This window comes from Streptomyces sp. NPDC003011, assembly GCF_053591515.1.
In genome coordinates, this window is the sequence record NZ_JBSFTY010000022.1 from 1 (window position 1) to 57671 (window position 57671).

General features: G+C 69.9%; 42 protein-coding genes (1 of these 42 running past the window's edge). 15 read left to right on the plus strand and 27 right to left on the minus strand.

What is annotated here, in order from left to right:
* Positions 1-91 precede the first annotated feature (91 nt).
* Positions 92-1405 carry an extracellular solute-binding protein gene (locus ACWD0J_RS13840; RefSeq protein WP_451495996.1) on the minus strand — a complete coding sequence of 438 codons (1314 nt, stop codon included), beginning with the start codon at positions 1403-1405 and terminating at the stop codon, positions 92-94.
* Positions 1406-1556: 151 nt separating this feature from the next.
* Between ACWD0J_RS13840 and ACWD0J_RS13845 the strand changes: the two genes are divergently transcribed.
* From ACWD0J_RS13845 to ACWD0J_RS13860, 4 genes are all read left to right on the plus strand, one after another.
* Positions 1557-3962 (plus strand): glycoside hydrolase family 2 protein, encoded by a 2406-nt coding sequence (locus ACWD0J_RS13845; protein ID WP_451495997.1) that lies wholly within the window; start codon positions 1557-1559, stop codon positions 3960-3962.
* The gene (locus tag ACWD0J_RS13850) at positions 3959-4987 is read left to right on the plus strand and encodes a LacI family DNA-binding transcriptional regulator (protein WP_451495998.1); all 1029 of its coding nucleotides are present in this window, start codon (positions 3959-3961) and stop codon (positions 4985-4987) included. Before ACWD0J_RS13845 ends, ACWD0J_RS13850 begins: the two co-directional genes overlap by 4 nt.
* A 117-nt stretch (positions 4988-5104) precedes the next feature.
* Positions 5105-6331: a thiolase family protein gene (locus tag ACWD0J_RS13855; protein ID WP_451495999.1), complete on the plus strand. Its 1227-nt coding sequence runs from the start codon at positions 5105-5107 to the stop codon at positions 6329-6331.
* Entirely contained in the window at positions 6328-8457 is a 2130-nt protein-coding gene (locus tag ACWD0J_RS13860) for a 3-hydroxyacyl-CoA dehydrogenase NAD-binding domain-containing protein (protein WP_451496000.1), read from the plus strand. The genes ACWD0J_RS13855 and ACWD0J_RS13860 overlap by 4 nt, the downstream gene beginning before the upstream one ends.
* Before the next feature lie 167 nt (positions 8458-8624).
* Here ACWD0J_RS13860 and ACWD0J_RS13865 read toward each other — a convergent pair whose 3' ends face one another.
* The gene (locus ACWD0J_RS13865) at positions 8625-9641 is read right to left on the minus strand and encodes a hypothetical protein (protein ID WP_451496001.1); all 1017 of its coding nucleotides are present in this window, start codon (positions 9639-9641) and stop codon (positions 8625-8627) included.
* A 247-nt stretch (positions 9642-9888) separates the two neighbouring features.
* Between ACWD0J_RS13865 and ACWD0J_RS13870 the strand changes: the two genes are divergently transcribed.
* Positions 9889-10860: an NAD(P)-dependent oxidoreductase gene (locus ACWD0J_RS13870; protein WP_451496058.1), complete on the plus strand. Its 972-nt coding sequence runs from the start codon at positions 9889-9891 to the stop codon at positions 10858-10860.
* Positions 10861-11172: 312 nt separating this feature from the next.
* Positions 11173-11547, plus strand: coding sequence for an NTP pyrophosphohydrolase (locus ACWD0J_RS13875; RefSeq protein ID WP_451496002.1), 375 nt, complete (start codon positions 11173-11175; stop codon positions 11545-11547).
* 43 nt (positions 11548-11590) lie between these two features.
* Here the strand turns inward: ACWD0J_RS13875 and ACWD0J_RS13880 are convergent, their stop codons facing one another.
* The 9 genes from ACWD0J_RS13880 to ngcE all read right to left on the minus strand — a co-directional run bounded on the left by ACWD0J_RS13880 (position 11591) and on the right by ngcE (position 23635).
* The gene (locus ACWD0J_RS13880) at positions 11591-13114 is read right to left on the minus strand and encodes an amino acid permease (RefSeq protein WP_451496003.1); all 1524 of its coding nucleotides are present in this window, start codon (positions 13112-13114) and stop codon (positions 11591-11593) included.
* 147 nt (positions 13115-13261) lie between these two features.
* Positions 13262-15199, minus strand: coding sequence for a 1-deoxy-D-xylulose-5-phosphate synthase (dxs, locus tag ACWD0J_RS13885; protein ID WP_451496004.1), 1938 nt, complete (start codon positions 15197-15199; stop codon positions 13262-13264).
* Between the two features lie 228 nt (positions 15200-15427).
* Positions 15428-16720, minus strand: a complete 1293-nt coding sequence (locus ACWD0J_RS13890; protein ID WP_451496005.1) for a sugar ABC transporter permease — start codon at positions 16718-16720, stop codon at positions 15428-15430.
* On the minus strand, positions 16717-17508 hold the full coding sequence (locus tag ACWD0J_RS13895; protein WP_451496006.1) for an ATP-binding cassette domain-containing protein: 792 nt from the start codon (positions 17506-17508) through the stop codon (positions 16717-16719). Before ACWD0J_RS13895 ends, ACWD0J_RS13890 begins: the two co-directional genes overlap by 4 nt.
* A gap of 181 nt (positions 17509-17689) precedes the next feature.
* A complete protein-coding gene (locus ACWD0J_RS13900; RefSeq protein WP_451496059.1) occupies positions 17690-18790 on the minus strand; it encodes an ABC transporter substrate-binding protein in 1101 nt (366 codons plus the stop codon).
* 133 nt (positions 18791-18923) lie between these two features.
* Positions 18924-20123, minus strand: coding sequence for an ROK family transcriptional regulator (locus ACWD0J_RS13905; RefSeq protein ID WP_451496007.1), 1200 nt, complete (start codon positions 20121-20123; stop codon positions 18924-18926).
* Between the two features lie 184 nt (positions 20124-20307).
* Positions 20308-21234: a carbohydrate ABC transporter permease gene (locus ACWD0J_RS13910; protein WP_451496008.1), complete on the minus strand. Its 927-nt coding sequence runs from the start codon at positions 21232-21234 to the stop codon at positions 20308-20310.
* A 3-nt stretch (positions 21235-21237) separates the two neighbouring features.
* Positions 21238-22164: a carbohydrate ABC transporter permease gene (locus tag ACWD0J_RS13915; RefSeq protein WP_451496009.1), complete on the minus strand. Its 927-nt coding sequence runs from the start codon at positions 22162-22164 to the stop codon at positions 21238-21240.
* Positions 22165-22180: 16 nt separating this feature from the next.
* Complete coding sequence (gene ngcE / locus ACWD0J_RS13920) at positions 22181-23635, minus strand: N-acetylglucosamine/diacetylchitobiose ABC transporter substrate-binding protein (RefSeq protein ID WP_451496010.1); 1455 nt, start codon at positions 23633-23635, stop codon at positions 22181-22183.
* A 391-nt stretch (positions 23636-24026) separates the two neighbouring features.
* Between ngcE and ACWD0J_RS13925 the strand changes: the two genes are divergently transcribed.
* The gene (locus tag ACWD0J_RS13925; RefSeq protein WP_451496011.1) at positions 24027-27842 is read left to right on the plus strand and encodes a GH92 family glycosyl hydrolase; all 3816 of its coding nucleotides are present in this window, start codon (positions 24027-24029) and stop codon (positions 27840-27842) included.
* Between the two features lie 20 nt (positions 27843-27862).
* Positions 27863-29860 carry an alpha-glucuronidase gene (locus ACWD0J_RS13930; RefSeq protein WP_451496012.1) on the plus strand — a complete coding sequence of 666 codons (1998 nt, stop codon included), beginning with the start codon at positions 27863-27865 and terminating at the stop codon, positions 29858-29860.
* On the opposite strand, the gene ACWD0J_RS13935 is transcribed toward ACWD0J_RS13930, so the two are convergent.
* From ACWD0J_RS13935 to ACWD0J_RS13960, 6 genes are read right to left on the minus strand one after another with little or no spacing between them, the layout of a single operon-like run.
* The gene (locus tag ACWD0J_RS13935; RefSeq protein ID WP_451496013.1) at positions 29854-31872 is read right to left on the minus strand and encodes a beta-galactosidase; all 2019 of its coding nucleotides are present in this window, start codon (positions 31870-31872) and stop codon (positions 29854-29856) included. The genes ACWD0J_RS13930 and ACWD0J_RS13935 overlap by 7 nt on opposite strands.
* Positions 31869-32552, minus strand: coding sequence for a hypothetical protein (locus ACWD0J_RS13940; protein WP_451496014.1), 684 nt, complete (start codon positions 32550-32552; stop codon positions 31869-31871). The genes ACWD0J_RS13935 and ACWD0J_RS13940 overlap by 4 nt, the downstream gene beginning before the upstream one ends.
* Positions 32549-34084: a GH39 family glycosyl hydrolase gene (locus ACWD0J_RS13945; RefSeq protein ID WP_451496015.1), complete on the minus strand. Its 1536-nt coding sequence runs from the start codon at positions 34082-34084 to the stop codon at positions 32549-32551. The genes ACWD0J_RS13940 and ACWD0J_RS13945 overlap by 4 nt, the downstream gene beginning before the upstream one ends.
* Positions 34081-35748 (minus strand): ABC transporter substrate-binding protein, encoded by a 1668-nt coding sequence (locus ACWD0J_RS13950; RefSeq protein ID WP_451496016.1) that lies wholly within the window; start codon positions 35746-35748, stop codon positions 34081-34083. The genes ACWD0J_RS13945 and ACWD0J_RS13950 overlap by 4 nt, the downstream gene beginning before the upstream one ends.
* A 49-nt stretch (positions 35749-35797) precedes the next feature.
* Positions 35798-36715 carry a carbohydrate ABC transporter permease gene (locus tag ACWD0J_RS13955; RefSeq protein WP_451496017.1) on the minus strand — a complete coding sequence of 306 codons (918 nt, stop codon included), beginning with the start codon at positions 36713-36715 and terminating at the stop codon, positions 35798-35800.
* Positions 36709-37704 (minus strand): ABC transporter permease, encoded by a 996-nt coding sequence (locus tag ACWD0J_RS13960; RefSeq protein WP_451496018.1) that lies wholly within the window; start codon positions 37702-37704, stop codon positions 36709-36711. Before ACWD0J_RS13960 ends, ACWD0J_RS13955 begins: the two co-directional genes overlap by 7 nt.
* Before the next feature lie 264 nt (positions 37705-37968).
* On the opposite strand from ACWD0J_RS13960, the gene ACWD0J_RS13965 reads away from it, so the two are divergent.
* Entirely contained in the window at positions 37969-39009 is a 1041-nt protein-coding gene (locus ACWD0J_RS13965; RefSeq protein WP_451496019.1) for an acetylxylan esterase, read from the plus strand.
* Positions 39010-39331: 322 nt separating this feature from the next.
* Here ACWD0J_RS13965 and ACWD0J_RS13970 read toward each other — a convergent pair whose 3' ends face one another.
* The 3 genes from ACWD0J_RS13970 to ACWD0J_RS13980 form a co-directional block, all read right to left on the minus strand.
* Positions 39332-40954: a HAMP domain-containing sensor histidine kinase gene (locus ACWD0J_RS13970; RefSeq protein ID WP_451496020.1), complete on the minus strand. Its 1623-nt coding sequence runs from the start codon at positions 40952-40954 to the stop codon at positions 39332-39334.
* A 274-nt stretch (positions 40955-41228) separates the two neighbouring features.
* Positions 41229-44063 carry an aconitate hydratase gene (locus ACWD0J_RS13975; protein WP_451496021.1) on the minus strand — a complete coding sequence of 945 codons (2835 nt, stop codon included), beginning with the start codon at positions 44061-44063 and terminating at the stop codon, positions 41229-41231.
* A 405-nt stretch (positions 44064-44468) separates the two neighbouring features.
* Positions 44469-45359: an aminoglycoside phosphotransferase family protein gene (locus ACWD0J_RS13980; protein ID WP_451496060.1), complete on the minus strand. Its 891-nt coding sequence runs from the start codon at positions 45357-45359 to the stop codon at positions 44469-44471.
* Between the two features lie 353 nt (positions 45360-45712).
* Between ACWD0J_RS13980 and ACWD0J_RS13985 the strand changes: the two genes are divergently transcribed.
* The 3 genes from ACWD0J_RS13985 (at position 45713) to ACWD0J_RS13995 (ending at position 49038) form a co-directional block, all read left to right on the plus strand.
* Entirely contained in the window at positions 45713-46939 is a 1227-nt protein-coding gene (locus ACWD0J_RS13985; protein ID WP_451496022.1) for an MFS transporter, read from the plus strand.
* 294 nt (positions 46940-47233) lie between these two features.
* Positions 47234-47434 (plus strand): DUF4236 domain-containing protein, encoded by a 201-nt coding sequence (locus ACWD0J_RS13990; RefSeq protein ID WP_451496023.1) that lies wholly within the window; start codon positions 47234-47236, stop codon positions 47432-47434.
* 74 nt (positions 47435-47508) lie between these two features.
* Positions 47509-49038, plus strand: a complete 1530-nt coding sequence (locus tag ACWD0J_RS13995; protein WP_451496024.1) for a helix-turn-helix domain-containing protein — start codon at positions 47509-47511, stop codon at positions 49036-49038.
* Positions 49039-49082: 44 nt separating this feature from the next.
* Here the strand turns inward: ACWD0J_RS13995 and ACWD0J_RS14000 are convergent, their stop codons facing one another.
* The 3 genes from ACWD0J_RS14000 to ACWD0J_RS14010 form a co-directional block, all read right to left on the minus strand.
* Positions 49083-49493, minus strand: coding sequence for a tyrosine-type recombinase/integrase (locus ACWD0J_RS14000; RefSeq protein ID WP_451496025.1), 411 nt, complete (start codon positions 49491-49493; stop codon positions 49083-49085).
* A gap of 260 nt (positions 49494-49753) precedes the next feature.
* The gene (locus ACWD0J_RS14005; RefSeq protein WP_451496026.1) at positions 49754-50728 is read right to left on the minus strand and encodes an NmrA family NAD(P)-binding protein; all 975 of its coding nucleotides are present in this window, start codon (positions 50726-50728) and stop codon (positions 49754-49756) included.
* 103 nt (positions 50729-50831) lie between these two features.
* Positions 50832-51647 carry an oxidoreductase gene (locus ACWD0J_RS14010; protein WP_451496061.1) on the minus strand — a complete coding sequence of 272 codons (816 nt, stop codon included), beginning with the start codon at positions 51645-51647 and terminating at the stop codon, positions 50832-50834.
* 306 nt (positions 51648-51953) lie between these two features.
* Here ACWD0J_RS14010 and ACWD0J_RS14015 point away from each other — a divergent pair, with 306 nt between their 5' ends.
* The gene (locus ACWD0J_RS14015) at positions 51954-52271 is read left to right on the plus strand and encodes a hypothetical protein (RefSeq protein WP_451496027.1); all 318 of its coding nucleotides are present in this window, start codon (positions 51954-51956) and stop codon (positions 52269-52271) included.
* Here ACWD0J_RS14015 and ACWD0J_RS14020 read toward each other — a convergent pair.
* The 4 genes from ACWD0J_RS14020 to ACWD0J_RS14035 form a co-directional block, all read right to left on the minus strand.
* The gene (locus ACWD0J_RS14020; protein ID WP_451496028.1) at positions 52240-52809 is read right to left on the minus strand and encodes a TetR/AcrR family transcriptional regulator; all 570 of its coding nucleotides are present in this window, start codon (positions 52807-52809) and stop codon (positions 52240-52242) included. The genes ACWD0J_RS14015 and ACWD0J_RS14020 overlap by 32 nt on opposite strands.
* A 199-nt stretch (positions 52810-53008) precedes the next feature.
* Positions 53009-54307, minus strand: coding sequence for an SNG1 family protein (locus tag ACWD0J_RS14025; protein ID WP_451496029.1), 1299 nt, complete (start codon positions 54305-54307; stop codon positions 53009-53011).
* Complete coding sequence (locus ACWD0J_RS14030; protein WP_451496030.1) at positions 54304-55428, minus strand: 4Fe-4S binding protein; 1125 nt, start codon at positions 55426-55428, stop codon at positions 54304-54306. The genes ACWD0J_RS14025 and ACWD0J_RS14030 overlap by 4 nt, the downstream gene beginning before the upstream one ends.
* 141 nt (positions 55429-55569) lie before the next feature.
* Positions 55570-56196, minus strand: a complete 627-nt coding sequence (locus ACWD0J_RS14035; RefSeq protein WP_451496031.1) for a TetR/AcrR family transcriptional regulator — start codon at positions 56194-56196, stop codon at positions 55570-55572.
* Between the two features lie 225 nt (positions 56197-56421).
* On the opposite strand from ACWD0J_RS14035, the gene ACWD0J_RS14040 reads away from it, so the two are divergent.
* A complete protein-coding gene (locus tag ACWD0J_RS14040) occupies positions 56422-57264 on the plus strand; it encodes a haloalkane dehalogenase (protein ID WP_451496032.1) in 843 nt (280 codons plus the stop codon).
* A 265-nt stretch (positions 57265-57529) separates the two neighbouring features.
* On the plus strand, positions 57530-57671 hold the 5' portion of the coding sequence (locus ACWD0J_RS14045) for an MMPL family transporter (protein ID WP_451496033.1). The gene runs 2054 nt beyond the window's last position; 142 of the gene's 2196 nt are visible here — the first part of the coding sequence; its start codon is at positions 57530-57532; the stop codon falls past the right edge of the window.

The window sequence follows — 57671 nt, forward strand, 5'->3', positions numbered from 1 at the left end:
TCCGTCACGGCGACTTCGCGGCCCTGCGCCGGGACGGTGGTCGCCGTCCCGGCCCCGGCCCGCAAGGCAGCCTTCTCGGTGATGTCCGTCATCAGGACCCCGCGGTCTTCCGCGCCTCGGCCCAGCGCTTGCTCAGGTCGGCGAAGAAGGCGTCGAGATCGCCCTCCCGGGCGCCGCGGGCGAGGTCGACGAGGTCCTGGCGGTACTCGGGGGCGAAGATGCCGGTCTCCGACTGGTTGTCGATGTTCTTGACCTGGCCGCCCTTGCTGTCGTCCACCTCGATGAACTTCACGCCCGCCTCCTCGTACGGCTTCATCACCTCGGGCAGCGGGGCGTCCTTCAGCGGGGAGATGGCCAGGTTGTCCTGTGCGTAGGTGGACTTGTCGGTGAACCAGTCGATCCAGGCGCGGGCCGCCTCCTTGTGCGGGGAGTGGACGTTGACGGCCTGGTTGTAGTCGGGGCTGACGACCGCGCAGAACTTCCCGTCCACCTGGGCCGGGAAGGGCATGAAGCCGATGTCGTCGGGGTCGGCCCCGGCCTTCTTCGCGGCGTCCTGGAACTGCACGATCGCCCAGGTGCCGAGCCACTGGGTGGCGATCTCGCCCTTCGCCGTCCGGGGCTTGGACTCCTCCCAGTTGCTGGTCGTCGGGTCCTTCTCGATCAGGCCCGACTTCACGATGTCGTGCAGCAGGGTGTCGCCGACGCGCAGGTCGGCACCCTTCGCCCACGGGTCGCCCTCGGCCAGTTTGTCGGTGGCCCGGGTGTCGCAGTGGACCGAGCCGTTGACGGACGTCCAGGAGGTAAGCGTCCAGCCGGCCGCGAAGTTGGTGTAGTACGGGACGGCGTCGGTCTTGGACTTGATGGCCTTGAGGGCCTTGAGGAACTCGGCCGGGGTGGTGGGCCAGTCGGTGACGCCGGCCTCCTCCCAGACCCGCTTGTTGTAGACGAATCCGGGGCTCACGCCGACCGGGCTCTGTCCGTAGACCTTGCCGTCGACGGTGGTGAAGTCGGTGAAGCGGTACTTCTTGGCGCGCTCCTCCGAGGTGCCCAGCGAGGCGAAGAACTTCGGGTAGTCGTCCTTCTTGATCACCGCGGGGATCAGCAGCACATCGCCGTAGTTCTCCGTGTTCATCCTGATCTTGACTTCGGACTCGTAGTTCGTGAGGGCCTCGAACTCGACCTTGACCTTCGGATAGGTCTTGTTGAACTCGGCGGCGTACTTCTTCATCGTGCCGTCCTGCACCAGGTCGGTGCGGACGGTGAGGACCTTGATGGTGCCGGTGACCTTGGACGGATCGTCGGGTGCCTCGGCGTCGGCGCCCTTCGAGGTGCCTCCGGTGCCGGTGCAGCCGGGGATCAGCAGGGCGGCGCCGAGGACCGTGGCGAGGATGTGGCGGCGGTTCATGTGCGTCAGCTCCGTTCGTGGGACGGACGAGCACGAGTGGGTTGGCTGATTCGGCACTCTGACAGTGCTTTCTTAACCGGTAAAGTCCCTATTTCGCCAAGGCTGCCGAAAGCTGTCGGCGTACTGGACTGAAACGGTTTAGGGAGTGTGCATGCTGGAGGCCACACCGCTCACCGACGGATGGATCCTGAAGCACGAGGAGGACGCGCTGCCGGCCTCGGTGCCGGGCTGCGTGCACACCGATCTGCTGGCGGCGGGGGTGATCCCGGACCCCTTTCTCGGGCTGGCCGAGACCGAGGTCGCGTGGGTGGGGCGGCGGGAGTGGACGTACGAGAGGGACCTCGCGGCGGCCGACGGGCACGAGCAGGCCGACCTGGTCTTCGACGGCCTCGACACCGCGGCCGAGATCCTGCTCGACGGCCGGCTCCTCGGCCGGACGCGGAACATGCACCGCTCCTACCGCTTCGACGTGACCGGCCTCGGGGGACGGCTGTCGGTGCGGTTCGTCTCCGCCTACGCCGAGGCGGAGGCCGTGCGCGGGAAGCTGGGCGAGCGGCCCGCCGCGTACGCCGAGCCCTTCCCGTACATCCGCAAGATGGCCGCCTCCTTCGGCTGGGACTGGGGCCCGACCCTGGTGACGGCCGGGATCTGGCGGCCGGTGCGGCTGGAGCGGTGGTCGACGGCCCGGATCTCGTGCGTGCGCCCCCTGGTGACCGTCGAAGGCGGCCTGGGACGGGTCGAGCTGGCCGTCGAGGTGGAGCGGGCCAGGGTGGAGGCGCCGCTGGTCGCCGAGGCGACGATCGGCGGGGTACGGGCGCGCGCCGAGATCGACGGGGCGACCGGGACGGTCCGGCTGGAGGTGCCCGACGTACGGCGGTGGTGGCCGCGGGGCTACGGCGAACAGCCGCTGTACGACGCCGAGGTGACGCTTCTGCACGGCGAGCGGGTGCTGGACGTGTGGCGGCGCCGGATCGGATTCCGGACCGTCGAGCTGGATCGCCGGCCGGACGCGCACGGCTCCGGGTTCACCTTCGTCGTCAACGGAGAACGCCTCTTCGCGCGCGGCGTGAACTGGATCCCGGACGACGTGTTCCCCTCCCGGATCGGCCCGGAACGCTACCGCGAGCGGCTGCGGCAGGCGGCCGACGCGGGGGTGGACCTGGTACGCGTGTGGGGCGGCGGCATCTACGAGAGCGACGACTTCTACGACGCCTGCGACGAACTCGGGCTGCTGGTCTGGCAGGACTTCCCCTTCGCGTGCGCGGCCTACCCGGAGGAGCAGCCGCTGCGCGCCGAGGTGGAGGCCGAGGCCCGGGAGAACGTCGTACGGCTGATGCCGCATCCCTCGCTGGTGCTGTGGAACGGCAACAACGAGAACCTGTGGGGCTTCAAGGACTGGGGCTGGGAGCAGCGGCTGGCCGGTGATTCCTGGGGCGAGGGGTACTACCTGGGCGTACTGCCGCGGGTGGTGGCCGAGTTGGATCCCACGCGGCCGTACGCGGCGGGCAGTCCCTGGTCCGGGTCGTGGGAGCACCATCCGAACGATCCGGCGCACGGCACGCACCACTCGTGGGAGGTGTGGAACGGGGCGGACTACGCCGACTACCGGCTCCATGTGCCGCGGTTCGTCGCCGAGTTCGGCTGGCAGGCGCCGCCCGCATACGCCACGCTGCGGCGGGCGCTGCCGGGTGAGGAGCTCGCGCCGGACTCCCCCGGCATGCTGCACCACCAGAAGGCCGACGACGGCAACGGCAAGCTGGAGCGCGGGCTCGCCCGGCACTTCGCCCTGCCCGAGGGGGACTTCGACCGCTGGCACTACCTCACGCAGGTGAACCAGGCGCGCGCCGTGGCCGCCGGGATCGAGCACTGGCGGTCGCACTGGCCGGTGTGCGCGGGGACGATCGTCTGGCAGCTCAACGACTGCTGGCCGGTGACCTCCTGGGCGGCGATCGACGGGGACGGGCGGGAGAAGCCGCTGTACCACGAGCTGAAGCGCCTGTACGCGGACCGGCTGCTGACGCTCCGGCCGCGGGAGCGGGGGCTGGTGCTGGCCGCCGTCAACCAGTCGGCCGCGGTGTGGTCCGGCACGCTGTCGCTGCGGCGGATGTCCGTGGAGGGGCTGGTGATCGGTACGGCGAGCGTGGCGCTCACCGCCGAGGGGCGGTGTGTGGCCGACTTCGCGGTACCGAGGGAGCTGGAACCCGTCGGCCCGAAGGAGTTCCTGGTCGCGGACGCGTGGGGGTCCCCCCGCTCGGGCGAGGCCGGGAGCGGGGAAACGCTGCGTGCCCTGTACTTCCCGGTGCCGGACCGCGAGATCCCCTACCCCGGGCCGGAGTTCGAGGTCGCGCTCGTGCCGGGCGGGATCGAGGTGACGGCCCGCACCCTGGTGAGGGATCTGCTGCTCCAGGCGGACCGGCTGGATCCGGCGGCGCGGGCCGACCGGGGGCTTGTCACGCTGCTGCCCGGCGAACGCGTGACCATCGGTGTGCGGGGCTGGCAGACTCCGGACGCCGAGCGGGCCCGCTCGGCCCTGTACTGCATGGAGCCCCACCGATGACGACCTCCCGCGTCACCATCAAGGACGTCGCCGCGCTCGCCGGCGTGTCCAAGGGTGCCGTGTCCCTCGCCTTCAACCACAAGCCGGGACTGTCGGAGGCGACCCGGGACCGGATCTTCCGGGCGGCGCGGGAACTGGGCTGGGCGCCGAGCCCGACCGCCCGGACGCTGGCCGGATCGCGGGTGGACGTGGTGGGGCTGGCTATCTGCCGGCCCGCCCGGCAGCTGGGGCTCGAACCCTTCTACATGGAGTTCATCTCCGGTGTGGAGAGCGTCCTGATCGAGCACTCCTGCGGGCTGCTCCTGCGGCTCGTACGGCATGTGGAGGAGGAGGCCGGGCTGCAGGAGTCGTGGTGGCGGGGGCGGCAGGTCGGCGGGTCGATCCTCGTCGACTTCCGCCCCGACGACCCGCGGGTGGCCGCGGTCGAGCGGCTCGGGATGCCGGTGGTGGCCGTCGGGCATCCCTCGCTGACCGGCGGCCTCACCTCCGTGTGGACCGACGACGCCACGGCCGTGCGGGAGGCCGTGCACTATCTGGCGGCGCTCGGGCACCGGCGGATCGCCCGGGTCGGCGGCGCGGCGGCGCTCGGCCACACCTCGACCCGTACGGCCGCGTTCGACGAGGCGGCCCGTTCCCTGGAACTGGCCGGGGCCTGGCAGGTGGCGACGGACTACTCCGGGGAGGCGGGGGCACGGGCGACCCGGTCTCTGCTGGCGGCGGCGCCCCCGGACCGGCCGACGGCCATCGTGTACGACAACGACATCATGGCGGTGGCGGGGCTGGCGGTGGCGGCGGAGATGGGGCTGAGCGTGCCGGATGACGTCTCCCTGCTCGCCTGGGACGACTCCCAGCTGTGCCGCATCACGCACCCGCCCCTCTCCGCGATGAGCCATGACGTGCACGGATTCGGGGCGGACGCGGCGCGGACCCTGTTCGGGGTGATCATGGGAGAGGGGACCGGGTCGCATCAGGTACCGACTCCGGTGCTCACGCCACGGGGTTCGACCGCTCCCCCGAAGGTGTGACGTTCGCCGCTCCGGGCGGGGGGACTGTGCAGCTACGTTACCCACAAGTAGCATGGGTCCTGAGCGCGCGCTCAGCGCATCGCAGCAGTGCCGTCCCGCATCTGGAGGAGAGCCATCGTGCCTCGTACCGTCAGGGATGTCGTCTTCGTCGACGGCGTCCGTACCCCGTTCGGCAAGGCGGGCCCGAAGGGCATCTACCACGAGACCCGTGCCGACGACCTCGTCGTGAAGGCGATCCGGGAGCTGCTGCGCCGCAACCCCGGCCTCGACCCGAAGAAGATCGACGAGGTCGCCATCGCCGCGACCACGCAGATCGGCGACCAGGGCCTGACGCTGGGCCGCACGGCCGGCATCCTCGCCGGTCTCCCCCAGTCGGTCCCCGGCTACTCCATCGACCGCATGTGCGCGGGCGCCCTGACCGCCGTCACGACCACGGCCGGCTCCATCGCCTTCGGCGCGTACGACGCCGTCATCGCCGGTGGTGTCGAGCACATGGGCCGCCACCCGATGGGCGAGGGCGTGGACCCGAACCCGCGGTTCGTCAGCGAGAAGCTGGTCGACGAGTCCGCCCTGTTCATGGGCATGACCGCCGAGAACCTGCACGACCGCTACCCGCACATCACCAAGCAGCGCGCCGACGAGTACGCCGTGCGCTCGCAGGAGAAGGCCGCCAAGGCCTACGCCAACGGCAAGATCCAGGCCGACCTGGTGCCGATCTCGGTGCGCCGCACCAACGCCGAAGCCGGGGAGACGGGCTGGGGCCTGGTCACCGCCGACGAGCCGATGCGCCCGGGGACGACGCTGGAGAACCTGGCCGGCCTGAAGACCCCGTTCCGGGTGCACGGCCGGGTCACCGCCGGCAACGCGGCCGGTCTGAACGACGGTGCCACCGCCTCGATCATCGCCTCCGAGGACTTCGCCCGCGAGCACGGCCTGCCGGTGAAGATGCGCCTGGTCTCCTACGCCTTCGCGGGTGTCGAGCCGGAGGTCATGGGCTACGGCCCGATCCCGGCGACGGAGAAGGCCCTCGCCAAGGCTGGCCTGTCGATCGAGGACATCAACCTCTTCGAGATCAACGAGGCCTTCGCCGTGCAGGTCCTGGCCTTCCTGGACCACTACGGCATCGCGGACGACGACGCGCGCGTCAACCAGTACGGCGGCGCGATCGCCTACGGTCACCCGCTGGCCTCCTCCGGCGTCCGGCTGATGACGCAGCTGGCCCGCCAGTTCGAGGAGCAGCCGGAGGTCCGTTACGGCCTCACCACCATGTGCGTCGGCTTCGGCATGGGCGCCACGGTGATCTGGGAGAACCCGCACCACAAGGACGCCGGAGGCGACAAGTGAGCACCACCGCTGAGCTGTTGAAGGGTGCGGCCGAGCTGTTCCCGGACGAGGTAGTGACCCAGGCCCACGTACGCCACCTGGACCTGCCGTTCGGTGCGGGCCGTTTCGCCCTGATCACCCTCGACAACGGCCTCGACCACACCAAGCCGACCACCTTCGGCCCGCAGTCCCTCGCGAACCTCGACACCGCGATCGACCAGGTCGAGAAGGAGTCCGCGGCCGGCGAGATCGTCGGTGTCGGCATCACCGGCAAGCCGTTCATCTTCGCGGTCGGCGCCGACCTCAAGGGCGTCGAGCTGCTGAAGGAGCACAAGGACGCGCTCGCCATCGGCAAGGGCGGCCACGAGGTCTTCAAGCGCCTCGCCGGCCTCGCCGTCCCGACCTTCGCGTACTACAACGGCGCGGCCATGGGCGGCGGTGTCGAGGTCGGTCTGCACTGCGCCTACCGCACGGTGTCCGCGGCCCTGCCCGCCTTCTCGCTGCCCGAGGTCTTCCTCGGCCTGGTCCCCGGCTGGGGCGGCTGCACGCTGCTGCCGAACCTGATCGGCGCGGACAAGGCCGTCTCGGTGATCATCGAGAACTCGCTCAACCAGAACAAGCAGCTCAAGGGTGCGCAGGTCTACGAACTGGGCATCGCCGACGCCCTGTTCGAGGGCGCGGACTTCCTGGAGCAGTCGCTGCTGTGGACGGCGTCCGTCCTCAAGGGCGAGATCGTCGTCGAGCGCCCGGCGATCGACCGCGGTGAGGCCTGGGACCAGGCCGTCGCCAAGGGCCGCTTCATCGCGGACAGCAAGGTGCACGGCGCCGCCCCGGCCGCCTACCGCGCCCTCGACATCATCGCCGCCGCGAAGAACGGCGACCTCCAGCAGGGCTTCGACGCCGAGGACCAGGCCCTCGCCGACCTGATCATGGGCGGTGAACTGCGCTCCGGCATCTACGCCTTCAACCTGGTGCAGAAGCGCGCCAAGCGTCCGGCCGGCGCGCCGGACAAGTCGCTGGCGCGTCCGGTCACCAAGGTCGGTGTCGTCGGCGCCGGTCTGATGGCCTCGCAGCTCGCGCTGCTGTTCCTGCGCCGCCTGGAGGTGCCGGTCGTACTGACCGACATCGACCAGGAGCGGGTCGACAAGGGTGTGGGCTACGTCCACGCCGAGATCGACAAGCTGCTCGGCAAGGGCCGGATCAACCAGGACAAGGCCAACCGCCTCAAGGCCCTGGTGAGCGGTGTCCTGGACAAGGCCGAGGGCTTCTCCGACGCGGACTTCGTCATCGAGGCCGTGTTCGAGGAGATCGGCGTCAAGCAGCAGGTGTTCGCGGAGGTCGAGGCGGTCGCCCCGGCGCACGCGATCCTCGCCACCAACACCTCCTCGCTGTCGGTCACCGAGATGGCGTCGAAGCTCAAGAACCCCGAGCGGGTCGTGGGCTTCCACTTCTTCAACCCGGTCGCGATCCTGCCGCTGCTGGAGATCGTCCGTGGCGAGCAGACCGACGACGCCTCCCTGGCCACCGCGTTCGGTGTCGCCAAGAAGCTGAAGAAGACGGCGGTCCTGGTGAAGGACGCCCCGGCGTTCGTCGTCAACCGCATCCTCACCCGCTTCATGGGCGAGATCCAGAACGTCATCGACGAGGGCACCCCGGTCGAGGTCGCCGAGAAGGCCGTCGAGCCGCTGGGCCTGCCGATGTCCCCGCTGGTGCTCCTGGAGCTCGTCGGCCCCGCGATCGGTCTGCACGTCTCGCAGACGCTCAACCGGGCGTTCCCGGACCGCTTCACGGTCTCCCCGAACCTCGCGGCCGTCGTCAAGGCGGGCAAGCGCGGCTTCTACGTCCACGACAGCGGCAAGCCGGAGCTGGACCCGGAGGTCGCCGCGCTGCTGAAGCAGGGGGACACCGTCCTGACCGAGGAGCAGGTGCGGGCGCGCGTCCTGGACGCGGTGGCGCAGGAGATCGGGCTCATGCTCGACGAGGGCGTCGTCGCCGAGGCCCAGGACATCGACCTGTGCCTGATCACCGGTGCGGGCTGGCCCTTCCACCTGGGCGGCATCACGCCGTACCTGGACCGCGAGGGTGTCTCCGAGCGGGTGAACGGCAGGAAGTTCCTGGCCCCGGGCGTGGCGAGCGTCCCGGCGTAACACGGCACCCCTGAGGGGGGTGGGGCGCATGGTAACGATCCATGCGTTCCGCCCCCTTTTCGCATGCCGCGACGGATACCCTCTGTGTGTTTCATGTGTCCCTGCTCTCTGAACACCCTCAGAGCCCGGGCGCATTGCCCCGGTCCCGCCGAACCGGAACCGAGGCGTCACGCCGGCCGCCAGGCCTCCAGGGCCAGGCCCGGCTCGTCCTTGCGGCGGGTCAGCAACAGGTGTCCGGTGGACGGGGAGAGGGTGGCCGCGACCACCCGCTCGTCCTCGTCGACGGCCAGCGACACCTCGGCGTCCACGGGGAGTTGGGGCCCCGACTCGGTCCACCAGGCACCGGCCGACTCCTGCTCGGTGGGGTACGCGGCGAAGGCGACCCGGCCGCTCGCGGAGCGCTGGGCGAGCAACGTGCAGTCGTGGCCGTCGAGTTCGCAGCGTACGGCGCAGACCGGGCCGGGTCCGGCACAGGCGAGCAGGGTGAGGGGCTTGGCGCCGGGGCGCCAGGCGCACAGGTCGCCGGAGGCGTCGGTGTAGAAGAGCGTGGTGCTCTCCGGGGAGGTGGCGAGGGCGTGCAGGGTGCCGGGGCGGACCGGGGCCTCGATCGCCTCCTCCAGGACCGGCTGGGCGCCCGCCTCCTCCTGCCGCCAGTGCAGGATCCCGCCGGGCGTGGCCGCGTACAGCTCGACGCGTCCGGACTCCCCTGTGACGGCCGCCAACTCCTCTTCCACCTCACGCCCCTTCAGGTCCCGCCAGGGGCCCCAGCCGCCCTTCTCCTTCTGGCCGAGCATGCTCACGCCACCGCCCTTGTTCCGGACGAAGACATGGGCGCGGCCCTGGGCGTCGACCGCGACGGCGGGCGTGCCGGTGCGTCCGCCCGTCTTGTCGGGATGGCCGACCGGGTTCCAGTCCAGGGCCGCGAGCCGGGGCCGGAAGTGGGTGGAGTGCACCAGGCCGGACTCGCCGGGCCGGGTGGGCCGCCAGGAGACGAGATGGGCGTAGCCGTCGGCGCCCTGTCCGACCGCGAGCACGGGGTGCAGCTTCTGGTCGCCGCCCACGCGGCGGGGCGCTTCCCACGGTCCGCCGGGTGCGCGCTCGGCCCGGCACAGGACGGCGTCGCCCGCGGGCAGATAGACACTGAGCCGGCCGTCGCGGCCGCGGATGAGCCAGTCGCCGTTCACCCGGTTCACTTTAGGCGGCGGGGGCCACGCGGCGTGTTCCGCCCCCGCCGGTCAGAGGGCCGGCGCTGCTCCCCGGCGCTCGCCGCACGTGGGGAACGTCGCGTACCGGGCATGCGCCGGGAAGCTCCACGGCCCCCACCGTCCCGTCCGCCGCGTGCGCCGCGTGCGCCGACACGGTCGGCCCGCGCCCGGCCGGTCCGCCTCCCCCTTCGTCGGCGCGCGGCGGGTGGCTGATCGGGCAGGGTGACTGATCGGGCAGGCTGGCCCACAGCGGCGGGCACGGTCCCGCGGCGGCAGGCAACCGTACGAGAACAGGAAGACCGACGTCATGACCGACAAGCTCACCGTAGGCGTCCTGGGCACCGGGATCATGGGGGCCGCGATGGCCCGCAACCTGGCCCGTGCCGGACACACCGTCCGGGCCTGGAACCGCACCCGCGCCAAGGCCGAACCCCTCACCGCCGACGCCATCACCGTCACCGGCACCCCCGCCGAGGCCGTCCGGGGCGCCGACGCCGTGCTGACCATGCTGTACGACGGACCCGCCGCCCTCGACGTGATGCGCGAGGCCGCCGACGCCCTGCGCCCGGGGGCCGCCTGGGTGCAGTCGACGACCGTGGGGATCGAGGCGATCGGCGACCTGGCCGCCTTCGCCGACGCGCACCGGCTGGTCTTCTTCGACGCGCCGGTGCTGGGCACCCGTCAGCCCGCCGAGGCCGGACAGCTGCTCGTCCTGGCCGCCGGGCCCGGCGCGCACCGCGAGGCGGTGGCGCCCGTCCTGGACGCGGTCGGCGCCCGCACGGTGTGGACCGGCGAGGACGGCTCCGCGGGCAGCGCCACCCGGCTGAAGCTGGTGGCCAACAGCTGGGTGATCGCGGCCACGGCGGCCGTCGGTGAGGTGCTGGCCCTGTCCCGGGCGCTCGGGGTGGATCCGCAGGGCTTCTTCGACGCCATCGCCGGCGGCCCGCTCGACATGGGCTACCTGCGCGCCAAGGCCGGACTCGTCCTCGACGACCGGCTGACGCCCGCCCAGTTCGCCGTCTCCACCGCCGCCAAGGACGCCCGGCTCATCGTCCGGGCGGGCGAACAGCACGGCGTACGGCTCGACGTGGCCACCGCCGCCGCCGAACGCCTGGAGCGAGCCGCGGCCCAGGGCCACGCCGACGAGGACATGGTCGCCGCGTATTTCGCCAGCTTCGACGAGCCGCCGGGGAGGTGACGGGGGTGACGGCTGATGGACGACGGCTGTCGGTCGGACGACGGTCGACGGACGACGGACGACGGTCGACCGGGTTCCGCCCGTCGCGGCGGCTGAGGGACGCGGAGGCGCGGTGAGGGACAGTGCGGGGCGGTGACGGATACGCGGGGCTGGGGCGACAGGCGACTGGCGGAGCTGCCGCGGCCCGTCGGGAAGCGTGGGAAGCGTCGCTGGAGCGCGCCTGACGGGGCCCGTTCCCCAGCCCGCCGGCTCCGGCACCGGGGACGCCTGCCTGACGGGCTCCCGTCTGCCCCGGCATGGCACCCTGGACCCATGGACGCCGACGCCCCCCTGCTTGTGATCGTGGACGCCGCGAACGTCGTCGGGTCGGTGCCTGACGGGTGGTGGCGGGATCGACGGGGGGCCGCGGAGCGTCTGCGGGACCGGCTCGCGGCGGACGGCGTGCCGGGGCGGGCCGGGCCGGTAAAGATCGTGCTGGTCGTCGAGGGCGCGGCCCGGGGTGTGGCGTCGGTGCCGGGCGTACGGGTGGAGGACGCGCCCGGCAGCGGGGACGACCACATGGTCGAGCTGGTGGCGCGGGCGGGCGAGCGGCCCGTCCTGGTCGTCACGGCGGATCGCGAACTCAGGCGCCGGGTCGTGGAGTTGGGGGCGGAGGTGGCGGGGCCGCGCACGGTGAGGCCGGCCTGACGGCCCCGGCCGCGCACCACCGCCCCCAGGGCGGGCCGGCCGGCTACTCCGCGGGCCCGGTCCGCCCCTTCCCGGCCTGGCCGGCCGTGGCCGCCTCCTGCCGTCCGAGACGGCTGTGGCCGCGGCCGTAGAGGAAGTACACGACGATGCCGATCGCCATCCAGATGGCGAACCGGAGCCAGGTCTCGGCGGGCAGGTTCAGCATCAGCCACAGCGAGGCGGCCACCGACAGGATCGGGATGAACGGCACCCACGGCGTGCGGAACGACCGGGGCAGGTCGGGGCGGGTCCTGCGGAGGATGAGGACGCCGAACGCGACGACCACGAAGGCGAACAGCGTGCCGATGTTCACGAGTTCGGCCAGTTCGCTCAGGCTGGTGAAACCGGCGACGATGGCGATGATCACGCCGAGCAGGATGGTCGGGCGGTGCGGGGTCTTGAACCGGGGGTGGACGCGGGAGAAGAAGCGCGGCAGCAGTCCGTCGCGGCTCATCGCGAAGAACACCCGGGTCTGGCCGAGCAGCAGGATCATGCAGACCGTCGTCAGGCCGACGGCGGCGCCGAAGCTGATGAAGCCCGCGTACCAGGGGTGCCCGGTGGCCTTGAACGCGTCCGCGAGCGGGGCGTCCACGGACAGCCGGCTGTAGTGCTGCATGCCGGTGACGACGATGGACACCGCCACGTACAGCACGGTGCAGATGAGGAGGGAGCCGAGGATGCCGCGGGGCATGTCCCGCTGCGGGTTGCGGGTCTCCTCGGCGGCCGTGGCGACGACGTCGAAGCCGATGAAGGCGAAGAACACCACCGAGGCGGCGGTGAAGATGCCCATCACGCCGAAGTTGGAGGGCGCCCAGCCGAACATCAGCTGGATGAGCGGGGAATGGAGCCCGTCCCCCGCCGGCACGTCCTTCGCCTTCGGGATGAACGGGTCGTAGTTGTCGCCCTTGATGAAGAAAGCACCGGCGATGATCACGACGAGGACGACCGTCACCTTGATGGCGACGACGATCGAGGTGATCCGCGCGGAGAGCTTCATGCCGAGCACGAGGATGCCGGTGAGCACCAGGACGAGGGCGGCGGCGAGGATGTCGAAGCCGAAGCCGTCGGCGCCCTCCCTCCCGCTGAGCGCCGCCGGCAGGTGCCAGCCCGCGTTGTCCAGCAGGGAGGCGATGTAGCCGGACCAGCCGACGGCGACCACCGCGGTGCCGAGCGCGAACTCCAGGACCAGGTCCCAGCCGATGATCCAGGCGGGCAGCTCACCGAGGGAGGCGTACGAGAAGGTGTACGCGGAGCCGGCCACCGGGACGGTGGAGGCGAACTCGGCGTAGCAGAGCGCGGCGAGCGCGCAGACGACCCCGGCCACGACGAAGGCCAGGGCCACGGCGGGGCCGGCGTTGTTCTTGGCGACGGTGCCGGTCAGGACGAAAATGCCGGTGCCGATGATGACACCGACGCCGAAGACGGTCAGGTCCAGCGCGGACAAGGATTTCTTGAGCGCGTGCTCGGGTTCCTCGGTATCGAGGATGGACTGCTCGACCTTCTTCGTCCGGAAGAGGGTGCTGCTCACGGGTACCTCCCACGCTTTGTCGTCCTCGACATGATCGAGAGGGGGCGTAGTGCGTATGCCCCGGCGCGGGTGGATTCACGCGAACGGGCCGGTCGCACCACTGCGAAGAGTGGTACGACCGGCCCATTCGGCGCAGCCGCGGGAGCGTCAGTCGCGGGCGGGTTCCACCGAGTCGACCTCGGCCGCGGTGCTGCCGTACCTGCCGTACCTGCCGTCCAGCCTGGAGACCAGTCCGGTGACCTGGCGGGCGATGTCGGGCGCGGTCAGCCCGATCTCCGCCATGACCTCGGCGCGGGAGGCGTGGTCGAGGAAGCGCGGCGGGATGCCGAAGTCACGCAGCGGGACGTCGACGCCCGCATCGCGCAGGGCCTGCGCGATCGTGGAACCGACGCCGCCGACGCGGGAGTTGTCCTCGACGGTGACGACCACGCGGTGGCGCTCCGCGAGGGGGGCCATGGCCTCGTCGACGGGTTTGACCCAGCGCGGGTCGACGACGGTGGCCGAGATGCCCTGCCGGTCGAGCAGGTTCGCGATCTCCAGGCACATCGGCGCGAGGGCGCCCACGGAGACGAGGAGCACGTCGGGCGTGTCGGTGCCCGGCTCGCGCAGCACGTCCATGCCGCCGACGCGTCCCACGGCGGGTACGGCGGGGCCGACGGCGCCCTTGGAGAAGCGGACCACGGTCGGCGCGTCGTCGACGGCGACGGCCTCCCGCAGCTGGGCGCGGACCTGGTCGGCGTCGCGCGGGGCGGCGAGCCTGAGGCCGGGCACGACCTGGAGGATCGACATGTCCCACATGCCGTTGTGGGAGGCGCCGTCGGTGCCGGTGACGCCGGCCCGGTCCAGGACGAACGTCACCCCGCACTTGTGGAGGGCGACATCCATGAGGACCTGGTCGAAGGCACGGTTGAGGAAGGTGGCGTACACGGCGAAGACCGGATGCAGACCGCCCGTGGCCAGGCCCGCCGCGGAGACGGCGCCGTGTTGTTCCGCGATGCCGACGTCGTAGATGCGGTGGGGGAAGGTGTCCGCGAACTTCTTCAGACCGACCGGCTGCAGCATCGCCGCCGTGATGGCCACGATGTCCTCGCGTTCCTTGCCGAGCTGGACCATCTCGTCGCCGAAGACGGACGTCCAGTCGGCGCCCGACGCCTTGATCGGCAGGCCTGTGTCGGGGTGGATGGGGCCGATGCCGTGGAAGCGGTCGGCCTCGTCCTGGAGGGCGGGCTGGTAGCCGCGGCCCTTCTCGGTGAGGCAGTGCACGATCACCGGGCCGCCGAAGCGCTTGGCGCGGGCCAGCGCGGACTCCAGGGCCTCGATGTCGTGGCCGTCGATGGGACCGACGTACTTCAGGCCGAGGTCCTCGAACATGCCCTGCGGGGCGATGAAGTCCTTGAGGCCCTTCTTGGCGCCGTGGAGGGTCTCGTACAGCGGCCTGCCGACGACGGGCGTGCGCTCCAGCACCTCCTTGGTGCGGGCGAGGAAGCGCTCGTAGCCGTCGGTGGTCCGCAGGGTCGCGAGGTGGTTGGCGAGGCCGCCGATGGTCGGGGCGTACGACCGCTCGTTGTCGTTGACGACGATGACCAGCGGGCGGTCCTTGGCGTCGGCGATGTTGTTGAGGGCCTCCCACGCCATGCCGCCGGTCAGCGCCCCGTCACCGATCACGGCGACCACGTGGTCGTCGCGTTCGAGGATCTGGTTGGCCTTGGCGAGGCCGTCGGCCCAGCCGAGGACGGTGGAGGCGTGGCTGTTCTCGATGACGTCGTGCTCGGACTCGGCCTGCGAGGGGTAGCCGGACAGGCCGCCCTTCATCTTCAGCTTCGAGAAGTCCTGGCGGCCGGTGAGCAGCTTGTGCACGTAGGACTGGTGTCCGGTGTCCCAGAGCACCTTGTCCTTGGGCGACTCGAACACCCGGTGCAGGGCGATGGTGAGCTCGACCACACCGAGGTTGGGGCCCAGGTGGCCGCCGGTCTTGGAGACGGCTGCGACGAGGAAGTTCCGGATCTCCTCGGCCAGCTGGTCCAGCTCTTCCAGGCTGAGCCGGTCCAGATCGCGCGGTCCCCTGATACGGGTCAGCAGCGGCACCCGTGCCTCCTTGCAGTAGAGCTGTTGCCGGGCTTGTCGAGTCTAATGTTCCGCCTTTGCGGCCGACGCCAGGGAGGTGCGTGATACGTCACGCGATCGGCTGTACCCCCCTTGTGCCGCTACTTCTGTTTCTGTTTCTGCTTCTGCCACTGCTACTTCTACGACATGGCTGTGCCCGGCACCGCCGTCGGTGCCGGGCACAGGGTGGTTCACGACAGCGGGCTAGGCCTAGGCCCGCCCCGCCGTCTTCTGCGTCTTGCGGGTGACCGCGTCGATCACGACCGTCGCCAGCAGCACACCACCGGTGATCATGTACTGGACCGGAGAGGCGATGCCCTCCAGCGCCAGGCCGTACTGGATCGAGACGATGACCAGCACGCCGAGGAGCGCGTTCCACGTGCGCCCGCGGCCGCCGAACAGCGACGTTCCGCCGATCACCGCCGCGGCGATCGCGTTCATCAGCAGGTCACCGGCGCCGGCGCCCTGGTTGGCGGAGGCGATCTTCGAGGCGATGAACAGACCGCCGATCGCGGCGAAGGTACCGGAGATCGCGAAGACCGAGATCCGGACCATCTCCACGTTGATACCGGCACGCCGGGAGGCCTCGACGCTGCCGCCGAGCGCGAAGACCTTGCGGCCGTACGAGGTGCGGCGCAGCACGAAGTCCGTGAGGATCAGCACCGCGATGAAGATCACCACGGCCAGCGGCAGGCCCTTGTACTGGTTGTAGGTGATCGCCACGGCGAACGCGGCGATCGCCAGCAGCGCGGTGCGCAGGATGGTTTCGGCAAGCGGCCGGGACGGCACGCCGGCCGCCTCGCGACGACGGTTGTCGAGGAACGAGGTGAGGAAGAAGGCCGCGGTCGCGACGATCGCCAGCGCGTAGGCGGCGGCCACATCGGTGAAGTAGTAGCTGGTCAGCTTGGCGACGACGCCTTCGCTGTCCAGGTTGATGGTGCCGTTGCTGCCGAGGATCTGGAGCATGAAGCCGTTCCAGAACAGCAGCCCCGCCAGGGTGACGGCGAAGGCCGGCACACCGATCTTCGCGAAGACGAACCCGTGGATCGTGCCCGCCGCCGTGCCGGTGAGGATGGCCAGGAGGAAGGCCAGCCACTCGTTCATCCCGTTCGTGACGTTCAGCACGGCGAACGAGGCGCCCGCGACACCGCTGACCGAGCCGACCGACAGGTCGATCTCGCCGAGCAGCAGCACGAAGACGATGCCGACGGCGATCATGCCCGTGCCGACCATGGCCACGGAGATGTCGGAGAGGTTGCCGGCGGTCAGGAAGTTCGAGTTCAGGCTCGCGAAGATCGCCCAGATGATGACCAGGCCGATGACGACCGGGAGGGAACCCAGGTCACCGGACTTGATCTTCCGCTTGAACTCGGAGACGTAGCCCGCGAAACCCTGCTCGCGGACCAGCAGCCGGGGGTCGACGGCGGTGACCGCCGCGGCGGCCGCCTCGGGGTTCGCCACCACGGGGCCCTCGGGGGGCGTGGAGGTCTTGTCGATGCTCACTTCTGAGCCTCCCCATTGCTGCGCGCCGCACGACGGGTCACGGCGTTCTCCGTGGCGCCCGTGATGGCGGAGATGATCTCTTCCTGAGAGGTCGACTTGACCTCGAAGACGCCGTTGTTGCGCCCGAGGCGCAGGACGGCGACCTTGTCGGCCACTGCCTTCACGTCAGCCATGTTGTGGCTGATGAGGATCACCGCGTGGCCGCGCTCACGCAGCCGCTCGACCAGGTCGAGCACCTGGGCGGTCTGCTCGACGCCGAGGGCCGCGGTGGGCTCGTCGAGGATGACGAGCTTGGGCTCGCCCAGCATCGAGCGGGCGATCGCCACGGTCTGGCGCTGGCCGCCGGAGAGCGAGGCGATCGGGATGCGGACGCTCGGGATGCGGATGGAGAGCGTGTCCAGCAGCTCGCGCGAACGGCGCTCCATCTCGACCTCGTCCAGGATGCCGCGCTTCTTCAGCTCACGGCCCAGGTAGAGGTTGCCGACGACATCGATGTTGTCGCACAGCGCGAGGTCCTGGTAGACGGTCGCGATGCCCAGGTTCTGGGCGTCGTGCGGCCGGTTGATGTGGACGGTCCTGCCGTCCCACTCGATTGCGCCCTCATCGATGGGGTGCACGCCGGCGATCGTCTTGACCAGCGTGGACTTTCCGGCGCCGTTGTCGCCCACCAGGGCGACCACTTCACCGGCGTGGACCTCAAGCTCTACATCGGTGAGCGCCTGGACGGCACCGAATCGCTTGGAGACCCCGCGCAACGCCAGAACAGGCGTAGCGGACAAGTGAACCATCTCCTTCGCCGCCTGACCCGGCGGGAGGTTGTGCAGAAAAGTGTGGAGGGGGTGTTCCGTCCGGCGCCCCGCCTAGCTTTGCGGGGCTGATGGATGCGGGGCGCCGGACGGGCTCAGTACGCGAGTCCCGCACGGGAGTTCATGGACGAACCCCCGTATGTGCGGCGGGACGTGCGGTGACTTACTTCAGACCGATCTTGTCGCAGGCCGACTTGTACTTGCCGGTGCAGATGTCGGCGACGGTGTAGATGCCGTCCTTGATGACCGTGTCGTTGATGTTGTCCTTGGTCAGCGAGACGACCGGGACGAGGATGGCGGGGACGCCCTTGGTGGTGGGGCTGTCGACCTTGTCCTTGGCGATGGAGTCGAGCGACTTGCCCTGGGCGAGCGCGACCGCCATCTCGGCGGCGACGTCGGCCTCCTGCGGGTAGGGCTTGTAGACGCTCATGTACTGCTCACCGGAGACGATGCGCTGCACACCCGCCAGCTCGGCGTCCTGGCCGGTGACCGGGATGTTGTCGATGCCCGCGGCCTTCAGGGCGGTGATGATGCCGCCCGCCATGCCGTCGTTGGCGGAGTAGACGCCGACGATCTTGTCCTTGCCGAGGGCGGAGATGGCGCCCTCCATGTTGGCGTTGGCGTTCTCCGGCTTCCACTCCTTGGTGTCGTACTCGCGGCCGATGTTCACCTTGCCGTCGAGGACGGAGTGGGCGCCCGACTTGAACTGGGCGGCGTTCGGGTCGGTGGAGGACCCGTTCATCATGACGATCTGGCCGTCCTTGGCCTTGGAGCCCAGGGCCTTGAGGAGGGCCTCGCCCTGGGTCTTGCCGACGGTCTCGTTGTCGAACGAGGTGTAGGCGTCGATCGGGCCCTCGGCCAGACGGTCGTAGGCGACGACCGGGATGCCCGCGTCCTTCGCCTTCTTGACCGAGCCGGCGATGGCCTTGGAGTCCACCGCGTCCACGATCAGCACGTCGACCTTGTTGGTCACCATGGTGTCGACCTGCTGGTTCTGCGTGCTGGCGTCCTGCTTGGCGTTGGCGTAGACGACCTCGCCCTTGCCGTTCGTGAGTTCCTTGACCTTCTTCTCGATCAAGGGCTTGTCGAACTTCTCGTACCGCGCGGTCTGGTTCTCCGGAAGCAGGAGACCGACCTTGATGTCGTCGCCCTTCGCGGGAGCGGACGAGGAGGAGTCGGCGTCGCCGGACTCCTTGGCACTGCCACAGGCGGCCAGCGACACGGCCATCGCACCCGCGGCGACAGCAACGGCGGCACGACGCATACGCGTATTCACTTCAGAAACCTCCCTGACGAGGCCGCGTCGTTGCGGCCGAGGTGGCTGGAAGTCAACTCGGCCACACGTGCGACGTCAAGAAGTAAATCCTTAACGGGTTGGCAACGGTGCCATCCGTTCTCTAAGTGAAGGCAGGTGTCGCCGCATGCAGCGTGCCGTCCAAAAGGGTTGAATCACCCATCTCGCTGAGCGCGAGAGCGAGTGCTCCAAGCACCTCCGCACGGCCACCGAGTGCCCCTGGGAGAACGGAGAGCTGACGTGCCGCACTGGGGATCGCATAGCGGCCGACGGACTCCCTGATCGGCCCGAGCACCAGCTCACCGGCCTCGGCGAGATCACCGCCCAGGACCACTCGGCTCGGGTTCAGAAGGTTGCAGAGGTTGGCGACTCCACTGCCGATGTGACGGCCGACGTCGGCGATCACCCGACGACAACCAGGGTCTCCGTCCCGCGCCAGCCGCACCACGCCCTCCATCGTCAGATCCGTGCCGTGACTGGACTGGAGCAGCGGCAGCACATAGCGCGCGGCCGCGAACGTCTCCAGGCAGCCCCGGTTTCCGCAGCGGCAGACGGGGCCGGACTCGTCAAGTGTAATATGTCCGATTTCGCCCGCAGTGCCGCCGGGTCCGCGATAGATCCTCCCGTTGATCACCAGGCCCGCGCCGACACCGCTGGCGACCTTGATGTACGCCAGGTCGCGCACCCCCCGGCCACTGCCCCAGACCAGCTCTCCCAGGGCGCCGAGGTTGGCGTCGTTGTCCACGTGCACGGGCACGCCGAGCCGCCCCCGCAGCTCCTCGGCGGGCCGGGTGCCGGTCCAGCCGGGCAGAATGGCGGTCGAGCCGAGCGTGCCGGACTCCACGTCGATCGGGCCGGGGACGCCGAGGCCCACCCCCGCGATCTTGGAGCGGTCCACCCCGGTGGCCTCGATCAACCGGCTGACCAGCTGTTCCGCCCGGTCGAAGCCCTGTGTCGAGGAGGCGTCCACGTCGAGCGGCTCGGATTCCTCGGCCAGCACCTGGTGGGCGAGATTGCCGATCGCGACGCGCAAATGCGTGTGCCCGAAATCCACCCCGATGACGATGCCGGCGTCCCCGCTCAGCGAGACGCTGCGGGCCCGGCGGCCTCCCGCCGAGGTGGGCGTGACCTCGACCGTTCCGCCGTCCTTGAGTTCGCGCACGATGTTGGAGACGGTCGCCGCGGACAGGCCCGTCGTCCGCGCGATCTCCGCTTGCGTGAGCGAACCAGCCAGCCGTACGGCTCGTACGACCCGCTCCAGGTTGGCTCGGTGCAGCGACGACTGCGACCCCGGAGTCTCCACGACGACCTCCTGCGCACGGGACCGCTTCAATGAGGCCCCGTCTATGTCCAACTAGTGAACTCTAAGCTGAGCCGTTCGGGTTGCCTCCCGTCAAGAGGTTGAACCGCATCCGGGTGCGTGGACACCCACACGGACGCCGCCCCCGGGGAGCCGGGAGCGGCGTTCGCGCTGTGTGGCCGGGTGGTTACTTCAGTGCACCGGCGGTCAGTCCCTGCACCACCTGACGCTGGAAGACGATGTACGCGGCGAGCACCGGCAGCATGGCCATCACCAGGCCCGCGAACAGCCCGGACCAGTCGCCCTTGTACCCCTGGCTGACCGCCAGCTGCACCAGGCCCTGGGTGAGGACGCGCTTGTCCGGGTCGGTGTTCAGCACGGTCGGCAGCATGTACTGGTTCCACTGACCGAGGAAGTTGAAGATCCCCACGCTGATCAAACCGGGCTTGGCCATCGGCAGCATGATCTGGAAGAACGTCCGGCTGTGCGAGGCCCCGTCCACGAACGCCGCCTCCGCCACCGAGGTCGGCAGGGTGCGGAAGAACGCGGTCAGGAAGAACACCGTGAACGGCAGCGAGTAGGCGATGTAGACCAGGATCAGCCCGTGGATCGTGTTCAGCAGGCCCATGTTGTTCACGACGTAGAAGAGCGGGACCAGCGCGAGCATGATCGGGAAGCTCATGCCGCCGATGAACAGGTAGTAGACGAACCGGTTGCCCGGGAAGTCGAAGCGGGCCAGGACATAGGCGGCCATCGAGCCGAGCACCAGGGTGCCGATGAGCGAACCCCCCACCACCAGGACGGTGTTGAGGAAGTAGTCGCTCATGTTGGCCTCGGTCCAGGCCCGTGACCAGTTGTCGAAGTGCAGCCTGTCCGGCAGCGACCAGGGCGAGCCGAAGATGGCGCTGTCGTCCTTGAAGGACGTCATCACCGCCCACACCAGCGGCAGCACGACCATGATCGCCCACACGACCAGGATGCCGTGCGAGAAGGCGTTGAGGACCGTGCCCTCCTTCTTCTTCTCCTTTGGGGGCGGGCCGGGCGGGACGGCGACCTTGGCGACGGGGACACCGGACTCGGCCGGTACGGGGGCGGGGGTCTCGGTCGTCTTCATCTCTCAGTACTCCAGCCGCTCGCGCCGCCCCAGCCGCATCACGAGGGCGGCGAAGGCCAGCGTGACGAGGAGCAGGGCGACACCGATGGTGGTGGCGTAGGCGGCCTGCCCGTCGCGGAACGCCTTCTGGTACACGTACAGGACCAGGACGGTGGTCGAGTAGTCGGGACCGCCCGGCCCGGTCGTCATGATCTGTACGACCGCGAACGACTCGGCGCCCAGGGCGAGGATGCCCATGTAGACCCAGCCGGACTGCACGGTGTCCCACAGCAGCGGCAGGGTGATCCGGAAGAACGTGGTGGCGCGGCCCGCCCCGTCGAGCAGCGCGGCCTCGTACAGGTCCGCCGGGATGGAGGCCATGCCGGCGGAGAAGAGGACCACGAAGAAGCCGACCGTGGACCACACCAGCACCGCCAGCACGCACCACAGGGCCAGGTCTGGGTCGCCCAGCCACAACGGCTGCACGCTGTCGAGCCCGATCCCGCGCAGCAGCGAGTTGATGGCGCCGCTGTCCGGGTTGTACGCGAAAGCGAACAACAGGGCGACGATCGCGATCGAGAGCACCTGCGGGAAAAAGTAGACGATCTTGTAGAAGGAAGAGCCCCGGACGCCGGAAATGACCGGGCCGCCCTTCCTTCTGCGTCCGCCGATATTGATCATGAAGGCGAAGAACAACGCCAGACTGATCGTCACCAGCGGCAGCACGACCGCGAACATCAAGCTGTGCTGCATGGACTTCCAGAAGATCTCGTCGTCCAGCATCCTCCGGTAATTGTCCAGGCCGACCATCTTGAATTCCGGGCTCAGGCCGGTCCAGTCCGTGAACGAGTAGTAGATGGACTGGATGAACGGCCAGATCACGAAGAGCGCGTACAGTCCCAGGGGCAGCGCCAGAAACCCCACGATGAACCGGTACTTGCCGTGCTGCATGGCTTCTCCGGTCCGTTTACTGGTGCTTGTAGTGCTTGATCGAGCTGTCCTTGGCGGTCTCGTCGGCGAAGGCCTGGATCTTCTTGATCGCCTCCGCCGGAGTGATGCGGCCGGCCATCATCTCGCCGAGGCCGGACACGCCGATCTTCTCTTTCTGGAGCTGCACGTACCAGTCCTGAAGCCGCGGGTTCACCACGTTGTCGCCGGCCTTCTCCAGCGCCGCGACACCGGACTTGAGGCCGGGCGTGAGGGAGATGCCGTCGGTGCCGCCGTTGTACGCGGTCAGCGACTTCACCTTGCTGGTGAAGTTCTTCGAGGACGCCTCGCTGAGCATGATGCGCAGCTGCTCCATGCCGCCCGTGCCGTTCTTCGCCTTGGCCGGGACGATGAAGGGCTCGCCTCCGGAGGCCCAGATGGTGCCGAAGGGCAGCTTGTCGGAGGAGTCGATGCCGGTGGGCGCGGAGACGGCGAGGTCGAAGTCGGCCGGCATGACGTTCGCCGACTCGTTCTCCACCCAGGACCCGTTCGGGATGAACAGCGCCTTGCCCTTGGCCCACGCGGTCTGCGACTGGATGTGGTCCAGACCGGGGGTGCCCTTGAGCACATAGCCCTTCTGCTGGAGTTCGTAGTAGGCGTCGAAACAGGCCTTGACCGCCGGGTGCTTCCAGGCGTTCGGCTCCAGGTTGTCGATCGCGTCCAGCACCTCCACGCCGCCGACCTTGCCGATCATCGGGTAGAGCGAGAAGGGGAGGTAGTACGGGTACTTGCCCGCGTACGTCCAGCCCGCCATGCCCTTCTTCTTGGCCTTCGCGCACACCGCGAGCATCTGGTCCCAGGTCTGCGGATACTGCTCGTCGAGCGAGTCCAGGGCCTTCTGCGAGTACCAGACGCCGTACACCGTGTAGGCGTAGTACATGATCCAGACCGGGTCGCCGTCGAGCTGGCCCATCTCGACGATGCCGGGGCGCAGCGTGTCGCGGACCTTCTTGGCCGGGTCGTCGTAGGACGGGGCGTCGAGCAGCGGGGTGAGGTCGGCGAGCTGGTTCTTGGCGGCCAGGACGCCCATGTCCATCTGCTCGGCACCGGAGTTGTCGATGAGGTCGGGCGGGGTGCCCTGGTTGAAGCGGGGCTGGAGGGTGGACTGGATCTTCTGGGTGGCGGAGAACTTCACCTTGGCGCCGGTGAAGTTCTTCTCGTAGATCTTCACGGCGTCCTCGGCGTACTCCTTGCCGAAACCGCCGTCGAACAGGACGAATTCCAGCTGGGCGGTCTCGTTCACGCCCAGGGGGTTCTTGGCGGTCTTCTTGCCCGCCTTGGCTTTGTCCCCGCTGTCGTCGCCGCCACTGCTGGCGCACGCGGACAGGAAGCTCATCGTGGGCACGGAGATCAGGCCCAGCGCGGCGGACCGCTTGATCAGATCGCGGCGGCCGACGCCACCGGTGCCGTTGTTCTCGGCGGAAGTGGATCCCATGCTCAAGTCCTCGCCTTCTCCAGGACTCAGGCGGTGTACCGGATCCTCCCGGGCACCGCGGTCAGGTCAAGCAGGGTCGTGCAGGAAGTGTGGATCAGTGTGCGGCACGAAGTGGATCGTGAAGGACGCGTGGTGTGAATCGTCGACAGGTATAGTCCACTTCTGGCCAGCCGAGCAAGATCGAATGCAAGGTTGGCCACTTGTCTTTTCCGAGTTGAGACCTCACGGAAATATCAGTGGCCGGTGGGCCCCTTGCCGGAAAAATTCCTCACATAGGGCCCGAATGCCGCAGTCAACACCCTTGACATCACTGTCCACTTGAGACACAACTGATCCTTGCGCAGAGAAGTTGACAACGTTGTCCGCAGCAGCGCAGGGAGGGTGCTCGCGTATGCAGCAGCACAGAGCTCGGCACAGACGGAGTCCGGCGGTCGTGGTCGTGACGGCCGCCTTCGCTCTGGCGGTGGGTTCGCAGGGCGCCGCGGTCGCCCTGCCGGAGGCACCCGCGGCCGCCGACCGGGAGTTCGCGTCCTCGTTCGAGGCGGAGGATCCGGCACCCGACTGGCTCAACACCGTCGACACGGCTCCGGACGGCTCCCGGCGGGCCTCGGGCGTCGACGGCGGCTACAGCACCGGCATCCCGGGCAATGTGACCGACCATGTCACCGACGTCCGGGCGAGCGGCGAGAACACCGGCGGCGGCGAGGTGAAGGAGAACCTCGTCGACGGCGAACCGAGCACCAAGTGGCTGACCTTCGCGGCGACCGGCTGGGCCGAGTTCGACCTGGACACGCCGGCCAAGGTCGTCCGGTACGCGCTCACCTCGGCGAACGACGCGGCGGGGCGCGACCCGAAGGACTGGACCCTCAAGGGCTCCGCCGACGGCACGGACTGGAAGACCCTGGACACCCGCTCCGGCGAGTCCTTCTCCGAACGGTTCCAGACGAAGACGTACGACCTTCCCGAACAGGCCGCCGCCGAGTACCGGCACTTCCGGCTGGACGTCACCGGGAACAACGGCGCCGACGGCGTCCTCCAGCTCGCCGACGTCCAGTTCTCCACGGGCGGCGGCGAAGGCCCCGTCCCGCAGGACATGCTCTCGCTGGTGGACCGCGGCCCGAGCGGTTCCCCCACCGCGAAGGCGGGTGCCGGATTCACCGGAAAGAGGGCCCTGCGTTACGCCGGACGGCATACGGCGAACGGGCGGGCGTACTCGTACAACAAGGTCTTCGACGTGGACGTGGCGGTCGGCCGGGACACCCGGCTGTCGTACCGGATCTTCCCGTCGATGGCCGACGGGGACCGGGACTACGACGCCACGAACGTCTCGGTCGACCTGGCCTTCACCGACGGGACGTATCTGAGCGACCTGCGCGCCACCGACCAGCACGGGTTCGCGCTGTCGCCGCGCGGGCAGGGCGCCGCCAAGGTGCTCTACGTCAACCAGTGGAACCACGTGGCCTCGCGGATCGGATCGGTCGCGGCCGGGAAGAGCGTCGACCGGATCCTGGTGGCGTACGACTCCCCCAAGGGCCCGGCGAAGTTCCGGGGCTGGCTGGACGACGTGACCATCGAGCGGGCCGCGCCGGAGAAGCCGAAGGCCCATCTGTCGGACTACGCGCTGACCACCCGGGGCACCAATTCCAGCGGCGGTTTCTCGCGCGGCAACAACGTCCCGGCGGCGGCGGTCCCGCACGGCTTCAACTTCTGGACGCCGGTGACCAACGCGTCCTCGCTGAGCTGGCTGTACGACTACGCGCGGGCCAACAACGCGGACAACCTGCCGACCATTCAGGCGTTCAGCGCGAGCCACGAGCCGAGCCCGTGGATGGGCGACCGGCAGACCTTCCAGGTGATGCCGTCGGCCGTGTCCGGCATCCCGGACACGGGGCGTGAGGCCCGGGAGCTGGCCTTCCGGCACGAGAACGAGACCGCGCGGCCGTACTACTACGGGGTGCGGTTCGAGAACGGGCTCAAGGCGGAGATGGCGCCGACCGATCACGCGGCCGTGCTGCGCTTCACCTACCCGGGCGACGACGCGAGCGTCCTGTTCGACAACGTGACCGACCAGGCGGGGCTGACGCTCGACAAGGCGGCGGGTGTCGTCACGGGGTACTCGGACGTGAAGTCTGGGCTGTCGACCGGTGCCACCCGGCTCTTCGTGTACGGCGTGTTCGACAAGCCGGTGACGGAGGGTGCCTCCAACGGCGTCAAGGGGCACCTGCGCTTCGACGCCGGCGACGACCGGACCGTCACCCTGCGCCTGGCGACCTCGCTGATCAGCCTCGACCAGGCGAAGGACAACCTGCGCCAGGAGATCCCGGACGGCACCTCCTTCGAGAAGGTCAAGTCCCGTGCCCAGAAGGCGTGGGACAGGATCCTCGGCAAGGTGGAGGTGGAGGGCGCGACGCCGGACCAGCTGACCACGCTGTACTCCAGCCTGTACCGGCTCTACCTGTACCCCAACTCCGGCTTCGAGAAGGTCGGTTCGACGTTCCGGTATGCCTCGCCGTTCTCGCCGATGCCCGGCCCGGACACCCCGACGCACACCGGCGCGAAGATCGTGGACGGCAAGGTGTACGTCAACAACGGCTTCTGGGACACCTACCGGACGACCTGGCCCGCGTACTCGCTGCTGACACCAGGGCAGGCGGGCGAGATGGCCGACGGGTTCGTGCAGCAGTACAAGGACGGCGGCTGGACCTCGCGCTGGTCCTCGCCCGGGTACGCGGACCTGATGACGGGCACCTCCTCGGACGTGGCGTTCGCGGACGCGTACGTCAAGGGCGTCGATTTCGACGCCAGGTCGGCGTACGACGCGGCCGTGAAGAACGCCACCGTCGTGCCTCCGTCGTCCGGTGTGGGCCGCAAGGGGATGGCCACCTCACCCTTCCTCGGCTACACCAGCACCGACACGCACGAGGGCCTGTCGTGGGCGCTGGAGGGCTGTCTCAACGACTACGGCATCGCGAAGATGGGCCAGGCGCTGTACAAGAAGACCGGTGAGAAGCGCTACCAGGAGGAGTCCGCGTACTTCCTCGACCGGGCACGGGACTACGTCAACCTGTTCGACTCCGAGGCCGGGTTCTTCCAGGGCCGGGACGCCAAGGGCGACTGGCGGGTCGAGTCCTCGACGTACGACCCGCGCGTGTGGGGCCACGACTACACCGAGACCAACGGCTGGGGCTACGCCTTCACCGCCCCGCAGGACAGCCGGGGACTGGCCAACCTGTACGGCGGCCGCAGCGGGCTCGCGGAGAAGCTCGACGAGTACTTCGCCACCCCGGAGACGGCCTCGCCGGACTTCGTCGGCTCCTACGGCGGGGTCATCCACGAGATGACGGAGGCGCGGGACGTCCGGATGGGCATGTACGGCCACTCCAACCAGGTCGCGCATCACGTGAACTACATGTACGACGCGGCCGGCCAGCCCTGGAAGGCGCAGAAGAACGTCCGCGAGGTGCTGGCGCGGCTCTACACCGGCAGCGAGATCGGGCAGGGCTACCACGGCGACGAGGACAACGGCGAGCAGTCGGCCTGGTTCCTCTTCTCCGCACTGGGCTTCTACCCGCTGGTGATGGGCAGCGGTGATTACGCCGTGGGCTCCCCGCTGTTCACCAAGGCGACGGTCCATCTGGAGAACGGGAAGGACCTCGTCGTCCGGGCCCCGAAGAACAGCGCGAAGAACGTGTACGTGCAGGGACTGAAGGTCAACGGCCGCTCCTGGGCGTCGACTTCGCTCCCCCACTCGCTGCTGGCGAAGGGCGGGGTCCTGGACTTCGACATGGGGCCGAGGCCCTCCTCGTGGGGCACCGGCAAGAAGGCGGCCCCCGTGTCGATCACCCAGGACGACAAGGTGCCGACGCCGAGGGCGGACGTGCTGAGCGGTGAAGGCGCCCTGTTCGACAACACGTCGGCCACCGAGGGCTTGGTGGCCGAGGTCGAACTGCCGGTCGCCGGGGAGGCGAGAGCGGTGCAGTACACGCTGACGTCGTCGGCGGACCGTACGAAGGCGCCGGCCGGCTGGAGGCTCCAGGGTTCGGCCGACGGGACCACGTGGAAGACCCTCGACGAACGCTCCGGGCAGTCCTTCGCCTGGGACCGGCAGACCCGGGCGTTCACCGTGGGGTCGCCGGGTACGTACGAGAGGTACCGCCTGGTCCTCGACGGCACGGCGACCGTGGCGGAGGTCGAACTGCTCGCCTGAGCAACGGAGTTGGGAGTCCCATGGCGCTTCCCGTGCCCGTCCTGCCCGACGGTGTCGACCCCGCGTGGCTGCCGCCCGCCGCCTTCCGGGCGGTCGGCAGCCGGCGCACGCTGATCCGGGGACCGGGTCCGCTGGTGGAGACGGTGCACGGTGAAGTGACGGGTGCCTGCGCCCGGTTCGGGGGTCGTGTGGACCGCGCCCCCGAGCCGGGCCCCGGCACGTCGTACGACCTCGTGCTGGAGCTGACCGGCACCGACAGCTCGGAGGCGTTCACCCACGGGCGCGAGGCCGGCCGTACGACCGTCACCGCGTCGGGACCGGCCGGACTCCTGTACGGGTTCTTCCATGTCGTCCGGCTCGGCGAGGACGCCTTCCGTGGTGCACGCCCGCCGCAGGCGCACCGGCCGGCCCTCGCGCTGCGGATGCTGGACCACTGGGACAACGTGGCCGTGCACCCGGTCATGGGGCAGGTGGAGCGCGGCTACGCCGGCGGGTCGCTGTTCTGGGCGCAGGGCCGGGCGCGCGGCGAGCTCGACCGGGTGCGGGCGTACGGCAGGCTGCTGGCGGCGTGCGGGATCAACGCCGTGGCCGTGAACAACGTCAACGTGCACGAGACCGAGGCGCACCTGCTCACGGACCGGATCGGTGAGGTCGCCGCGCTCGCGGACGTGTTGCGGCCGTACGGGATCCGTACGCATCTGTCGGTCACCTTCGCCGCGCCGGTGGTTCTCGGCGGACTGTCCACGGCCGATCCGCTCGACGAGGGCGTGCGGGCGTGGTGGGCCGAGGCGACCCGGCGGGTGTACGAGGAGATCGAGGACTTCGGCGGGTATGTGGTGAAGGCCGACTCGGAGGGACAGCCCGGCCCGTTCGCGTACGGCCGCAGTCATGCCGACGGGGCGAACCTGCTGGCCGCCGCGCTGGAACCGTACGGCGGGACCGTGCACTGGCGGGCCTTCGTCTACGACCACCGCCAGGACTGGCGGGACCGGTCCACGGACCGGGCGCGGGCCGCCTGCGACCACTTCACGCCGCTGGACGGGGAGTTCGCCCCGAACGCGGTGCTCCAGGTGAAGCACGGTCCGCTGGACTTCCAGGTGCGCGAGCCGGTGTCACCGCTGATCGGGGCGATGGAACGGACCCGGCTGGCGGTGGAGGTGCAGGCCACCCAGGAGTACACGGGACAGCAGCGGCACGTGTGCTGGCTGGGTCCGATGTGGAGCGAGGTGCTGCGGTTCCGGCCGGACGGCAAGGCGCCGGTCGGGTCGGCGGCCCTGGGCGGTCTGGTGGCGGTGTCCAACGTCGGCGACGACCCGTTCTTGACCGGGCATCCCCTCGCCCAGGCCAACCTGTACACGTTCGGGCGGCTGGCCTGGCGTCCGGACGCGGATCCGGTGGACGTCCTCGACGAGTGGATCCGGCTCGCCTTCACCCCCGACGCGAGCGCCGACCCCGCGCGGCTGACGGCCGGGCTGCACGCCGTGCTCGACGGGTCCTGGCGGACCTACGAGAAGTACACCGCCCCGCTCGGTGTGGGGTTCATGGTGCAGCCGGGGCACCACTACGGGCCGAGCGTTGACGGCTACGAGTACAGCCCCTGGGGCACGTACCACTTCGCCGACCGGGACGGCGTCGGTGTCGACCGGAGCGCGGCGACCGGGACGGGATACGCGGCGCAGTACGCCACGCCCTGGGCCGAGGTGTACGAGTCGCCGGACACCTGCCCGGACGAGCTGCTGCTGTTCTTCCACCACATGGCGTACGGCCATGTACTCCACAGCGGGAAGACGGTGATCCAGCACATCTACGACACGCACTTCGAGGGTGTGGCGGAGGTGGAGGCGGCCCGTGAGGTGTGGGCCTCCCTCGCGGACCTCGTGGATCCGGCGCGCCACGCGCGGGTCGCGGAGCGGTACGAGGAGCAGGTCCGCAGCGCCCGCGAGTGGCGCGATCAGGTCAACAGCTACTTCTTCCGCAAGTCGGGGGTGCCCGACGCACAGGGGCGGCGCATCTACTGAGTGCGCAGGATCGCCGTGCCGAGCGGGTCGAGGGTCAGCGGCTCGCCCTGCTCGACGTGCTTGCCGGTCAGCAGGTCGGTGGCGGTGGAGTGGACCGTCAGGCGGGCCGCCTCGGGAGCGTGGTTGAGAAGGAAGAGGAGGCGGGCCCCGTCGGGGGCGACGCGCGTGGCGGTCTCCAGGGCGGGCCGGCCGGCGTACGGGCCGAGCAGGTCGTGCCGGGCCAGGACACGGCGTACGACCTCGTCGACGCCCGGCTGGTCGAGGGCGGTGGCCACGTACCAGGCCTCGCCTCCGCCGTGGCGGTGGCGCGTCACGGCCGGGGTGCCGGCGTAGAAGTCGGCGCCGTACGTGGCGACGGGTTCGGCGCCGCGCGGCTGCACGATCTCGAAGACGAGCCGGGCCTCGTAGGCCGAATCCCCCAGCTGTACGGGTTGGACGAAGTCCGGTGGGCGCGCGTCCCATTCGTCGACGCGGATGCCCATGAGCGGGGCGAGCGGGCCGGGGACGTCGGTGAGGAAGGCGCGGTCGTGTTCGTCCACGCGGCCGGAGAGGAAGGTGGCCAGGACCGTGCCGCCGCGTGCGGCGACCGCTTCGAGGCGGGTGGCCAGGTCGCCCTTGACCATGTGCAGGACGGGGGCGAGCACCACGTCGTACGGGGTGAGGCCGGCGGTCTGCGGGATCACGTCCACGTCGGCGCCGGCTTCGCGGGCGGCCCGGTAGTAGGCGTGGACGGTGTCCTGGTAGCGGACGAGGCGGGAGGGGCCGTCGGAGATCTCCAGGGCCCACCAGCTGTCCCAGTCGAAGAGCAGGGCGGTGCGGGCGGGGGTGCGGGCGCCGAGGCTCGCGTTCCCGAGGAGCTCCAGCTCCCGTCCCAGATCGGCTGCTTCGCGAAAGACGCGGGTGTCGTCGCGGCCCGCGTGGCCGATCACCGCGCCGTGGTACTTCTCGCAGGCGCCGCGCGAGGCGCGCATCTGGAAGTACAGGGCCGCGTCGGCTCCGTGGGCTATCGCCTGGAAGGTCGCCAGGCGCAGCTCGCCCGGGCGCCGGAGCGGGTTGACGTCACGGCAGGCGGTGGTGGACGGGGTCTGCTCCATCAGCCAGAAGGGGGCGCCGTCCTTGAGGCCGCGCATCAGGTCGTGGGCGAGGGCGGGCCAGGTGGGCGGGGCGTCCAGGGGCGGGTAGCTGTCCCAGGACGCGAAGTCGAGGTGCGGTGCCCAGCGGTGGTAGTCGAGGGGGCGGAACATGCCCATGAAGTTGGTGGTGACGGGGGTGTCCGGGTCGTGGGCGCGGATCGCCTCCTTCTCGGCGAGGAAGCAGCCGAGCAGGGCGTCGGTGGTGAAGCGGAAGTAGTCGAGCGTCGTGCCCTGGAAGGCCGTGTGGTCGGGGCCGCGCCAGTGCTCGGTGAGGGCGTTCGGCGGTTCGATCTCGCCGAAGTCGGTGTAGCGGTGGGACCAGAAGGTGGTGCACCAGGCCTCGTTGAGGGCGTCGAGGGTGGCGTACTTCTCCCGCAGCCAGTCCCGGAAGGCGTCGGCGCACAGGTCGCAATAGCAGGCGCCGCCGTACTCGTTGTTGATGTGCCAGGCGAGCAACGCGGGGTGCCGCGCGTACCGTTCGGCCAGGCGTGCCGCCAGGTCCGTGGAGAGGCGCCGGTACGCCGGTGAGCTGGGGCAGAAGTTGTGGCGCTGGCCGTAGCGGTGCCGGCGGCCCTCGAAGTCGGTGCGGTTGACCTCGGGGTACCGCTTCGCGAGCCAGGGCGGGACGGCGGCGGTGCCGGTGGCCAGGCAGACCCGGCGGCCCTCGGCGGCGGCCCGGTCCAGGACGCGGTCGAGGACCGTGAAGTCGTGGGTGTCCTCGGCGGGTTGGGTGAGGGACCAGGTGAAGACGCCGACGGTGAGGGTGTCGATGCCGGCCCGGGTGAACAGGCGGTGGTCCTCGTCCCAGACCTCCTGCGGCCACTGCTCGGGGTTGTAGTCGCCGCCGTAGGGGATCTTCAGGGTGCGGGGCGGTGTCATATCGTGAAGTCCTCCTGGGTCTCGGCGATCACCGGGCGGCTGCTGTGCAGCAGGGACAGCAGCAGCGGAGCGGCCAGCAGGGCGGGCAGGGCCTCGGTCAGCAGGGCGGTCCCGGCGGCGGCCAGGACGAACAGCGAGGCGGCGCCGAGGGTGGCGCGGCCGTGCCGGAGCAGGAAGTACCCGGCGAGGCGGGCGGTGTCCCGGGCGCGGAACGCGAACAGCGAGGTGAGCACCAGCGCGTGCGCGCCCCAGAGCAGGGCGGCGGCGCCGATGCCCGCGAGCAGCACCGCCCACCAGCCGGGCAGGCCGGTGGCGGAGAAGTGGGTCAGGGTGAAGGCGATCACGGTCAGCCAGGCGAGCAGCGGCGTCCACAGCTTCAGGGCCGGGAGCGCGTTGAGGCGCCAGCCGCGCCAGTAGGCGCGGGCCGGGTGCAGGTCGGTCAGGTCGCGGTCGCGGTGGTGGAGGGCGTACAGGGCGGCGGACAGGGCCGGGCCGAGGGGCAGCAGGCACAGCGCGGCCAGGGGGAGGTTGGCCGGGTCGGTCCCCACCAGCAGCAGTGCGGCCAGGCCCGGTGAGGCGGCGGCGAGCAGCAGGACCTCGACGGTGACCACGGTGTGGATCAGCGCGGCGGCACGGGAGAGGGGGCCGTCGCCGAAGGCGGTGGCCTGCCGTGCGCTCACCCTGCGGCCTCCTGTCCGAGGAGCCGGCGCTCGTCCCACCAGGACGGGGCCTCCTCGTCGACCGGGGTCACCTCCACGAGGGTGACCTCGTGGCGGGTGAGTGTGAGGTCCAGGTCCACCCGGCCGTCCTCGACCGGCAGCCGCAGGTGCCGGCGGGCGGGCTCCGCCGCCTCGTGCAGGACGTCCAGCTGGTACGGCCGGGGCGAGAGCGGGCTGCCCATCCGCTGCCAGGCTGTCCGGGCGTTGCCGTGCTCCTCGTCCACGGTGGAGCGGCGGACGAAGGCCTCGCCGTCGCCTGTGCCTGCGCCTGTGCCTGCGCCCACCGGGACCGACAGGCGCAGGCGGTGCCGCTCGGGCCCGGCCGTCCCGCCGCTCGGGTCGACGGGCGCCCAGGCGAGGACGGTGACCCGGCCGTCGGTGTGCCGGGTGACCAGGTGGCCGTCGCCGCGGGCGAGCAGGTCGGTGCCCATGCGGGCCATGAACGCGTACAGGTGGAAGGCCGGCTTCTTCACCTGGCGGTGGGTGAGCAGGCCGAAGCCCCCGTGGAAGAGCGCGGTGGGGATGCCGGTCTCCTCGAACACGTCGCTGAACGTCCAGTACGAGAAGGAGTCGGCGTGATCGCCGCCGGCGGCGAGGACCGGCGCCAGGTAGGCGGCGTGGAAGGCGGTGTCGTGGACGGGGTTGTCCGGCCGGTAGGAGGAGTTGAACTCGGTGATGTGGACGGGGAGTCCGGCCAGCCGGGTGCCCTTGAGGCGGTCCCGGACCGCGGCGAACTGGTCGAGCAGGGACGTCGCCGGGGCCAGCGTCTGGTGCGTGCCGAAGGGGACGTGCTGGGCGGGACCGGAGGTGTAGGCGTGCTGGGACACGAAGTCGACGGGGACCTCGCGGCGTTCGGCGAACTCGGCGAACCGCTCCAGCCAGTCGTCCGCGCCCGGCGACAGGGCCGGACCGCCGACCGGCAGCCGCGGGTCGACCGACTTCACGGCGTGCGCGGTCACCTCGTACAGCCGGTGGTAGGCCGCCTCGTCGGCGTCCGCCCAGAAGTCGGGCAGGTTGGGCTCGTTCCACACCTCGATGGGCCAGGTGCGCACCTCGTCGAGGCCGTAGCGGCCGACGAGACGGGCGAGCGTGGCGCGGACCAGAGCGGCCCACTCCCGGTGCGAGCGGGGCGGGGTGACGTTGCCCCGCCACCAGAACACCGTCCGGTCACCCGAGGCCAGCTCGGCGGGCATGAAACCGAGTTCGAGGAAGGGCCGGATGCCGAGCTGGAGGTACGCGTCGACGACCTGGTCGACGTAGGTGAAGGAGTACCGGACCTGGCGGGTGCCCTGCCACGTGTAGGGCCGGTACACGCCCATGCCGTCGCTGAGCAGCCCGTGTCCCCGGATGTGCCGGAACCCGATCTCGCGCTGGATCAGGGCGAGGGAGTCCTGGTAGTCGCGGCGCAGCGCGAGGTCGAGGCGGCCGGTGCCGACGCAGTGGCGCCAGGCGTCGGGGAACCGGCCGCTCGGCTCGGCGGGGACGCGGATCACCCGTTCTCCTTCCGGAAGCGGTCGTACGCCTTGTTGTGCATGTCGACGAGCTGCTGCATGTTCTTCGCCTTCAACTCGCTGACATAGGAGTCCCATTGGGACAGCGGGCGCTTGCCGAGGGCGAACTTGAGGGTGTTCTGCGTGACGTGGTCCCGCAGCGGTGTGTCCCACAGCGACGCCTGCTCCTGCTCGACGGACTGCAGCGGGTGCGCCGGGTCGACGGGCAGCGCCTCGCGCTGGGCCATCGCGTCCTGGAACCTCTGCTCGTCCGGGCTGAACGACGAGGACACCAGGTCCCAGCTGCCGCCGTAGGTGAAGACGCCGTTGAAGAAGCCGTAGTCCTTCTGGAGGTCCTTGGGGGCGTCCGGGTCGGAGCCCATCAGGCTGATGCCGGACTTGAGCTGGTACCGGCCGCCGGACCGGGTGTACGTGACGCCCTCGACGCCCCACTTGCAGAGTCTCTGGCCCTCGTCCGAGTACCACAGCCAGTCCACGAACTGCATCATCGCGACGAAGCGGTCGCTCTTGAGGGCCTTGCTGGAGATCATGACGCCGTTCTCCAGCCGGGCACCGCCCAGCACCACCGGGCCGGCCGGTCCGACCGGCACCGGGATCATCTCGATCTTCGCGCCCTCGACCTGCTTCTCCAGGTTGTAGCGGTAGTTCTGCACCAGCTCCTGCGGGTTGGCGCTGATCGCGAAGCACTTCCCGCCCAGCAGTTTCTGCACCGCGGCGTCGTCGGTCTGGGTGAAGCTCTCCGGGTCCATCAGCTTGTCGGCGACCAGTCGTCTCAGGTACTCGACCGTCTGGCGGTAGCCGTCGGTCGCGCCGGTGAACACGAACTCCTTCGCGTCCGGGTCGAAGCTGATGTTGTCGTACGTCCAGCCGGCCCGGACGCCGTGCGCCTGGCCGAGGTAGCTGAGCAGGGCGGCCACGGGGTACGGGGTGTTGGTGCTCCAGCGGTCGGAGAGGGGGTAGCGGTCGGGGTACTCCCGCTTGAGCGCCGTGAAGACGTCGTACACCTCGTCCCAGGTGGTGGGCAGGGACAGGCCGAGCCGGTCCAGGACGTCCGTGCGCAACGACAGCGAGTAGCCGGACCTGGCCTTCTCGTGCAGGCCGGGCAGCAGGTAGTACTTGCCGTCGGACTGGCGGAAGGAGTCGAGTTCCGGCTCCAGCCTCCACTTCTTCACCTTGGCCCGGAAGTTGGGCATCAGGTGCGTGTAGTCGCTGACGGGCAGGATCGCGCCGGAGGACACGAAGGCGACCTCGGAGGGGTGGTACGTCTTGGGGATCAGGAGCGGGGCGTCGCCCGCGCCGATCAGCACGCTGCGCTTCTTCTCGTAGTCCACCAGAGGGACGTCCACGAGCTCCAGGGTGACCCCGGTGCGCCGGGTGACCTCCTTCCAGAACAGCCAGTCGCTCTTCGTCGGGTAGACCGGGTTGTTGTTGTGCAGGAGCGAGAAGGACAGCGGCTTGGCCGCCTTGAACTGCTGCCCGGTCCGGTACTCCTTCATCGCGCCGTTCTGCTTCTTCGACAGGTCCTTGCCGTCCCCGCCGTCGTCGCCGCTGCCGCAGCCGGTGAGCGCGGCGAGGCCGGCGAAGCCGGCCGCGGACAGGAGCTGGCGTCGCGACAGCTGACCGGTGTTCTGTCCTGCGTTCTTCACGGGAACTCCCTTGTTCCTGGGCGGGTTGGAGGGCCGTCGGGTGCGGCGGTCAGCCCTTGACCGCGCCGAGCATCACGCCCGAGACGAAGTAGCGCTGGACGAACGGGTACACGCAGAGGATCGGCAGGGCGGTGAGCACGATGGTGACCGCCTGGATGTTCGCCCCGACCTGGCTGAGCTGCTCCGTGCCGGCGCCGGCGTTGCCGCCGCCGGTGGCGCCCGAGATGAGGTTGCGCAGATAGACGGTGACCGGCATCAGCTCGGTCCGGTCCATGTAGAGGAAGGCTCCGAACCAGGAGTTCCAGAACGACACCGAGTAGAACAGGACCATCGTCGCGACGACCGCCTTGGACAGCGGCAGCACGATCCGCAGCAGCACGCCGTACGTGCTCAGGCCGTCGATCTGCGCGGCCTCCTCCAGCTCGCTCGGCAGGCTCTCGAAGAAGGCCTTCATCACCAGCAGGTTGAAGACGCTGATCGCGTTGGGGAGCGCGATCGCCCAGACGCTGTTCTTCAGGCCGAGGTTGGTGATCAGGAGGTAGTTGGGGATCAGCCCGCCGGTGAAGAACATGGTGAACACGGCGACACCGACGAGCGCGCCGCGCCCCTTGAGGTCCTTCTTCGACAGGACGTAGGCGTAACAGGTGGTCAGGACCATGGCGACGGTGGTGGCGACCACCGTGTACAGCACGGTGTTGCCGTAGTTGCGCCAGAACATCGCGTCCTCCAGCACGATCCTGTACGTGGTGAGGTTGAACCCCTTGGGCCACAGGGTCACCTCACCGGCCCGGATCTGGCGTTCTGCGCTGAAGGAGCGGGCGATGATGTTGACGAACGGGTACAGGGTGACCAGCACGACCAGGGTGAGGATCACCCCGTTCACACCCTGGAAGACGCGGTAGCCGCGGGTCGGCTGGTCGACGGAGGTACGCGGGCGCTCGGGGCGCCCAGAGAGCAGGCTCACCACAGGCTCGTCCCGACGGTGCGGCGCGAGAGCTGGTTCGCGGAGATGATCAGCACCAGGCCGATGACCGCCTCGAACAGGCCGATCGCGGCGGCGTAGCTGAAGCTGTTGGACTCGACTCCGGTCCGGTAGAGGTACGTGGAGATCACGTCACCGGTCTGGTAGGTCAGCGGGTTGTACAGCAGCAGCACCTTCTCGAAGCCGACCGCCAGGAACGTGCCGATGTTGAGGATCAGCAGCGTGATCATGGTGGGGCGGATGCCGGGCAGGGTGACGTGCCAGATCTGCTGCCGGCGGTTGGCGCCGTCGATGCGCGCGGCCTCGTACAGGTCCTCGTCGATCGTGGTGAGCGCGGTGAGGTAGAGGATCGTGCCCCAGCCGGCGGTCTGCCAGATCTCCGAGCCGACGTAGATCGCGCGGAACCACTCCGGTTCCTGGATGAAGCGGATCGGCTCGTGGCCGAACCAGCCCAGGACGTGGTTGACGGGGCCGTCCGTGGCGAGCATCTGGAGGGTGATGCCCGCGACGATCACGATCGACAGGAAGTGCGGAAGGTACGACACCGACTGCACGAACCGCTTCAGGGAGCGCCGGCGCACCTCGTTGAGCAGCAGGGCCAGCACGATCGGGATCGGGAAGCAGAAGAGGAGCGTGAGCCCGCCGAGCCACAGGGTGTTGCGGAACACCTGCCAGAACGTGGGGTCGGTGAGGAACATGCGCACATAGCGCAGCCCCACCCACTGCTCGCCGAAGATCGAACCGCCGGGCTCGAAGCGCCGGAAGGCGATCACGTTGCCGGCCATCGGCAGGTAGCGGAAGACGAGGAGGAACAGCAGCGGCAGCACGACCAGCGAGTACAGCTGCCAGTCCCGGCGCAGCGCCCGCCGCCACCCGGTGCGCGCGGGCGTCCGTGGACGGCGGCGGGGTGCGGCTCTGGCCGGTGGCGGGTCCTCGATGCCCGGTGGTGGGGCCGATGTGGTGGACGTGCTCATGCTCGGGCCTCCCGTGGGGGGACGCGGAACCGAAACTTTCGAGCGCTTACCGGTAACTTCGCGGCAACTTAGGGGCAGTAGAAAGCGGTGTCAATGGGCACTGCCGACGGGGCGGTTGGGCCGGGACGCGACTCCGTCAGCCTGGATTCACGCCAGGACGAGGGTGGAAGAGATGAAGGGATCGGCGCGGCGACATCAGAACTTTCCGACCGGCGACCGCAACGATCGGAACGAGCCGCCCCGTTGACGCTGTGAGGTGTCCCCGTGCCCGCGTTCGACCTGCCGCTGAAGGAACTCGAGCAGTACCGACCGGACCTGGAAGAGCCCGCGGACTTCGACGCGTTCTGGCTCGCCACCCTGCGGGAGGCCGCGCGGACGGACCCGGTGCTGTCCGTGCGGCCCGTGTCGACCGGCCTGCGGCTGACCCAGACCTGGGACGTGACCTTCCGCGGCTTCGCCGGCGACCCGGTGCGGGCCTGGTTCAGCCTCCCCCGCTCCCGGCGTCGCTCGAACGGGGGGACCCTCACGGCAGGGGCGGGCGAACCGCTGCCGGCCGTCGTCGAGTACGCCGGCTACGGGCGCGGGCGCGGGCTGCCGCACGAGCGGCTGACCTGGGTGAACGCCGGATACGCGCATCTGCTGATGGACAACCGGGGTCAGGGCGACCAGTACGGCTGCGGCGGCGACACCCCGGACCCGCACGCGGACGCGCCGGGCGGACCGGGCCCCGCGGTACGCGGCCTGCTCGCCCCGCGCGACCACCACCACCGCCGGCTGATCACGGACGCGGTCCGCGCGGTGGCCGCCGTGCGCGCGCTGCCGGGTGTGGACGCGGAGCGCACCGCCGCCGTCGGCAACAGCCAGGGCGGCGGGCTCGCCCTGGCCGTCGCGGGACTGGTCCCGGACCTCGCGGCGGTGGCGGTCACCGCCCCCTTCCTGTGCGGGATCCGGCGCGCCCTGGACCTCACCGACGCGACCCCGTACGGCGAGATCACCGCCTACCTGTCCGTCCACCGGGGCGCCGAACGCGCCGCGTACCGCACGCTCTCCTACCTGGAGGGCGTCTCCTTCGCCCGGCGCGCACAGGCCCCGGCGCACTTCGGGGTGGGCCTGCGCGACACGGTGTGCCCGCCGAGCGGGGCGTACGCCGCCTTCAACCGGTACGGGGAGCTGAGCGGCGCGGACCCCCGCAAGGAGATGCACGCCTATCCGTACAACGGCCACGAGGGCGGCGACGCGGTGCACGTGCGCCGCCAACTGGACTGGCTGGCCGACGTGACGGGCGTCAGCCCAGCGCCGGCGTGAACACGCGCAGGCCGCTGTTCCCGGGTGGCCGCGCGCGACGCGCTTCGTGCGCCAGCCGTTTACAAATGGGCCACGCAGCGCTAACTTCCGATACAGGTGGGGTGGGAGCGCTCCCATGGGGTGGACCGGAACCCGCCCTTGAAGGGGTCGCTCCCGCCCCCCGCACACCTGACCCGTCACCAAGGCGGGCGGTGTCCCGCTGCTCCCCGACGGCATCCTCTGCCGGCCACCCGTCCCGCCCTCTGCCGGCCACCCGTCCCGGTCACCCGTCGACCGACGTCATAGGGGCACCCGTCCCCCTGAAGCCACGACGCGGAGGTGTTCACACCGACGCCGATCTGCTGCGGGCGCCCTGGATCGCGGAGTGTTCGCCCGCCGTGAGTTCGTCCGCCATGGGTTCGTCCGCCATGGGTTCGTCCGCCGCAGGGGCGTTCGCGGCCGGGCCGGCCGTCGCCGGAAGGTCGATCGTGAACTCGGTCCGCCCCCGGGCGCTGTGTACGTCGATACGGCCGCCGTGGGCCGTGGTGATCGCCGCGGCGATGGCGAGGCCCAGTCCGGAGCCGCCCGCTGCGGCGTCGGCGCGGGAGCGGGAGGTGTCGGCGCGGGTGAAGCGCTCGAACACGGTGGGGAGGAGGGCGGGCGGGATACCGGGGCCGTCATCGCGGACGCGGACCACGCAGCGAGCGGACGTGCTCTCCACGGACGCCACCACGGTCGTGCCCACCGGGGTGTGCATCCGCGCGTTGGCCAGCAGGTGGGCCACCAGCTGGCGGAGCCGGACCTCGTCGCCGGCGACCAGGGCGGGGGCGTCGAGCCGCAGGTCCAGCTGCCAGTGGTGGCCGCCGCCCGCGGCGCGCGCGTCCCACACCGCCTCCGCGACCAGCGCCGCCATGTCGACCTCGGCGCGCTGCAGGGGCCGGCCCTCGTCGAGCCGGGCGAGCAGGAGCAGACCCTCTACCAGACCGGTCATGCGCGCCGACTCGGCGGACACCCGGCGCCAGACCTGCGCCGGCTCGATCCGGCCGGCGCCCATGTTCATCAGTTCCGCGTATCCGGCGATGGACGCGAGGGGCGTACGGAGTTCGTGGCTGGCGTCGGCGAGGAAGCGCCGCATCCGTTCCTCGCTGCGGCGCACCCGTTCCTCGCCGCGCCGGCGCTCGGCGATCGAGGACTCGACCTGGTCGATCATCCGGTTGAGCGCGGCGCCCATCTGGCCGGCCTCGCTGCCGGGGTCGGTGTCGTGGTCGGCCACCCGGGGCAGGCCGGTGACCTCGCCGGGGCCCAGCGGGGTGCGGGACACCTCGGCCGCGGTGGCGGCGACCCGGCCGAGGGGCCGCAGCTGCCGTCGTACGACCACCACGGACACCCAGCCCGCGAGCAGGAGTCCGGCGCCCGCGATGCCCGCCTCGGCCCTCACCAGGGCGCCGGTCAGGCGCTGGACGTCGGCCGTCGGGAGCCCGGCCAGGACGCGCGTGCCGCCGCTCTCGACCGCGGTGATCCGGTAGACACCGAGGCCGGGGACGGTCCGGGTGTGCTTCGAGCCGTCGGGCGCGATGCCCGTCAGGGCGGCCCGCTGGGCGGTGCTGAGGGAGCGCGGCGGGGTGTCCTCGGCGACGACCGCCGCGGCGCTGACCGTGCCGTCGTCGTCGAGCCGGGCGGCGAGCAGGCCGGCGGGGCTGCCGTGGCCGGCGAGGAAGGACAGGTCGTCCTCGTCGCCGGGGCGGAGTGCGGCGCTGCCCAGGCCGCGGTCGGCGGCGCGGGCGACGCGGTCGTCCAGGTAGCCCGTCAGACAGGCGCGTTGGACGAAGGCGGTGGCGCAGGCCGTCGCGGCGCACACGACGACGAGGGTGGCGCCGACGAGGAGGAGCAGGCGGGTACGCAGGGACCGCGGGCGCAGTCCGCGCGGCGGGCGCAGTCCGCGCGGCGGGCGCGGCCGGCTGGTCATCTTCCGTCTCCTGTCGGCGCGGTGGGGCGGCCCGGTCCACGGCGGTGGACACCGAGGGCGAGCGCGTCGGCGGGCGTGCGGTCGTCGTCGGCAACGGGCCCGTGGACGCGGCCGGTTGGAGACCCGGAGGTGCCAGTCATGTCCCGATCCTGTCCCGGCCGGCTGGGGGAGCCCTGTGTTCCACCTGAGGGTGGGTGATGACTCGGGACGAACACGACGAAGGGCCGCACCCCCGTCACCGGGGATGCGGCCCTCAACTGCCGTGCCGTACGGCTTACTTGCGGATCAGGCTGCGCAGCACGTACTGCATGATGCCGCCGTTGCGGTAGTAGTCGGCCTCACCGGGGGTGTCGATGCGGACGACCGCGTCGAACTCGACGCCCGTGTCGGTGGTGACCTTCACCGTGCGCGGGGTGGTGCCGTTGTTCAGCTCCTCGACGCCGGTGAAGGAGAAGGTCTCCTCGCCGGTCAGGCCGAGGGTCTCGGCGGACTGGCCCTCGGGGAACTGGAGCGGCAGCACGCCCATGCCGATGAGGTTCGAGCGGTGGATGCGCTCGTACGACTCGGCGATGACGGCCTTGACGCCGAGGAGCGCGGTGCCCTTGGCGGCCCAGTCGCGGGACGAGCCGGAGCCGTACTCCTTGCCCGCGAGGACGACGAGCGGGATGCCCTGCTCGATGTAGTTGCGCGAGGCGTCGTAGATGAACGACACGGGCGCGTCCGGCTGCGTGAAGTCGCGGGTGTAGCCGCCCTCGGTGCCCGGCGCGATCTGGTTGCGCAGGCGGATGTTGGCGAACGTGCCGCGGATCATGACCTCGTGGTTGCCCCGGCGGGAGCCGTAGCTGTTGAAGTCACGACGCTCCACACCGTGCTCGGTGAGGTACTTGCCGGCCGGGGTGTCGGCCTTGATGGCGCCGGCCGGGGAGATGTGGTCGGTGGTGACCGAGTCGCCCAGCTTGGCCAGGACGCGGGCGCCCGTGATGTCGGAGACCGGGGTGGTCTCCATCGTCATGCCCTCGAAGTACGGGGGCTTGCGGACGTACGTCGACTGCGGGTCCCACTCGAAGGTGTTGCCGGTGGGGATCGGCAGCGCCTGCCACTGGGCGTCGCCCGCGAAGACGTCGGCGTAGGACTTGCTGAACATGTCCTCGCCGATGGCGTTCGCCACGACGTCGTTGACCTCGGCCTCGGAGGGCCAGATGTCCTTCAGGTAGACCGGGTTGCCGTCCTGGTCGTTCCCGAGGGCTTCCTTGGTGATGTCCACCTTCATGGAGCCGGCGAGGGCGTACGCGACGACCAGCGGCGGGGACGCCAGGTAGTTCATCTTGACGTCGGGGTTGATCCGGCCCTCGAAGTTCCGGTTGCCGGACAGGACCGAGGTGACCGCGAGGTCGTGGTCGTTGACGGCCTTGGAGACCTCCTCCGGCAGCGGGCCGGAGTTGCCGATGCAGGTGGTGCAGCCGTAACCGACCAGGTTGAAGCCGACCTTGTCGAGGTACGGGGTCAGGCCCGCCTTGTCGAAGTAGTCGGTGACGACCTTCGAACCCGGGGCGAGGGTGGTCTTGACCCACGGCTTGCGGGTCAGGCCCTTCTCCACGGCCTTCTTCGCGACGAGCGCTGCGGCGACCATCACGTACGGGTTGGAGGTGTTGGTGCAGGAGGTGATGGCCGCGACCGTCACCGCGCCGTGGTCGATCTCGTACGTCGAACCGTCGGGGGCGGTCACCGTGACCGGGCGGGACGGGCCGGCGCCGGGGACGACGGCGGAGTGCTGCGGGGCACCGGCGCCGTTGTCGTCGTTGCCGTAGGCCGGGGCGTCGCTGGCCGGGAAGGACTCGGCGCTCGCCTCGTCCACCGGGGACTGGACGCCGTGCGGCTTCTCCTGCGCGGGAACGCCCGGCTTGCGGTCGTCACCGCCGGTGACACCGGCCTCGACGTAGTTGAGGACGTCGGCCCTGAACTGCTCGGCGGCGTTCGCGAGGACGATGCGGTCCTGCGGGCGCTTGGGGCCGGCGATCGACGGGACGACCGTCGAGAGGTCGAGCTCCAGCCTCTCGGAGAAGTCCGGCTCGGCGTTCGGGTCCAGCCAGAGACCCTGCTCCTTGGCGTACGTCTCGACGAGCGCCAGCTGCTGCTCGCTGCGGCCGGTCAGCTTCAGGTACTTGATGGTCTCGCCGTCGATCGGGAAGATCGCGGCGGTGGAGCCGAACTCCGGCGACATGTTGCCGATGGTGGCGCGGTTGGCGAGGCTCGTGGCCGCCACACCCTCGCCGTAGAACTCGACGAACTTGCCGACGACGCCGTGCTTGCGGAGCATCTCGGTGATGGTCAGCACGAGGTCGGTGGCGGTGGTGCCGGGGGGGAGCTCGCCGGTGAGCTTGAAGCCGACGACGCGCGGGATGAGCATCGAGACGGGCTGGCCGAGCATGGCCGCCTCGGCCTCGATGCCGCCGACGCCCCAGCCCAGCACACCGAGGCCGTTGACCATGGTGGTGTGCGAGTCGGTGCCGACGAGGGTGTCGGGGTAGGCCTGGCCGTTGCGGACCATGACCGTCCGGGCGAGGTGCTCGATGTTCACCTGGTGGACGATGCCGGTGCCGGGCGGGACGACCTTGAAGTCGTCGAAGGCGGTCTGGCCCCAGCGCAGGAACTGGTAGCGCTCGCGGTTGCGGCCGTACTCCAGCTCGACGTTCTGCGCGAAGGCCTCGTGCGTGCCGAACTTGTCGGCGATGACGGAGTGGTCGATGACCAGCTCGGCCGGGGAGAGCGGGTTGACCTTCGCCGGGTCGCCGCCGAGCTCCTTGACGGCCTCACGCATGGTGGCGAGGTCGACGACACAGGGCACGCCGGTGAAGTCCTGCATGATCACGCGGGCCGGCGTGAACTGGATCTCCTGCGACGGCTGACCCTGCGAGTCCCAGCCGCCGATGGCGCGGATGTGGTCGGCGGTGATGTTGGCGCCGTCCTCGGTACGGAGCAGGTTCTCCAGGAGAACCTTGAGGCTGTACGGCAGGCGGGCCGAGCCCTCCACCTTGTCCAGCCGGAAGATCTCGTACGACTCGTCGCCCACCTGCAGCGTGCTGCGGGCGTCGAAGCTGTTCGCCGACACGACAGTCTCCTTCATTTTTGTGCGCTTACCACCGCGTCCTGCCGCCGGGCCCACTTGGCCGATCCGCTAAGGTCAGGCTAAGTTAGGCATGCCTTACTGGAGTGGCGGCTGCGGTACGCCTCGGCAGATATCTCGATGTCGAGATAACTCTAGTACATGGGGCCGGATTGGTCATGCCCGGGCCCGCGTGACCGCTGCCATCCATCGAGGCGCTCGACAGCGAACCCAGTCGTTCCGCTTCCTTGCCGGCGAACCTAGTCGCACGAGGGGACGTACTGGGTGCCGGATGGCCGTACCGGTTGGGGTGGCGTTCACGGAACCGTACGTCGAGCTGGGAAGCCCCGCCCTCCACAGGGTCGCTGCCAGTAAGCAACGTCTCTGTCACGGCCTACGATCGGGGCGGCATCACTCCATCGACTCCAGGATGCGGTCGAGTGTCCGGCGCCCCACGGCGCTCATCGCCGGATTGCTCTCGACGTAGTACCAGACCACACCCATCGCCTGGTGGAACGCCCACGCCTTGCCGCGCTCCCACTCCAGATCGTCACAGACCAGTGTCCGCCGGAGCACGTCCCGCGGGCCCGGCTGCAACAGGTGCCAGGCACTGACCAGATCCAGCGCGGGGTCCGCCGGGCCGAAGCCCCCGGTGTCGAGTACGCCGCTGAGCCGGTCTCCCGCGACCAGTACATTGCCGGGAATCAAGTCACCATGGCTCATCACGTCGGCACCCGTGCGTGGCAACTCCCGGAAGGAGCCCCACACTTGGCGCAGCCGGGGCACGTCGAGCAGCCCCGTGCTCTCCTCGAAGCACTTCGCCATCCAGTCGTCGTGGTGAGCGAGAACGCCGCCACGACCTTCGCCGCTGAAGAGCCGCCCCCGCGTCTCGGCGTCCCGCAGGGCCGCGATGAAGGCCTCGAGGTCCTCGGCGAAGGCGTCCGACCCACTCGGGTCGGCATCAAAGGCGACCGTTCCCGGCACCCATGCCTGGACCGACCACGGCATGGGGTAACCCGCTCCAGGCTTCCCCAAGGCGACGGGTTCCGGGGCGGGGAACCGAGACACCTGTGCCAGTTCCGCGCTCGCCTGGGCTTCCTGTTCCAGAACCGCCAGCACCTCGGCAGCATCGGCCAGACGCAGTGGGAAACGCGCAGAGAGGTCGTTCCCGATGCGGAAGACGGCGTGGACCGTCCCGGTCGATGACAGGAGTTGGATCGCCTTGCCGCTCCACTGAGGGAACTGTTCCTGGATCAAGGACGCAGCGATTGCGGTGGTCACGTCCACTTGGCCATCGTGCATGGTCAATCTCGCAGGCCCTCCACCAGTCCGGTTCGAAACGCCGGAAGCAGACCAGATCACCCGAGACGGGACACGAGAGGCACCGACGGAGAGCGATCGTCCGCCATCGAACCTAGTCGCTCACGGCCAGGGCATCGCAACCGACTAACTTCGCGGTCTACTTGCCTCCGACCACTGGGAACGCAACACCGGGGGTGTGGCGTCGCCCAGTCGTATGCCTGCGCTGGACGGCCGGAGCTCTCACCGGAGCTCTCACCGGACAGGCCAACAGATCCGCGACCCTCTTGCTCTTGCAAGTAATAAGCAACAAGCTATTCGGGTCCTTACTGTCTGCCCTGGATGCGGAGCCAGTCGTGCCCCAACTGCTGCCGGATACCGGACCGCAGCGCGTCTTAGCCGCCTCGAACTTCGTCTACACCATCGGCAGCGGCCTCTATCTGACCGCAGGTGTCCTCTACTTCACCCAGGCAGCCCACCTGCCCGCCAGCCAGGTGGGGTTCGGACTCGGGATCGCCGGATTCGTCTCGCTGGCCCTGGGGATCGCCGTTGGCCATCTTGCGGACAGACACGGAGCCCGCGGTGTCTACGCGACCACCCTTGTCGTCCAGGCCTTGGCCACGGCCGGCTTCATGCTGGCGGACAGCTTCTGGCCGTTCGTCCTCGTGGTCGGCGCAGCCGCCGGGGCAAAGGCAGCCGGAACAGCCGCCCGCTCCCCACTCATCAGGCACTACGGAGGGGACCGGCCGCAGGAGTTCCGGGCCTATCTCCGCGCGGTGACCAACGTCGGCATCTCCCTCGGCGCACTGGGGGCGGGATGGGTTGTCCAAGTGGGCACCCTCACCGCCTACCAGCTCATGGTCACTAGCAACGCGATCGCCTTCGTGGTCTCCGCGGCACTCCTGGTCTTCCTCCCGACGGTCACGCCCGTCTCCACCACCGGCGGCCCTCGCTGGATCGCCCTGCGGGACCGCCCATACCTGCTGCTCACCACTCTCGACGGCATCATGGCCATCCAGTTCAAGGTTCTCACCGTGGCCATCCCACTGTGGATCGTCGGCGCCACCACCGCCCCGCACTGGCTCATCTCGGGCACCATGCTCACCGGCACCGTCATCGTCGTCGCGTTCCAAGTGCGGGCCAGCCGCAACGTCGATTCCCCCGCAGCCGGCGGAAACGCCTACCGCCGGGCAGGCGTCGCCTTCCTCATCGCGTGCTCTCTGATCTCACTGTCCGCGGGGATACCAGCGTGGGCTGCCGCAACTCTGCTCATCACCGCAGTGGTGATCCACACGGTCGGCGAGCTATGGCACTCCGCTGCCGGATTCGAGGTTTCATTCGCCCTCGCTCCGCGGCACGCAACGGGCCAGTACCTGGGCGTGTTCGGCCTCGGTGCCGGACTGGCCGAGGCGCTCGGGCCAGGACTGCTCATCGCGCTCTGCATCACCTGGGGCCGCCCCGGGTGGTTTGTCGTGGGCGCCATGTTCGCGCTGACGGGCCTGGCAGCACCTCTCGCCGTCCGCTGGGCGCAAAACCACCAGAACGCTCGGCAGACACACGTCCAAAAAGCATCCGCCGCCTGAGTTGCGCACCCGCCGCCCTGCGGTCCGGCGGCGCCGGTCCCGTTTCCCTCGGCCCCCTCCCTCACTGCTGCCTCAGGTCGAACTGAGACAGGACAGCGATCCCCGCGCCCGAGCCCTCGCGCCGTCGGCGATCTCCTGCCTCGACGCCGCCACTGACGCCTGGACGGCCGGCGACGGGACGACCTCGCCGGACCTGCGCCTGAGCGGATGCGGTCACGCAGTGCCATCAGTTTGCCAAGTGGGGGTATCCGATGGGAGTTGGGAGCAACCGACCGACCCTGAAGGGAGGCCCACATGCCCCTCACGTTCCGCAAGAGTTTCCGGATCCTGCCCGGCGTGCGCCTGAACATCAACCGGCGTTCCTGGTCCATCACCACCGGTGGCGGCAGCCACGGGCCGAAGCACACCCACAGCAGCACCGGACGACGTACGACATCTGTTGATTTGCCCGGACCTTTCGGGTGGCGCCGCACCCGTACCGCCAGGCGTCGCTGACGGTTCCTCACGCGTCTCACCCGGACGGACCCCGCCAAGAGGCCCCATCTCATATCTGAGATAGCCTCAACCCCATGGCAGACGACTACCTCGTACGCATCGGCAAGCTCATCCGTGACGCCCGGCAGCACAGGGGCTGGACACAGGCACAGCTCGCCGAAGCGCTCGGCACCAGCCAGAGCGCCGTCAATCGCATCGAGCGCGGCAACCAAAACATCAGCCTTGAGATGATCGCTCGAATCGGTGAAGCACTGGACAGCGAAATCGTCTCACTGGGCTACGCGGGCCCGATGCATCTGCGGGTGGTCGGCGGTCGCCGGCTCTCCGGCGCCATCGACGTGAAGACGAGCAAGAACGCGTGTGTGGCGCTGCTGTGCGCCTCCCTGCTCAACCGGGGGCGCACGGTGCTGCGCCGGGTGGCCCGCATCGAGGAGGTGTACCGCCTGCTGGAGGTGCTCAACTCCATCGGCGTGCGCACCCGCTGGATCAACGACGGCGTCGACCTGGAACTGGTGCCGCCGGCCGAGCTGGACATGGCGGCGATCGACGCCGAGGCGGCCGTCCGGACGCGGTCCATCATCATGTTCTTCGGCCCGCTGCTGCACCGCATGGACCGCTTCAAGCTGCCGTACGCCGGCGGCTGCGACCTCGGTACGCGGACCATCGAGCCGCACATGATCGCGCTGCGCCGGTTCGGGCTGGACATCGCGGCGACGGAAGGGCAGTACCACGCCGTCGTCGACCGCGCCGTCCGCCCGGACCGGCCGATCGTGCTGACCGAGCGCGGGGACACGGTCACCGAGAACGCGCTGCTGGCCGCCGCCCGGCACGACGGCGTCACGGTCATCCGCAACGCCTCCTCCAACTACATGGTCCAGGACCTGTGCTTCTTCCTGGAGGCCCTGGGCGTCGAGGTCGAGGGCATCGGCACCACCACGCTCACCGTGCACGGCGTGCCGACCATCGACGTGGACGTCGACTACTCCCCCTCCGAGGACCCGGTCGAGGCGATGAGCCTGCTGGCCGCCGCCGTCGTCACCGAGTCGGAGCTGACGGTCCGCCGGGTGCCCGTCGAGTTCCTGGAGATCGAGCTGGCGGTCCTGGAGGAGATGGGCCTGGACCACGACCGCACGCCGGAGTACTTCGCCGACAACGGCCGCACCCGGCTGGTGGACCTCACCGTCCGGCCCTCCAAGCTGGAGGCGCCCATCGACAAGATCCACCCGATGCCGTTCCCCGGCCTGAACATCGACAACGTCCCGTTCTTCGCGGCGATCGCGGCCGTCGCCTCGGGCAAGACGCTGATCCACGACTGGGTCTACGACAACCGCGCGATCTACCTCACCGACCTCAACCGCCTCGGCGGACGCCTGCAACTCCTCGACCCGCACCGGGTGCTGGTCGAGGGCCCGACCCGCTGGCGGGCCGCCGAGATGATGTGCCCGCCCGCGCTGCGGCCCGCCGTGGTCGTCCTGCTCGCGATGATGGCGGCCGAGGGCACGTCCGTCCTGCGCAACGTGTACGTCATCAACCGGGGGTACGAGGATCTGGCCGAACGGCTCAACTCGATCGGCGCGCAGATCGAGACGTTCCGGGACATCTGATACGACGATGCCGCCGCACCCTCTCTGACCTGCGATGAAGCGGGTCAGGGAGGGGCGCGGCGGCATGCGTGGGAATTGAAGTAGTTCCGGTTGATGGCCTTGCGCTCGCGCCCGGTCACGAGGAGGTTGTACGTCCTCGGCCGACGATGCTCGGCCTCCACCGGCGTCTCGGCCGGGCGCGGGTCGTCCCATGGCATGGTGACCGGCACCGACGCGAAGACCTCCGTGTGCTGCCGCACGGCCTTGGCCACGCTTGAGGGCAGGGGCACGTCACGGACCTTGCGGCCCTTCGGGAGCGCGAAGCACAGCTTCGTCCGCACCACCTTGTCCTGACGCCGGACATGGACCACTTCTTCGTCGAAGTCGATCTCCTCCATGGACAGCCCCAACGCCTCTCCTTGCCGGAGTCCAAGGCCGGCTCCGATCTCGACAAGGACGCGATGGCGCTCCGGCAAGCCTCCGCGTACGGCAAGGACCCTCTCGGGCGGCCCACCCGCGACTCGGCCAGGTGCAGCCGCCGGAGGGCGGACCGTACTTGCGCGGCAGGGATTGCGTGCGAGGCGGCGGTCTTCGGCGGCGGCCTGGAGGACACCCGGCAGTGTCGCCCAGAACCATGCGGATCGCGGTGGGGCCGAGGTCCTTCTCCCGCCGCTTCTTCCCTCGGCTCAAGGACTCCGGCGTGGCGTCGTTGTTCTGCTCCGGGCCGCTCAGCGGCTCAGGCGGCCGCCAGCTTCCGGATGCGCGGGTGGTTCTCCAGAGCCCACCGCACGGTCTTCGGCGGGCGTCCGAGCAGGGTTTCCAGCTCGTCGGTGATGCCGCCGTATCCTCCGCGGCCGATGATCCGGGTCAGGGTCTTCAGGTGCTCCGCGATGTGCGGGTAGGCGGACATGTTGGGGTCCACGTAGGTCTTGTTCCAGGTTTCTATGGCTTCGGGAACATACGTGACCGGGCGCCCCAGCACGGCCGCGAAGTCCTCTGCGATCCCGTGCATGTCCTTCAGCTCTGGGCCGGTGAGCGCGTAGGACTTGGAGATGTGCGGCGCCGGGTCGGCCAGGATCTTCGCGCACAGTTCCGCGACGTCGTAACCGGCGATGGGTGCGAGCCGGTGGTCGCCGAAGGGCAGACGCAGTTCACCGTCGGCGAGTGAGCCAAGGGCCAGCCAGGTCATGATGGGGTTCTCGACGAAGAAGGTCGCCTGCACGTTGACGGTCGGGAGGCCGGACCACTCCAGCACCTGCTCGGCGACCCAGTGGGCCCGTTGCTGCGGCGACCAGTTGGCGACGAGTCCGCCGAGCCACGCGCGCCGCTCTTCCTCCGGCGCGGTCATCTTGTCGAAGGTCATGAACGACTGCTCGTACTCGGAGATGTTGACGAACACCTCGATGTCGCCCTGAGCCCGCGCCGCCGCGGCCATCAGACTGACGGCGTCGGTGTAGTACGGCGACAGGCTCATGCTGAAGTAGAGGCGCCGGACGTCCTTCAGCGCGGCGGTCACATCGGCGATGGTGAGCAGGTCACCGACGAAGACCTCGGCCCCGGCCTGGCGGAGCGAGTGCGCGCGTTCGTCGTCCTGCCGCACGAATGCGCGCACCGGGTGCCCTTGTTCGAGCAGCATGTCGACCATCGTCCGGCTCACACCACCGATTTCGCCGGCGGCACCGGTGATCAGGATGGGATCGCGCTCTGGCATCAAGGTGTCCTCTGTCTGGTGGGGGTGGGTCAGTTGTTCGGAAGGCCCAGGAGGTGGGCGGCGACCGTCGTGCCGGGTGGCCGTCTCCTTGTGAGCCTGCGCGTCAGCCGGCCAGGCGGTTGATCTTGCGGATCTGCTTGTCGAAGGCCCGGGCTGGGACGAGACGGCGCAGTGTGCGCACGCGTCCGGCCGTGGGGCCGGCGGTGTAGCGCAGCTTCGGCCTGGCGTCGGTCGCCGCCGCGACGATCGCCTTGGCGACGACGGCGGGTGCGTCGCCGCCCCTGATCGCCTCCGCCATGACGCGGTCGACGGTCTGCCGCTGCTTCGCGTAGGCGTGCAGGGGCGTGTCGGGCTTCGCGCTGTTGGCCTCGAATCCGGTCCTCGTGTAGGCCGGTTCGACGAGAAGCGATCGGATGCCGTACTCCCGGACCTCGTGGTCCAGGGACTCGGAGTAGCCCTCGATCGCATGCTTGGAGGCGGCATAGACGGCCATGTACGGCTGGGGCATGAACCCGAGTACGGACGAGATGTTGATGATGCGCCCGCGTTTCTGGGCGCGCATGTACGGCAGGACCTCCGTCACCATGCGCATCACCCCGAAGACATTGGTGTCGAAGACGGTCTGGGCTTGCTCGACGGAGGTTTCCTCAGCCGCACCCATCGAGCCGACACCGGCGTTGTTGACCAGGACGTCGATCCGCCCGAACCGCTCGCTCACCTCCTGGACCGCCGCGGCGACCGAGGCGTCGTCGGCCACGTCGAGGCCGAGGAACGTCACACCGTCGAGCGGGGTGACGCGTGAGGTGTCGCGGCTTGTGCCGACCACGTCGAACCCCGCTGCGACCAGTGCGAGCGCGGTTTCCTTCCCGATGCCGGATGACGCACCCGTCACGAGTGCCACCGGCCGATCTGTCGTCATCATGGCTCCCGCGCTCATTGAAAAACCGATCAGTTTCCGTCACTGTAAACCGATCGGTTTCCGCATGCAAGTCAAGCAAGGAGACGGACAGAATGGACAGGATCAGTGCGCAGGAGAGAGGCGCGAGAGCGTCATCCGCGCGGCGATCGCCAGGCGGGTCGGCGTCATGCAGCCGTATCCATTCCGGCTCTTCCCGGACAAGAAGGCGATCTTCATCACCGCTCTGACGCGGAGCTGGAAGACGCACGCCTGGCTTTCGAGGGGGCGGCCGACGGGGCGTAAGACGGAGAGCGGGCTCTTCAGGCCATGACGAACGCTTACGCGCAGCTGATGTCGACGAGCCCCGAAACGCTCCTGATGCAGATGCAGGGATACGCCGTCGTGGCGGCCGCCGAAGCGCAGGGCGATGACCTGATCGGTGAGCTCCCCCTGGACGGCTGGACGAGGATCGGGGAGACCGTGCACCTGTCACTGGGTGCCGATGCCGCCCGGACCGCAGGGTTCTTCGCCTGCGGCATGCTCGGCACCACTCTTGCAGCCATGGGGCTCCGGCCGAACGCCGGGCGGCAGGGAAGTCCGGAGGAGCTGTCCGTCAGCGCACGCCCGCCGCGTCGAGCAGGGTGATCACCGTGGGCGCGATGAGCCCCGTCAGTTGGTCCGCGCCGATGCCCGCACGGGCGCTGCCACCGTCGAAGACCAGACTGAGTTGCCGGGCCAGCAGACCGGGATCGCTCGCCCCGCCCCGCTCGGCCTCGGCGCGGAAGAAGGCGGTCAGGTTTTCCTTGACCTGATGGGCGACCCGGCTCGCGGGGTGGCTCTGGTCCTTGAGCTCGATCTGCGCGGCCAGGAAGGGGCAGCCGTAGAACTCGGGCGTGCCCGACTGCGATTCCACCTGCTGGAAGACGTGCAGGATCCGCTCCCTGGAGGAACGGTCGTCGTCCGCCGCGGGCAGGAGTGCCGCCACGTAGGCGGAGGTGCGTCGCTCCAGACTCGCCGCCAGCAGTTCGTCCTTGCTCTGGAACAGCTGGTACATGGAGCGCTTCGACACTCCCGCCGCCTTGCACAGCGCCTCGACACCGATGCCGACACCGTCTCGGTAGGTGAGCGTGGCCGCCGCCTCCAGCAGCCGCTCCCTGGGGCTTTGTTTCACTTCGGTGGTCATACCGCGAGGTTAACCCAGAGAGAAGCAAATGAAAACCGATCGGTTTCCAGGGTGACGTCCGCGCGGAGGCTCGTCGACGGCCCGGGGGAAGGCCGTCGCCGAGCCGTGGTGGTGTGCTTGTCCGGCGTCCCCGGCGGGGCGACGTACACCGGGCCACTCCGAGTGACGGCCCGTCCTGGGGGTGTGGGGGGTGGCTTCGCTATGCCGGGACCGCCGTCTTCTCGGGCGTCGTCTCCACCGGGATGCGGTGCAGCCCCTTGCGGTCGTACCACCCCAGCACGCCGAAACCGAAGAGTGCGGCCGCCACGAGGCCGGCCGCCATCATGACCCAGCCCCGGGTCAGTCCCGCGTCGCCCTGGGCGTCGTAGTAGAGGATCGAGCGGATGCCACCGGTGATCTGCCGCAGCGGCTCGAATTCCGCGAGGAAGCGGTAGAAGCCGGGCAGCGCCTCGATGGGGGTGGTGGCCCCGGACGTCGGCACCGCCATCCCGATGAAGACCAGCGTGACCACGAGCATGCCGGGCGTGCCGAAGACCGCGAGGAGGGCGAGCGCGCCGATCCCGGAGACCGCGATGGCGCACACCGAGTACAGCCAGAGCAACGGAAGACGGGCGGCGTCCATGCCCATGATGGCGACCGCGCCCACCATGACCAAGGTGCCCATCAGCAGGGACAGTCCCACCATGAGGGTGCTGCTGATGGCGAGGGTCTGCACCCGGGTCGCCCGGATCAGGGGGCGGTGCAGGCGCAGTGGGCCCATGTCGTTGTGGGTGTAGCCGAGGGCGTGGTCGACCTGGCCGCTGATGACGTTGGCGGAGAGCATGCCGCACACGACCAGGACGAGCGCGTAGTAGAACGCCGTCAGGCCCAGGCCGCTGTGCGAGTCGAGCGGATGGCCGTCCTGGACCGTGACGGCGGCCGGGTCGGCGAGCAGGACGCGTGCCGCGGCGGGCAGCTTCGTCTGCTGGGCGCCGGTCTGTGCGGTCAGTTCCTTGCCCACCTGGAGCGAGGCGTTCTCGGCCGCCTGGGTCGTCGCCGTCCGGGCCAGGCCGGAGCCCAGACTGCCGGCGGACTGATTGGTGAGCACTGTCAGTGTCGGGCGGGCCGGGGTCCCGGTGGTCGTGGTGCCGGTCAGTGCGGTGACGGAGGCGGTGAAGTCGGCGCGGACGACGAGCGCGCCGTACAGCTTGCCCTTGCCGAGTTCCTTCTTCATCTCCTTCTCGTCCATCGCCTTCCAGTCGATCCTGTCTCCGCTCGCGGTGGACTTCTTGATCGACTCGGTGATCCGCGCCCCCAGGTTGACCTGCTTGCCGCCGACGGCGGCTCCCTCGTCGGCGTTGACCAGGCCGACGGGCAGCTTGGTCAGGTGACCGACCGGATCGACGTTGGCGCCGACGTAGAACACGGCGAACAGGAGCGCGAGGACGCCCGTGATGACGCCGTTGGCTATCCACAGAGGTCTGGCGCGCAGGACGCGGAAGGGGTGAATGCCGCTCATGACGTACGTTGCTCTCGCTCGGTGGACGCGGAACGCTTCGCCGGGGGCTGCCAGCCGCCGGTGACTTCCTTGACGGGCTTGTGGGGGAAACGGCGCCGGGCGTACTCCTGCGCGTGCGAGCCCGGCAGGACGTACAGGGTTTCCTCCTTGTCCTGGAGCGGTCGCAGCACGGTGTCCATGAACGACTTGCGGTCGTCCAGGTACGGGCCCAGGACGTCCTCGCCGGCGGGGCAGACGGCAAGGCAGTAGCCGGACTTGTAGCCGGGGGGCGAGCTCAGGCTCTGCCACATGGAGGCGCTCTCGGAGTCGGTGACCCGGGAGCGGTAGTCGGCGGCGTCCTCGCTGTCGGCCACGGTCTGTGCCCAGTCGGTGAACCCGCTCATGAACTCGCGGTAGTTGTGGGTGGTGCAGGCCAGCGCGTCGAAGGCGCCGTCTTTGGCGATGGCGCCGACCGGGCAGGCCGCGACGCACAACTTGCAGTCGATGCAGGGGTTGTAGTCCAGCGCCTGCCCGTACTCGCTCACCTCCGCGTCCACCAGGACGGTGACCAGCAGGATGAAGCTGCCGAACTTCGGGTGGATGACGTTGCGGTGCAGGCCCATCACGCCGAGCCCGGCGGCCACCGCGACCGTCTTGTGCGCCACCACCCAGATCCGCTCACGGGGGAAGCGGTCCATCTCCTGGGGGAAGCCGACGGACGGATTGAGTGCGCGGTAGCCGGCGTCCTGGAGCACCTGGGTGACGCCGCGCGCGGCGTGGTTGGCCTGTTCGTCGGTCTGGTGGAACTCCTGGTTGGCCACGCTGCGGGCCGGGGAGCGGCAGTTGTCGCGGTTCATCCGGACCGCCATCGAGATGAGGGTGCGGGTGCCGGGCAGCGCGGACTGCGCGTACTCGCGCTCGCCGGCCAGGTCGGGGTGGTCCAGGCTGACCGCGGCGGCGTCGTCCGCGCCGGCCGCCAGGCACAGCTCGTGCAGCCAGGCCGCGTCGATCACCGCCGGCGGGCGTGCCGTGTCACCGGCCCTGCGCCGGGCCAGTACGGCCTGTACCGAGGGGTGGGCGGCCAGCTTCGCCGGAAGCCTGGGGCTCGACGGTTGTCCCTCGGCGTCGTGCGGGGCAGTCATCCGTGCTCCTAGTGATTCAGGTCCGGGGCTCGCCCGCCACACGGCGAGAAACCGATCAGTTTCACCACCGTAAACTGATCGGTTTCCGCATGCAAGCCCGAGTCGCGGGCCCGAGGCGCACCAAAACCCCGGAGGCAGTCCCTACGGGGCCGCGAGCCCCGCAGCCGGCCCCTCACTGTCCCGCCACCCCGTCACCAACGCCCGCAGCGCCCGCTCGTAGCAGTCGGCGACCGCGAGCTCCGGCGGCTCGTTCCCGGACAGCACCAGGGAGACCAGGCCATGGGCCGCCCCCCAGACCGACAGCGCGATGACCTCGGGGTCGGACGCGGAACCGAACTGCCCGGCCTGCTGCCCGCGGCGTACGGCGTCGACGAGGGGCCGGTACGTCTCGACGACCCCACGCGGCCTGTCCGAATCGGACGGGCACCGGGCGCCACGGTCGGAGAAGAGGATCGCGTAGAGGTGCGGGTTGGCCACGGCGTACTCGCGATAGGCCAGCCCGATACGGATCACGTCGCCGGCCGGGTCGTCCGTCGGGCGGACGGCGGCCAGGCGCTCGGCGAAGAGGCGCACGGCCTCCTGGTACAGGCTGCCGAGCAGACCAGCCTTGCTACCGAACAGCGAGTAGACCGCGGTGGTCGAGGTCTTCACCTCCGCCGCGAGCTGTCGCAGGCTCAGCGCGGCCGTGCCGCGATCGAAAACCGTGGCGGCCGCGCGGTGCAGGAGCCTGAGCCGCAGCGATTCGTCATGCGTCTTGGGTCTGGCCATGGCGCCAGCGTATTGCAACGCTGTTACAAATACACCGCGTGGCCGTCAGGCACACCAGCGCTGGAGAGAGGAGCAGCACCAGGACGCGGGTAAACCGATCGGTGTCGCTCAATGAAAACGCTGTTATGGTTGCTCGCATGGACATCGAACGCACACCTGACGAGCGCTTCGAGGGCCTGACCGACTGGCCGTACCGGCCCCGGTACGTCACGGTCGGCGAGGGCCTTGCGCATGCACTACGTCGACGAAGGACCGCCCGACGGACCGGTCGTGGTCCTCGCTCACGGCGAGCCGACCTGGGGCTGCCTCTACCGCCGGATGATTCCCGGCCTGGTGACAGCCGGCCGACGCGTCCTCGTTCCCGATCTGATCGGATTCGGCCGCTCCGACAAGCCGGTCGACCGGGCCGCGTACACCTACGCGTCCCACGTGGCCTGGACCGGTGACGGGCTGGACCAGCTCGGCCTCGCGGACATCACCCTGTTCGGTCAGGACTGGGGCGGGTTCCTCTTCCTCGTGCACGTCGGGCTCACCCCCGACCGTTTCGCGGCCGTCGTCGCCGCCATCACGGGCCTCGCCGCACCGGACGTCATGGCCTCGTTCACTGCGGAGCAGTTCGCGCCCGCGACCGGCGCCTTCCGGCACTGGCTGGAGCAGTCCGAGTCACCGGACCTGACCGCCTCGTGGGCCGTCGGCAGCCCGGACAGCGCTCTCAACCAGACCGGCCACGTCCTCAGCCAGGATGCCGCGGCCGCTTACGACGCTCCGTTCCCGTCCGATCGGCACTTCGCCGGAGTACGGCGGTTCCCGCACCTCGTACCGCTCGACGCCACCGACCCGCCCGCCTCGATGCTGAACCGTTCCTGGGCGGGGCTGACAACCTTCGACAAGCCGTTCCTCACCGCCTTCGCCGCGCACGAGGACATCACGCGCGCCTTCGAGCAGGTCTTCCAGCAGCACATCCCGGGCGCGAAGGGATGGGGCCATCTGACGGTCCCCGACGCCGGCCACTTCCTCCAGGAGCAGCAGCCGGACCTGCTGGTCGAGGCCATCCTCAGCCTCGGCTGACAGCCGATCCTCACGAGGCCCACCACACCGGCCAGAGCCACCTCGCCGCGCTTCAGCTCCCCACTTCCAGCGCGGTGTCGCCCGACACACCGGCGACGACCTGACCACACGCCGCGTGCCGCGGCCCAGCGGTCACCCTCCACCTCGTCCACCAGACCGTACGGCGGACCGCGGTCGGCGAACACCAGCTGCCGCCACCCATCGCCGCCGACAGCGGCCGGTCACCCGATCCCGCCCGGCGCGCTTCAACGATCCAGGAGAATCCATGTTCGATACATTCGGGCGTCTGCTCCACCGCAGGCGAAAGCCCCTGTTGATACTGACCATGCTGTTCGCCGTCCTGTCCGGTGCCTACGGTGCCGGCGTCTTCGGCTCCCTGACACCGCTCGGCTTCCAGGACCCCGGCT

What these genes read in the sequence shown, in the direction of transcription:
- ACWD0J_RS13840 (WP_451495996.1), bottom strand. Translation starts at nt 1,405, where the DNA reads ATGAACCGCCGCCACATCCTCGCCACGGTCCTCGGCGCCGCCCTGCTG.
- ACWD0J_RS13845 (WP_451495997.1), top strand. Translation starts at nt 1,557, where the DNA reads ATGCTGGAGGCCACACCGCTCACCGACGGATGGATCCTGAAGCACGAG.
- ACWD0J_RS13850 (WP_451495998.1), top strand. Translation starts at nt 3,959, where the DNA reads ATGACGACCTCCCGCGTCACCATCAAGGACGTCGCCGCGCTCGCCGGC.
- ACWD0J_RS13875 (WP_451496002.1), top strand. Translation starts at nt 11,173, where the DNA reads ATGGACGCCGACGCCCCCCTGCTTGTGATCGTGGACGCCGCGAACGTC.
- ACWD0J_RS13895 (WP_451496006.1), bottom strand. Translation starts at nt 17,508, where the DNA reads ATGGTTCACTTGTCCGCTACGCCTGTTCTGGCGTTGCGCGGGGTCTCC.
- ACWD0J_RS13900 (WP_451496059.1), bottom strand. Translation starts at nt 18,790, where the DNA reads ATGCGTCGTGCCGCCGTTGCTGTCGCCGCGGGTGCGATGGCCGTGTCG.
- ACWD0J_RS13910 (WP_451496008.1), bottom strand. Translation starts at nt 21,234, where the DNA reads ATGAAGACGACCGAGACCCCCGCCCCCGTACCGGCCGAGTCCGGTGTC.
- ACWD0J_RS13915 (WP_451496009.1), bottom strand. Translation starts at nt 22,164, where the DNA reads ATGCAGCACGGCAAGTACCGGTTCATCGTGGGGTTTCTGGCGCTGCCC.
- ngcE (WP_451496010.1), bottom strand. Translation starts at nt 23,635, where the DNA reads ATGGGATCCACTTCCGCCGAGAACAACGGCACCGGTGGCGTCGGCCGC.
- ACWD0J_RS13925 (WP_451496011.1), top strand. Translation starts at nt 24,027, where the DNA reads ATGCAGCAGCACAGAGCTCGGCACAGACGGAGTCCGGCGGTCGTGGTC.
- ACWD0J_RS13930 (WP_451496012.1), top strand. Translation starts at nt 27,863, where the DNA reads ATGGCGCTTCCCGTGCCCGTCCTGCCCGACGGTGTCGACCCCGCGTGG.
- ACWD0J_RS13935 (WP_451496013.1), bottom strand. Translation starts at nt 31,872, where the DNA reads ATGACACCGCCCCGCACCCTGAAGATCCCCTACGGCGGCGACTACAAC.
- ACWD0J_RS13960 (WP_451496018.1), bottom strand. Translation starts at nt 37,704, where the DNA reads ATGAGCACGTCCACCACATCGGCCCCACCACCGGGCATCGAGGACCCG.
- ACWD0J_RS13970 (WP_451496020.1), bottom strand. Translation starts at nt 40,954, where the DNA reads ATGACCAGCCGGCCGCGCCCGCCGCGCGGACTGCGCCCGCCGCGCGGA.
- ACWD0J_RS13980 (WP_451496060.1), bottom strand. Translation starts at nt 45,359, where the DNA reads ATGCACGATGGCCAAGTGGACGTGACCACCGCAATCGCTGCGTCCTTG.
- ACWD0J_RS13990 (WP_451496023.1), top strand. Translation starts at nt 47,234, where the DNA reads ATGCCCCTCACGTTCCGCAAGAGTTTCCGGATCCTGCCCGGCGTGCGC.
- ACWD0J_RS13995 (WP_451496024.1), top strand. Translation starts at nt 47,509, where the DNA reads ATGGCAGACGACTACCTCGTACGCATCGGCAAGCTCATCCGTGACGCC.
- ACWD0J_RS14005 (WP_451496026.1), bottom strand. Translation starts at nt 50,728, where the DNA reads ATGCCAGAGCGCGATCCCATCCTGATCACCGGTGCCGCCGGCGAAATC.
- ACWD0J_RS14010 (WP_451496061.1), bottom strand. Translation starts at nt 51,647, where the DNA reads ATGACGACAGATCGGCCGGTGGCACTCGTGACGGGTGCGTCATCCGGC.
- ACWD0J_RS14015 (WP_451496027.1), top strand. Translation starts at nt 51,954, where the DNA reads ATGACGAACGCTTACGCGCAGCTGATGTCGACGAGCCCCGAAACGCTC.
- ACWD0J_RS14020 (WP_451496028.1), bottom strand. Translation starts at nt 52,809, where the DNA reads ATGACCACCGAAGTGAAACAAAGCCCCAGGGAGCGGCTGCTGGAGGCG.
- ACWD0J_RS14025 (WP_451496029.1), bottom strand. Translation starts at nt 54,307, where the DNA reads ATGAGCGGCATTCACCCCTTCCGCGTCCTGCGCGCCAGACCTCTGTGG.
- ACWD0J_RS14030 (WP_451496030.1), bottom strand. Translation starts at nt 55,428, where the DNA reads ATGACTGCCCCGCACGACGCCGAGGGACAACCGTCGAGCCCCAGGCTT.
- ACWD0J_RS14035 (WP_451496031.1), bottom strand. Translation starts at nt 56,196, where the DNA reads ATGGCCAGACCCAAGACGCATGACGAATCGCTGCGGCTCAGGCTCCTG.